Below are 57,552 nucleotides of genomic sequence, written 5' to 3'. Positions count from 1 at the left end.
GGGGCGCCGATGCCCACCGTATGGAGCCGGTCCGCGCCCGCCTCCTTCGCGACCCGCTCCACCAGGGCCACCGCCTGCTCCACCGCGGGCCCCGTCCCGGTGTCACCGCCGATCGGCACCGACGCCTCGGCGAGCACGGCTCCGACCAGGTCGGACACGACCACGGAGACGCCTTCGGTACGGACGTCCAGCGCCGCCAGATGGGCGCGGTCGGCGACGATGCCGTACAGCTTGGCGTTGGGGCCGCGTCGCTGCTCCCCCGCTTCGCCGACCACGTCGATCAGGCCGGCGGCGGTGAGGCGTTCGACGAGGTCGGCGACGGTCGGCCGGGACAGGCCGGTCAGCTGCTTCAACTGCCCTGCCGTCAACGGGCCCTCCTGCTGCAGCAGACGCAGGGCGAGCCGGTCGTTGATGGCCCGGGCGGTGCTCGGGGATGCGGGCATGCCGGGATCCTTCCAGATCGGCGGGGCCGTGCGGCGTACGGCTGACAGCCGACAGCCGACAGCCACCGGGCAACGTCCATCAGCCATCAGCCATCAGCCATCAGCCATCAGCCATCAGCCATCAGCCATCAGCCATCAGCGGAGATGGTGCCGTTGGGGCCGCAGAATAGTCCCTATCTATCAGGCAGGGTTCCTGATAGTTTACGCCGCGACCAGGCACGAAGCGAGGACCGGGAGGGGTCGCACAATGGGTGGGATGGTCTACGACCTGCGCGAGGTGAGGCGGGCCCGGTATGCCGTGGCCGCCGTCTTCGCCGTACACGGCGCCGTCACCGGCTCGTTCGCGACACGCGTGCCGTGGATCCAGGACCATGCCGGCGTCAGCGCGGGCCAGTTGGGGCTGGCGCTCGCCTTCCCCGCGCTCGGCGCCTCCCTGGCGATGCCGTTGGCGGGCAGCATCAGTCACCGCTTCGGCGCCCGGAACGCACTGCGCGGACTGATCGCCCTGTGGACGCTCGCCCTCACCCTGCCCTCCCTCGCCCCCAATCTGCTGACCCTCTGCCTGGCACTGTTCACCTACGGCGCGACGGCCGGCATGGCGGACGTGGCGATGAACGCGCTCGGCGTCGAGGTCGAGAACCGCCTCGGCCGGTCGATCATGTCCGGCCTGCACGGGATGTGGAGCGCGGGCGCCGTGGTCGGCTCGGCGGCCGGCACCCTCGCGGCCCACCTGGGCTCGGACGCCCGGCTGCACCACGCGCTCGCGGCGGCGACCCTCACCCTGCTCGGCGTGCTCGCCTGCCGGTGGGTGCTCGACCTGCAGCCCGCCGAGGACGAGGAACCGCCGCCCCGGTTCGCGCTGCCGCCGAAGTCGGCGCTGCTCATCGGCGCGGTCGGGTTCTGCGCGGTGTTCGCGGAGGGCGCGAGCCTGGACTGGTCGGCGGTCTATCTGCGGGACCAACTGGAGACCTCGGCCGGACTCGCGGCGGCGTGCACGACCGGGTTCACGCTCACCATGGCGATCGCCCGGCTCGTCGGCGACAGGGTGGTCGACCGTTACGGCGCCGTGCGCACCGTCCGGTTCAGCGGCGTACTCGCCACGATCGGCGGCCTGCTCATCATCGTGTCGGACCAGCCGGCCCTGGCGATGGCCGGGTTCGGGCTGCTGGGGCTGGGCATCGCGGTGGTCGTTCCGCTGTGCTTCGCGGCGGCGGGCCGCAGCGGCCCCAACCCGTCACTGGCCATAGCGGGCGTCGCGACGATCACGTACACCTCGGGTCTCATCGCCCCGAGCGCGATCGGCGGGATCGCCCAGGCGACCAGCCTGATGGTGTCGTTCTGCCTGGTCACCGTGCTGGCCTCCGGCCTCGCCGTGTTCGCGAACGTCCTGCGGGCCGGCGACCGCGACCGCCCGAAGGTGAGCCGGCCGGACGCGGCGGTTCCCGACCCGCGGCGCTGAAACGCCTCGCTGGATGGCGGGTATCCCCGATCGGCCCTGACCAGGCCACGCCCTTTACGACGGCTAATCGCCGCATAAGCAGATGGGCATTGATCGCGTCTGGCGCTGCCGTGCAGAGTTCAACGGAACGGAACGGAAGGGAAAGGAAGGGATCCGAAGGCAAATGACATCGAAGTGGACTCCTCGCTGGGCCGCAGGCTTCCTGATCGTAGGCAGCGTCACCACAGCACTCCTCGCCGGCCCGGTCGCGGCCGCCCAGGCGAGCGAACTCACCCCGCAGTGCGGCGGCGGCTGCATCCAGTTGGTTCCGGACGGCTTCCAGGTGTCGTCCTTCGCGGAGCCCGGCATCGTCACCCCGCAGTGCCCCGGCGGCTGCGCCCAGTCCGTCCCGGACGGCTTCCAGGTGTCCTCCACCACGGGGGTGCTGACCACCGACGGCAACTGGGAGCCGAACTAAGCACGCCGTCCCGTCATGACCCGAGGCGCCCCGCCGAATTCGTCCGTGGGGCGCCTCCGTCCTGCAGCCGGAAGGTTTTTGATGAGCCCACATGTAAAGCCCCGCCGTACCCTGCGCCTCGTCCTCGCCGCCGCGATCGCGGTGACCGCCGCCGTCACTGCGCCCGCGGCCGGTGCCGCACCGGCCGCGGGCCGCGACTCGGTTCCTGTCCCCGGTGCCGCCGGGCTCGGCGATCCGCTCTTACCCCTCGACGGCAATGGCGGCTACACGGTGAACCGCTACCTCCTCGACTTCGACTGGCAGGCGCCGAGAACACCGTTCGAGGCGAAGGCCACCATCCAGGCCACCGCCACCAAGGAACTGTCCCGCTTCAACCTGGACTTCGCAGGCAACACCCTGCACAAGGTCACCGTGAACGGCACCCCTGCCGAAGCGGTGCGCGAGGGCGACGAGCTGGTCGTCACGCCCTGGCTGGCGCTGCCCCGCAACGGCGCCTTCACCGTCACGGTCACCTACACCGCCGACCCGACGCAGATGCGCCACCGTGACGACGCCATCGAGGACTACGGCTGGATACCGACACCCAGCGGCACCGCGCTGTACCCGCAGCCCAACGGCGCGAAGATGATCTTCCCGTCGAACGATCACCCGAGTCAGCGTGCCCCCGTCACCTTCCGCATCAGCGCACCCGCCGGACTGACCGCGGTGGCGAACGGCAGGCTCGTCTCGCGTGAACCGCTCCCCGGCGACCGGGAGCGCTGGACGTACGACTCCGAACAGCCCGTCTCCACCCAGCTGGTGCAGATGGCCGTCGGCAAGCTCACCCCCGTGGACCGGCCGACCACCAGCGGCGTCCCCCTTCGCGACTACGTACCCGACGACCTCGTCGAGCGGACCGACAAGTACCTCGCCCTCACCCCGAAACACCTCGACTGGCTCGAACAGCGCCTCGGCGCCTACCCGTTCAAGAGATACGGCGTGCTGGTCGGGGACACCGATCTCGCGGTCGCGCTGGAGACGCAGACCCTCTCGCTGGTCCCCAAGGGCGAACTGCTCGGCACCGAGGTGGACGCCGAGCGCACCCTCGTCCATGAGCTGGCCCACCAGTGGTTCGGTGACAGCGTCGCGCTGCGCACCTGGTCGGACCTGTGGCTCAGCGAGGGCCATGCCCGCTTCTACGAGCGCCTCTACTCCGAGGAGCACGGCGGCGACAGCTTCGAGGCCGCCATGAAGACGGCGTACACGAACCACAACCTGTGGCGCCGCGACGTCGGCGCCCCGGCCGAGCCCACCGAACCCAACCTGTTCAAGCGGATGCGCTACGACGGCTCGGCCCTGGTGCTCTACGCGCTGCGCGAGAAGGTCGGCGCCGAGACCTTCCAGAAGATCGACCGGGCCTGGCTCACGAAGTACCGCGGAAAGACCGCGAGCACACAGGACTTCATCGACCTGGCGTCCGCCGTCTCGGGCGAGGACATGGAGCCATTCCTCCGCCCCTGGCTGTACGGACCCACGACCCCGCCCATGCCGAACCATCCCGACTGGGTGGCGACAACCCCGTAAGGGTCAGGCGATCCGTACTCGTCACGGGTTCTAGCGGGCGGCTGCTCCGACGAGTGCCGTTCCCCGCGTGACCGCGGCGCGCTCCGCCGCGGTCGCGTGGGCGGCCGACCGCACGAACGCGCGGATGGTCGCGTTCTCGCGGGTCGACCGCCAGACCGGGACCACCACCATGGGCGGCATGTCGAGCACGGGGACGACGGCCAGGCCGGGAAACGGCACCTGGTCGAGGAGGTCGGCGACCGTCAGGTGCAGACCGCGGCCCCGTGCCACCAGCGCGAGGACGTCCTGCACGGGCAGGTCCGATGTGCCCATCAGCCGGCTCATGTCCTCGTCGGTGTGCCGAAGCGCCCTGCCCGAGCCGGTGTGGGTGGGCAGCCACCGCTCCCGCAGCCGGGGATGCACTGTGTCCGGCAGTCGCAGCAGCTCGTAGGGCGTGAGGTCGTCCAGGGTGATCGCCGCGCGCCGGGCCAGCGGATGCGCCGACGGCACCAGCACCCCGCGGGGGACCGCGGCGAGCAGCGGGCCCACGACGAGACCGGGCGCCTCGACCGCGCTGCCGTCCCCGCCCGGCGACCACCACAGCGCCAGATCGACGTCGCTTCCCCCCGCGAGCGGTGCCATGTTCCCGCCGGCCCGGTAGACAAGGCTGTTGATGACGACTTCGCAGTGCGGATGACCGCTGGTGAAGGCCGTCACGAGCCGGTCGGCGAGCTGCCCGCCCATCGTCCACTGGTAGCCGATCCGCAGCCGGTCGCCCACCTGCCGGGTCATGTCACGGCACTCCCGCAGTGTGGCCATCAGCCGGTCGTAGCCGTCCTCGGCGCCGGCGCGGAACCGTTCGCCCAGCGGCGTCAGACACACCCGCCGGCTGCTGCGCTCGAACAGGGCGCCGCCCACCTCGCGTTCCAGCGCCTTGATGATCTGGCTGACCCGTCCCTGGGTCACGTTCAGGCGCTCGGCGGCCCGCCCGAAGTGCAGTGCACGGGCAACCTCCAGGAACGTCTCCACATCGCGCAGTTCCATCTGCCTTCCCCCGTCTCGCCATGGCAGCCGGGTTCCAGATGTACAGGTCCGGCGTTGTTCGGAATCGATCGAGTGGTCCCGAACAAACGAATGCCGAACAATGGCTTCTCACTACATCGGGGGAGGCCGCGGCGATGCCTCGTGCAGAGGGCCCGCTCAAGGCGGGAGACGAACGGATCCTGAAGTTCGCCGCGGAGTTACGGCGGCTGCGGCACACCGCGGGCCGGCCGACCTACCGTCAACTGGCCGAGCGGGCGCACTACTCGGTCTCGACGCTGTCCGGCGCCGCGTCCGGGAAGGGGCTGCCGACGCTGGCGGTGACCCTGGCGTATGTGCGGGCCTGCGACGGGGACGTGGCGCAGTGGGAGCGGGCGTGGCACGCGCTGGCCACCGAGGTCGGCCCGGCCGGTCCGGCACCGGACGCGGACCGCTCGGACGGCCCGGCGCCCTATGTGGGCCTCGCGGCCTACCAGGCGAGCGACGCCGAGTGGTTCTTCGGCCGTGAGCGGCTGGTGGACGAGCTGGTGCGACGCCTGAGCGGGCAACGCCTGCTGCTGGTGATCGGGGCCTCGGGATCGGGCAAGTCGTCGCTGCTGCGCGCGGGTCTGGTCCCCCGGCTGCCGGCGGGTACGACACCCGTGGTGTTCACCCCGGGTGCCCGGCCGATGGAGGAGTGCGCGGTACGGCTGTCCGCCGCCGCGGACCTCACACCGGGACGCCTGTACCGGGAGTTGCTGGACGACCCCGCGAATCTGGGGCGGGTCGTACGGCAGATCGGCGCCCGCTCGGACCCGGCCGACAGCGAACTCGTCCTGGTCGTCGACCAGTTCGAGGAGCTTTTCACGCACTGCTCCCCCGAGGAACGCGATCACTTCATCTCGGCGCTGCTCACCGCGGCGACCTCCGACGGCAGCCGCTGCCGTGTCGTGCTCGGAGTGCGGGCCGACTTCTACACGCACTGCACCCGCCACCCCGACCTGGTGGTGGCGATGCGCGACGCGCAAATGCCGGTGGGCCCGATGGAGTTGGAGGACCTGCGGCGGGCGATCGTCCAGCCCGCCGTGCGCGCCGGGCTGACGGTGGAGGGCGCGCTCGTGACGACGCTCGCGACGCAGGCCCTCGGGCAGCCCGGTGTGCTGCCGCTGCTGTCCCACGCGCTGCGGGAGACCTGGCGGCGGCGCCGCGGCAACGCGCTGACGCTGGAGGCGTACCGGGCGACGGGCGGCCTGGAAGGCGCGCTGGCCCGCACGGCGGAGGAGTTCTACGCGGAGCTGAGCGCCGAGCGGCGGGACCTGGCCCGGCAGGTGTTCGTCCGGCTGACGGCGCTCGGTGAGGGCACGGAGGACACCAGGCGCCGTGTCCCGCTCGGCGAGCTGGCCCATCTGGATGCCGGTGCCGTGGTGGAGCGCGCCGCCCGCGCCCGGCTGCTGACGCTGGACAGGGAACGGGTGGAGCTGACGCACGAGGCGTTGATCCGCTGCTGGCCCAGGCTGCACGGCTGGCTCACCGAGGACCGGGAGCGACTGCGCGTCCTGCGTCAGCTCACCGAGGCCGCCCGGACCTGGGAGTCGCTCGGCAGGGATCCGGACGCCCTGTTCCGCGGCGCCCGGCTGGCCCTGGCCCGGGAGCTCGGAGACCAGACGCTGTCCGCCGAGGAGCGGGCCTTCCTCGATGCCGGTACCGCCGCCGAACGTGCCGAGTCGGCCCGGGGGCGGCGACGCGCCCGGCAGCTGCGCCGGCTGACCGCGCTGCTGGCGGTGCTGCTGTGCGTGGCCGTCACCGCGGCGGTGCTGGCGCTGCGTGCGCGGGACGAGCTGACGCGGGAGCGGAACAAGGTGCTGGCCCGTGAGGTCGCGGTGGAGGCGGTCGCCCTGCGGCAGGCCCGGCCGGCCCTGGCGGCGCAGCTCGGCATGGCCGCGGACCGGCTCAGCCCGAGCGCCACGACCCGCGATGCGCTGCTCGGTGTCACCGCGGCCGCCCTGGTCGGCCATGAACAGGCGGTCAGCGCCGTCGCGTTCCGTCCGGACGGACGGATGCTCGCGACAGCCGGTTACGACTACACCGTACGGCTGTGGGACCTGACCGACCCCTTCCGTCCGGTCGCCGCAGGCCGGTTCCAGGGCGGTCCTGACATCATGACCGCCGTGGCGTTCAGCCCGGACGGACGGACCCTCGCCACGGGTGGGCGCGACCGGACCGTACGGCTGTGGGATGTGACCAGACCGCGCCACCCCGCCCAGAGACGTGTCCTGACCGGGCACGGCGACGTCGTGTTCTCCGTCGCCTTCAGCCCCGACGGCGACACGCTGGCCTCGGGAAGCTACGACCACTCGGTACGGCTGTGGGACCTGACGTCCGCCGCGAGCAGGCCGGCTGTGCTGCGCGGCCACCGGCTCAATGTCAAGCCGATCGCGTTCAGTCCGGACGGACGGATCCTGGCCTCCGGCAGCGACGACCGCACGGTCCGGCTGTGGGACGTGTCCGGGCCGCGCCGTCCCAGGCCGCTCGCCGTGCTCACCGGCCACCGTGACTTCGTGGACGCCGTGGCCTTCAGTCCCGACGGGCGGACCCTGGCCTCCGGCAGCGACGATCGCACGATCCGGCTGTGGAACGTCGCCGATCCCCGCCGTCCCCGTGCGGGCGCCGTCCTCACCGGCCACACCGACGTGGTGTCCTCGGTGGCCTTCAGCCCCGACGGCCGGCTGCTCGCGTCCGGCAGCACGGATCGCACGGCCCGGTTGTGGGACGTGCCGGCGGCCGGGGCCCCGCGCCCGCGGTCGGAGCTGGCCGGGCACCTCGGCTCGGTCAACGTGGTGGCCTTCCGCCCGGGCGGGGGCGATGCCCTGCTCGCCACGGGCAGTTCGGACCACACGGCGCAGATCTGGCAGACGGACACCGCCCGGGCCAGACGGATGGCCTGTGCACACGCCCGCCCGGTGATCACCACCGCGGAGTGGAACCGCCGGCTGCCCGGCATCCCCTACAGCCCGCCGTGCACCGGCTGGAGGGACTCCGCCCTTCCGCGGAAGAGGGATGCCGACGAGCGATGAGTCCGCGGTCTGCGCGAGGTCTACGTGACTGACAGACCCAGACACTCTGACCCGGAGAACCCATGACCACTGACGCGACCGACACCGCTGCCGTCCGTTCCCTCAAGGTGCCCGGAGCACGTCTGCACTACGAGGTGCGCGGCGAGGGGCCGCTCATCGTGCTGGTCGGTGCCCCGATGGACGCCGCCGCCTTCGCTCCGCTGGCCGACCTGCTCGCCACCGACCACACCGTGCTCACCACCGACCCGCGCGGCATCAACCACAGCACGCTCGACGACCCGGAGCAGGACTCGACGCCGGAACTGCGCGCCGACGACCTGTTCCGCCTGATCACCCACGTCGACGCGGGCCCGGCCGTGCTCCTGGGCTCCAGCGGCGGCGCCGTCAGCGCGCTGGCTCTCGCCCAGGCCCACCCCGACCAGGTGTCCACCGTCGTCGCCCACGAGCCCCCGCTGATCGAGCTGCTCAAGGACCGGGAGCAACTGCGCGAGGGGACCGAGGACCTCGTCGCCACCTATTTCGCCGGCGATGTGACGGGGGCCTGGAGGAAGTTCTTCGCCCAGGCCGACATCGCTGTGCCCGATCCCGTCCTTGAGCAGATGTTCGGCGGGGAGCGCGATCCGCGGCAAGTGGCGGACGAACGACGCTGGTTCGCGCACGAGATGCGCGCCTCCACCTACTGGCAGCCGGACCTGGCAGCCCTGCGGACGGCACCCACACGCATCGTCGTGGGGATCGGCGACGACTCCGCCGGACAGCTCTGCGACCGAACCTCCCGCGCGCTCGCTCAGGCGCTGGGCACCGAACCGACGACGTTCCCCGGCGGCCACACCGGGTTCGTCGACACCCCTGAGGCCTTCGCGGCCCGCCTGCGAACGGTCGTCGGCGGGCCTCAGCGCGCCAAGTCATAGGCGTACGACGCCGTGAACGTCCCCGGGCTCCCCTTGCACCCGTCGGACTCCCCCGGCAGCTTCACCCACAGGTAGGCGTCGATCCGTGCCTCCCCCGTGGCCAGCGTCGGTGCCCGGCCCAGCTTGCGGCCGGACGGGTCGCACCACTCCCCTTCGGCCGGGGCTCCGGCGCCGTTGCGGCTGGTGTCGATGACGGCGCCGAGCGAGGCGGGGCCGCCGAGGGCGTCGAGGACCTGTCGGTCGTAGGCGATCTCGTCGGCCGTGGTGTGGAAGTTGGAGACGTTGCTGAAGACGCCGTCGGAGGATGTGGCCGAGGCGGCGCCGGCCCGCTTCAGCAGGGCCGCCTGTTTGCCGGGCGTGTTCCAGCCGGAGTGGCCGGCGTCGTAGTAGACGCGTGCCCTGGGGTTGGCCTCCTTGAGGACGCGGCCCGCGCGGGCGAGGGAGGCGAAGCGGTCGGCGCGTGCCCCTTCGGAGAGGCATTCGGACTGGGCGAGGGAGTCGGGTTCCAGGATGACGATGACGTCGCCGGAGCCGAGCCCGGCGGCGAACCGGTCGATCCAGTCGTCGTAGGCGTCGAGGTCGGGCGCCCCGCCCTGGGAGTGCCCGCCGCAGTCGCGGTCCGGGATCGTGTACGGCACGACGACCGGTATGCGCCCCGACGCCGACCCGCCCGAGGTGACCGCGCGGACCCGGTCGGTGATGGTGTCCGGCGTGAAGTCGGCGAACCACACCGCGGCCGGCTGGGCGGCGATCCGGGACTGGATGACGGCGTGGCGCGGGTCGCCGGTGTTGGCGCGGACCCATTCCAGTACCTGGGAGTCGGGGTGGCGGTAGAGGCGGGCGGACACCACGGTGGGCTGCCGTTCGCTCTCGGTCCTGGCCGGCGAGGGCGTCGTCGGTGCCGGTTTCCGCTTCGGGGCCGTCGAAGTGGACGCCGGTGAGGGGGACTTGGCGGGCGACGGGGAGGCGGACGGCAGGAGCGGCAGGGACTGCAGGCTCGGGGAGCGTGTCACCTCGGGTGCTTTGGCCTCGTCGGAGCCCCGTCGTTCGTCGAGCGCGGACATCATGCCGGTGACGGTGCCGACGGCGACCACGACCGAGGCGGCCGCGACCATCGCGTTGCGCCGGGCCGCCCTCCTGCGCGCGGACCTGCGCGCGGCCAGTCGCTGGGCACGTAAGCCTGCCACCTCGCGCTCCCCCTCCCCCACAGCGAGCGCGTTCCCCCGTTCTGGGGAAGCGGCGGGCCCGCCGACACCCCCGCCAGCCTAAAGCTGCGACTCTGCCCCCATGGCGCAATGCGAACAATTCACCACAGCCGTGGACGCGGTCATCTCCCGTATGCGCGCCCTGGACGCGGCCCTGCCCGACCGCGACGGAGTGGCGGTCTTCAACCGCGTCTACCTCACCGTCACGGAGGCGGTCGACCGGGACATCGACGGCGGCCGGTTCGCGGACGCCCGGGCGGCGATCACGCTGGACGTGCGGTTCGCGGAGCGGTATCTCGCGGCGGTGGAGGCGGCCGAGGACGAGCGGCGCCCGCCCGCCTGCTGGCGGCCCCTGTTCCAGATGCGCCGCCATCCCGGCGTACGTCCCCTGCAGTTCGCGCTCGCGGGCATCAATGCGCATATCGGCCACGATCTGGCGCTCGCCGTGGTGGACGCCTGTCGTAGCCTCGACTGCGAACCCGCCGAGCTGGAGGACGAGTTCGATCGAGTGGGTGATCTCCTCGTCTCGCTGGAGGAGCGCATCCGCGAAGATCTGATGCCGGGCCCCGACCTGCTCCAGATCGCCGATCCGCTGACCCATCTGCTCGGCTCCTGGAGTCTGGAGCGGGCCCGGGACGCCACCTGGTCGACGGCGCGGGCCCTGTGGGCGCTGCGGGGACTCCCGGACGTCGCCGGGGAGTTCACCGAGCGGCTGGACGCGGCGGTGGGCCTCGCGGGCCGCATGCTGCTCACACCGCTGCCGGACTGAGCCGGATGGGTCCGGCAGCGATCCCGGCAGCGGTTTCCGAGTGAACTCCGGTCAGTCCTCCGGGAGTTCCACCGGCGCGATCTCGTCGTAGACGTCGCCCGGTCCCGGGTTGGTGGCGTCCGTCGCCCCGCCGAAGTGGTGCATGACGCCCCAGACGGCGTTCAGCGCGGTCTGCACGGCGCCCTCGGCCCAGCCCGCCGTCCAGGAGATGTCGTCGCCGGCGAGGAAGATGCCCCGCTTGTCCTCGGGCAGCCGGTCCTGCATGAAGTGGGTGAACAGGCGCCGCTGGTAGCGGTAGTGGCCGGGCAGGTTGGCCTTGAACGCGCCCATGAAGTAGGGCTCGTTCTCCCAGGAGACGGTCACCGGGTTGCCGATGATGTGCTTGCGGACGTCGACCTTGGGATAGATCTCGCCGAGCGACTTCAGCATGACCTCCATCCGCTCGTTCGCGGACAGCGGCAGCCACTTCAGGCTGTCGTCGCACCAGGTGTAGGAGAGGCAGATGACGGCGGGCTTGTCCGGACCGTCGTCCAGCAGGTAGGTGCCGCGCGTCATCCGGTCGGTCAGCGTCATCGACATGACGTCCCGGCCGGTCTCCTCGTCCTTGTCCAGCCAGAAGGGCCGGTCGACGGGCACGAAGAGCTTGCTGGACTCCATGTAGTGGGTGCGCTCGATCGCCGTCCAGTGGTCGATCGGGAAGAGCGAGTCGTCGCAGGCGATCTTCGACAGCAGCATCCAGGACTGGGCGGTGAAGATGGCCGCCTGGTAGGTGCGGATGTCGCCGTTCGCGTCGGTCACGGTGATGCGGTTGCCCGAGGTGCGGTGCAGCCGGGTCACGGCCGGGCGGGGTGCGCCGTTGTCGTGCAGGCTCGCGAGCGAGGTGCCGTAGGACCAGTGGACGATCTTCTCCGGCTCGCGGTCCCAGAGGCGCAACGGCAGCTGCTGGGAGCCGCCGACGATGCCGCGGTGGTGGTCGTCGGCCTCGGTGTAGACGACGCGCAGGATCTCCAGGATGGAGTTCGGGAAGTCGGTGTCCCAGCCGCCGGTGCCGAAGCCGACCTGGCCGAAGATCTCGCGGTGCCGGAAGGACTTGAAGGCCTCGGAGTCGCAGAGGAATCCGTAGAAGGTCTGGTTGTCGAGCTTCTCCACGAGCTTCGCCCAGATCTCGCGGATGCGCGGCACGTCCCGCTCCCGCATGGCGCGGTTCATGTCGGAGAAGTCGGCGCCCTCTTCGAGGCACTTGTTCCAGGCCTCGGCGACATCGCGGTAGACCTGCGGGAGATCCTCGATCGTCTCGGCGTAGTGCGACTCGCCCTTGAGGTCGACGACGGTCGAAGGGGTCGCCTCGGCGAGCGGGTTGGGGAACGGGCTGGTCTTCAGTCCCACCAGGTCGATGTAGTGCTGGAGGGCGGTGGAGGACGGCGGGAAGCGCATCGCGCCCATCTCGGCGGTCAGGCCCTCGGTGCCCGTGCCCTCGAAGCCGACGGTGCGCAGCCGTCCGCCGATCTCGTCGGCCTCGTACACGACCGGCTTGAGGCCCATCTTCATCAGCTCGTACGCGGCGACGATGCCGGACAGGCCGCCGCCGATGACCGCGACCTCGGTGCCGTGCTCGGTCGCGGGTATCTGGCCGAGCCCCGCCGGGTGGGCGAGGAAGTCGTCGTACGCGTACGGGAAGTCCGGGCCGAACATGGTGATCGGCGGCTGCTGCTCGTCGGCGTGCTGGACGGCGGTGGGCACCATGGACGTCATGGGGTACGGACTCCTTGCGAGTGCTGCTGGTGAAGGCTGGGGGATTTCAGACGAGGGACCCGTAGAGACCGGGGCGGCGGTCCTTCAGGTACGGGTTCGCCTCGCGGGAGGCGGCGAGGAAGGCGGGGTCGACGTCGGCGAGGACGAGCTCCGCGCCGCGCCCGGCGCGGGTGCGGGCGACCCCGTCGGGGCCGGCGAGCGTGGAGAGCCCGACGAACTCGAACTCCCCTTCCTGTCCGGCCCGGTTGACGTACGCGACGTACATCTGGTTCTCGAAGGCCCGCACCGGGATCATCGACTCGGCGACGAACTGGAACGGGTGCATCTGCGCGGTCGGCACGAGAAGCAGGTCGGTGCCGGCCAGGGCGTGGGCCCGGACGTTCTCCGGGAACTCGACGTCGTAGCAGATCAGGATGCCGACGCGGAGGCCGTCGAGTTCGGCCTGGACGACGGGCTGGTCGCCCGGCGTGAAGTGGTCGCGTTCGAAGCAGCCGAAGAGATGGGTCTTGCGGTAGTTCGCCAGCCGGGTGCCGTCGGCGGAGATCAGCTGGGCGGAGTTGTAGACGGTCTCGCCGTCCCGCTCGGGGTATCCGTAGCCGATCGCCAGGCCGTGCAGGGTGGCGATCTCGGCGATCGCGTCCGCGCAGTCGCCGTCGGCGGGCTCGGCGAGGCGCGCGATGTCGTCGCCGATCGCGTACCCCGTCAGGAACATCTCCGGCGCCACCAGCAGCCCGGCGCCCGCGGCGGCTGCACGGCCCGCGGCCTCGTCGAGGACCTTGAGGTTCTCGACGGTCGAGCCGGGGCGGCCGGAGCTCTGGAGCAGGGCGGTGCGCATGCGTGTCCTCACCGGGGCGGAAGGGTGATTGTGGGGGCCATGTAGAAGGTACGGTCGGCTGACCAGGGCGGACAAGAAGGAGCCGTTGCGCGCCGGTGAGCGGTTTGTTGCGTACGTCGGGGGGTCGGCGGCGATTCGTTGCGCGACCTGAGGCGTAGTTCCGCTCGTCCTCGGGGCGCAGGGCACGTCGGCGTCCCCGCCGGGCGGCGGAGGCGGGGTCCAGTCCCCGGCGCGATGTGGTGCGGGGCACGGCCCGGGAGAGTGGGGACTGTCCGCTTGACCTGGGGAAAGGACCGCGATGAACCGCCGTACGAAGATCGTCGTGCTCGGCTCCGCGCTGCTGCTCACCGCCACTGCGGCCTCCGCCGCAACCGCGTCCGACGACGCGCCGGCGCGGCGCGAGGCCGCCGCGCTCACCGGCACCGCCAAGCTGTTCCGCTCGGCCGGGGACGACATCACGTTCTCCTTCGACGCCCATCTGGCGGCGAAGGACACCGCCGACCCGACGAAGGCGACCGGCACCTTCGAGTTCAGCCACTACCTGAACGGCGAGGGCGCCCGGGCGAAGGCGAAGGTCGACTGCCTGGTCACCGGCGGGAAGGTGGCCGTCGTCTCCGGCGTGATCACCGACTCCGATCTACCGGGCGCCGAGGGCAAGCGGGTCGGCATCACCGTCCATGACGTCGGCCGGCGCGACCGGCTCGGCTACAGCTGGGCCGCCACGGGCAGCCCCGTCGAGACGAAGGAGCTGCCCAAGTGCGTGGGCTCCGCCCCCTTCGAGAAGGTCAGGAAGGGGACGGGCGACTTCACCGTCGTGCCTTGGCGGCCCGACTTCTAGCCAGCGCCAGCGCCGTCACGAGATAGGGCACCGCGAGCACCGCGAAGACGGTGCTGTGCGCCGCCTCGGTGCCGAGCAGCGCGTACGCGCCGAACGTGGCGACCGTGGCCAGCTCGGTGCCGAGGCTCGCCACCGAGGTGAGCGTGGCCCGGCGGGACTCCTCGATGCGGTGCTGGAGCCGGACGTCGGCAAGCACCTCGGCCAGCTGGAACCCGGCGAAGGCGAGGCTCACCAGGGCGATACCGGCCAGGGAGCGGGCCGCGGCGCCGACGGCCAGCGCGAGGGCCGCGCCCGCGAGGAGCGCGGCGAGCCCGGTCGCGCCGAGGCGTTCGGCCGGTCCGGTCAGGAGGCTGCCGACGGTGACGCCGGCCCAGATCAGCATGATCAGGTAGGGCACGGTCGCCTCGGCGACGCCGATGTCCCGGACCAGCAGCGGGGTGTACTCGTCGAGCGCACCCCACACCGCGGCGACGGCCGGGACCAGCAGCAGGGCGCCGCGCACCGAACGGTCCCCGCGGACCTCGGCGAGTCCGGTCCGCAGGGTCGTCACCCAGCTGTCGCCGCCGCTCTCGGCCCGCACCCGGTGCTCGGGGAACCGGGTCGCGACGGCGGCGGTCAGCACACAGGCCACGAAGCTCGCGGCACCTACCGTCGCATAGCCTCCGCGGGCGAAGACAGGCGCCGCCAGGCCGATGGAGGACACGGTGCCCAGCAGCCGCGCGGCCCGGGCCCGGCCCATGACCCCGGCGTACCGGTCGGCCGCGCCCAGGCGGTCCAGCTCGTCGTAGACCAGCGCCTCCAGCGCGCCGGAGCCGAGCGCCCCTCCGGCGCCCCACAGCACGAAGCCGACCGCGAAGGCCCCGTACGACGGGACGACCACCCACAGCGCGAAGCCGACGGCGGTGAGCAGCGGGCCGATCCACAGCAGCCGGCGCCGCGACACGGCGTCGGCCCAGGCACCCGAGGGCACCTCCAGCACCACACCGGTGATCGACCACAGGGCGAACAGGGAGGAGATCTGCCAGAGCGACATGCCGGTGTCGGCGAACAGCAGCGCGTACACCGGGTAGAGCAGGACGAAGTCGTCCAGGAACGAGTAGCCGTACAGCGTGGTCGTCAGGCGTCGGACGCCGGTTGCGGGCACGCGTGCGGGTGTGAGTGTCATGAGGCCTTCCCGGAAGGGCGGTTCGGACGTCGTCGGTACGGCGTCCGAGGCGGCCCTCGGGAGGCACGGCTGGTGGATCAATGTCGCCAGGTCATGGCACCGATGGTAGGCCGGTCCGGCTCATTCGCGCAGTTCCCGTAGCGAGAACGTGGTGATCACGGCGGCGTGGTCGGAGGGCCACTCGTTGTGCTCGACGTCCGGCCAGGGGCGCGGGTCGCCACCGACGTAGGTCTCGGAGTCGACTACGCGCAGCCCCCTGTGCAGCACGAAGTCGATCCTGTCCTGTGGCTCCGGGCGCCCGCTGCCGTCCTCGTGCAGGACATGGATCGGCGACCAGGTGTGGCCGGGCCGGGTGGCCGGGTCCGGGTGGGCCTCACGGTAGGAGTCGCTCAGTCCCGCCTCCTGCGCCGCCTTCGTCACCGGCCACTCCACCTCCGGCCAGTCCAGGTGGGAGGGGCTGTTGAAGTCGCCGACGAGGACGACGGGCACGGCGGGGTCGGCCGCCTCCTCGATCCGGCGCAGCGCGTCCCGCATCTGGGCGAGCCGCACCTCCTCGTGGGCGATCAGCTCGGCGGCCGCAAGCCCGTCGAAGGCGGACTCGTACGGCCCGTAGGGCGTGTAGTCGAGGTGTGCCGTCCAGATGTCGACCTGCCGCTCCCCGACCCCGATCCGGACCCCGGCCGCTCCGTAGAACCCGATGTCGGGGTCGCCGAAGGCGGCCGTGATCGGGTACCGGCTGATGACGCCCAGGTTCTCCCCCGCCCGGTGGTGGTACCAGCCGAGGGCGTCGGCGAGGTCCTGGGCGGCGGTGCCGTACGTCTCCTGGAGGCCGACGACGTCGACGCCGGTCTCGGCGATGACCTTGAGCTGCTTGGCCAGGTGGTCGTGGACCTTGGTGCCGCCGTACCAGAGGTTCCAGCTCATGACGCGCAGCTCGGGCGAGGGCGGGGCGGCGGTCGGCAGGGTGCGCAGCCGTTGCGTGGTGACGCCCTCCAGGCTGGGGAGGACGGTCCGTCCCGGTGCCGGCTCGATCGGGGCGAGCGAGGGCACCGCGAGCACCGTGCAGCCGGCCGCCTCCGCCGAGCTGACGCCGGTGCGGGTGTCCTCGACGGCGACGCAGGCCGCCGGGTCGACGCCGAGGGCACGGCAGGCGGCGAGGTAGGGATCGGGGGCGGGCTTGGTGCGGTCGGTGTCGTCGGCGGTGACGGAGACCGCGAAGCGGCTCGCGCCGAGGGCTTCGAGGACGGTGTCGGCGACGGCTCGGGGCGAGGCCGTGACCAGGGCCGTGGGGACGCCGTCGCGGGCGAGGGCGTCGAGCAGGTCGAGGGCGCCGGGGCGCGGGACGATGCCGGTGCGGACCCGGTCGGCGAACTCGCGGTGGAGTGCCTCGGCGAGGTCGGCGGAGGGCGCGCCCGTGGCCGCGGCCAGCCAGTCGGCGGTGTGCTCGACGGGCCGGCCGAGCACCTCCGGCTCGTCCGCCTCGGTCAGGGCCCGGCCGGCGACCTGCTCCACCGCCTCCCACCACAGCCGCTCGGTGTCGACGAGCGTGCCGTCCATGTCGAACAGGACGGCCTGGAGCGGGAGTTGAGTCACAGTTGTCTCTTTCATGTGCACGCGTGGGGGGGGATCGGTAGGTCGTACGAGGGTCAGCGGCTACGTTCGGCCACCAGCACGGGCCGCTCGGGCAGCGACACGCTCACCGCGGCCCCGGCGCCGAGTGCGGCGCCCTCGTGGGCGGGCAGGTCGGCCTTCACCTCGGTGCCGTCGGCGAGCCGTACGGTCAGCCGGGTCGTGGCGCCGAGGAACGACGTGGCGGCCACGCGCGCGTCGGAGGTGTCGTCGGCGCGTACGGCCACGGCTTCCGGCCGTACCAGCACGTCCACCTCGGACACCGGGGGCGCGTCGCCGTCGACGGGCAGCCGCCGGCCGAGCACCTCGACACCGCCGTCGACGAGCGTGCCCGGAATCCGGCTCATCGTGCCGACGAACTCGGCGACGAAGGCCGTGGCGGGACGGCCGTACAACTCGGCGGGCGCGGCGCACTGTTCGAGCCGTCCGGACCGCATGACGGCGACCCGGTCGGCCATGGACAGGGCCTCCTCCTGGTCGTGGGTGACGAAAAGGGTGGTGATGCCGAGCTCCTGCTGGAGCCGTCGGATCTCCTCGCGGAGCGTCAGACGCACCTTGGCGTCGAGCGCCGACAGCGGCTCGTCCAGCAGCAGGACGCGGGGGCGCAGGGCGAGGGCGCGGGCCAGGGCGATGCGCTGCTGCTGGCCGCCGGAGAGCTGGTGCGGGTACCGCTCGCTCTTGTCGGCGAGACCGACCAGCTCCAGCAACTCGGCGGCACGGGCGCGTCGTTCGGCGGTGCGCACCTTGCGCATGCGCAGCCCGAAGGCCACGTTGTCGAGGGCGTTCAGATGCGGGAACAGGCTGTACGACTGGAAGACCATGCCGGCGTCGCGGCGGTGCGCGGGGACCCGGGTGACGTCCTCGCCGTCCACCAGCACCTCGCCGGAGTCGGGATGTTCGAACCCGGCGAGCATGCGCAGGGCCGTGGTCTTGCCGCAGCCGGACGGGCCGAGGAGGGCGAGGAGTTCACCGGGCTCGACGGCGAGGTCGAGGCCGTCGAGGGCGACCGTGCCGCCGAAGGCGCGGCGCAGGCCCCGGAACTCGACCGTGGCGGCCGCGTCGGCCGTGGCGGCCTTCGGCTGGGGTGCAGTGAGTGTCATCTTCCGGGTCACCTCTGGTCGGATCACTTCTCGGTGGTGGTCGGGGAGGGGGTGCGCCCGCCGGCGGCGGCGATGCCGAGCAGCAGCAGCCAGGTCACGAACAGGCTGAGGACGGACACCGCCACGGACATCTGCGCCTGCGAGCCGCCGATGCCGACGATCCAGACGGCGAAGGGCCGGAACTTCAGGATCTGGGCGACCGTGAATTCGCCGAGCACCAGCGCCAGCGTGAGGAACGAGGCGTTCAGCAGGGCCCCGCGAAGGTTGGGCAGCACCGCCCGGACCAGCGCCTGCGCCCAGCCGGCGCCGCAGTTGCGGGCCGCCTCCACGAGGGTGGGTACGTCGATCGACCGCAGGCCGGCGTCCAGCGCCCGGTACACGAACGGCAGGGCCATCACCGTGTAGGCGAGGACGAGCACGACGGGGAAGTCGGGATTCTGGACGGCCACGAAGGTCTGGAACAGCGGGGTCGTGGAGAAGTACTCGGGCCCCCACTTCAGCACCGTGGCGATGCCCGCGACGAAGGCGATCGGCGGCAGGACCAGCGGCAGCGCGCAGACGATCTCCACGACCGCGCGCAGCCGCCGCGCACCGAGCCGCAGGGCGACCATGGCGGGCACCATCAGCAGCAGGACCAGCGCGATGGTGGCGGCGGCCAGTTCCAGGGAGAGCACCAGGCTGGAGACGAAACCGTCGGCGCCGAGGATCTGCTCGTAGACGTCGAAGTTCACCCCCTGGCCCGGTACGTCGACCGTGAAGATCACGGAAGCGGCGAGCGGCAGCAGGAAGTAGACCGCGGCGCACAGCAGGACGACACCGCGCCCGGGGCGGACCTTCCCGACGCCGCGACTTGTCAGGCGAGCCATCGGGCACTCCGTCGTTGCAGGGGCAGGTACACGGCCATCACGAGGCCCGCCACGAGGACCATGTCCAGGCTCAGGGCCAGCGCCACGTTCTCCTGGCCGACCAGGACGTTGCCGGCGAGGGCGTCGGCGATCTGCAGGGTGACCAGCGGGATCGAGCTGCCGACCATGGCGGCCGCGGTGGCGTACGCGGCGAAGGCGCTGCCGAAGAGCAGCACGAAGCCGCCGAGCAGCGAGGGGGCGAGCACGGGCAGCGCGACGTGCCGCCAGTACTGGGCGTTGGTGGCGCCGTTGTTCCGGGCGGCCTCACGCCACTGGACCCTGAGGCCTTCGAGCGCCGGGGTGATCGTGAGGACCATCAGCGGGATCAGGAAGTACAGATAGGCCAGCGTCAGCCCGGAGAAGCTGTAGAGGCTCCACCCCTTGTCGGTCAGGTCGAGGCGACGGGTGAGGAAGCCCGAGTTGCCGAGTGTGGCGACGAAGGCGAAGGCCAGCGGCACACCGCCGAAGTTGGCGAGGACCCCGGAGGCGGTGAGCACGGCCTCACGCAGCACCCTGGACCGTGAGGTGACCACGGCCTGCGCCAGCAGCAGTCCGCACACCACGCCGATGGCCGCGGAGAAGGCGGAGAGCTTCACGCTGCCGATCAGGGCGGTGAGATACGCGCCCTGCATCGAGGCGGTCACATTGGCCACGCCGTACGAACTGGCCCCCGTGACCGGGTCCTTGACGGTGAAGGCACCGTCCAGCATGGCCAGGGCGGGGATCCCGAAGGCGAGCGCCACGAAGGCGAGCAGCGGGACGACGGCGAGCCCGCCCCCGACGCGGCGCCGCCGCCCGGAGCGGGCGGCGGCCGCGGCGGCGTCGGTACCGGTGTGCGCCGAAGCGGCAGGGGCGACGGTCGCGTCGGTATCCGTCGTCATCCGGAGACAGCCTTGCCCCAGCCCGCGCCGAGGACTTCCTTGGCCTTGGCCTGCTGGGCCTCGGTCGGGAAGGCCGCCGTGCCCGAGACCTCGGGCAGCTTGGCCGCGGCGGTCTTGTCGAGCGTGCCGGCCTTCTCCATCGCGGGCATGAGGGCCGGGCGGGCGTACCCCTTGAGCCAGAGGTTCTGGCCCTCGGCGCTGTAGAGGTACTCCTGCCAGAGCCGGGCGGCCGCCGGATGCGGGGCGTCCTTGTTGATGGCCTGCGAGTAGTACTGGGAGAACTTGCCGTCGGTCGGGACCGCGACCTTCCAGTCCAGCCCCTTGGACCGGAACTCCTCCGCGTATCCGGCGTTCAGGTAGTCCCAGTCGATGCTGATGGGCGTCTCACCCTTCTCGACCGTGGCCGGGGTGGACTCGACCGGCGTGTAGTTGCCGTTCTTCTTCAGCTTGGCGAAGAAGTCGATTCCGGGCTGGAGGTCGTCGAAGGAGCCGCCGTTCGCCAGGCCGGCCGCCCACACTCCGGCGAAGGCCGAACCCGACTTGGTGGGGTTGCCGTTGAGCGCGACCTGGCCCTTGTACTGCGGCTTCAGCAGGTCCTTGAAGGTGGTCGGGCACTCCTTGACGCGCTTCGCGTCGCAGCCGATGGAGATGTAGCCGCCGTAGTCGTTGTACCAACGGGCCTGCGCGTCCTTCTGCGCCGCCGGGATGCCGTCGAACGACGCCACCTTGTAGGAGGCGAACAGGCCCTGCTGGGCGCCGCTCAGCGCGAAGGACTGCCCGAGGTCCAGCACGTCGGGCGCCCGGTCCTGGCCCTTGAGCGTGGTGACCGCGCTGATCTCCTCCTGGCTGGCCCCGTCCGGATTGTCGACCTCGACCTTGATGCCGTACTTCTTCTGGAAGCCGTCGATGAGGGCGCCGTAGTTGGCCCAGTCACGCGGCAGGGCGATCGCGTTGAGCTTGCCCTCCTTCTTGGCCGCCTTCACCAGCGCGTCCATGCCGCCGAGGTCGGCGGCGGAGGTGGCCGTGGCGATGCTCTTGCCGTCGGCGGTGGTGGACGCGTTGTCGGGGGCGGCGCCACAGGCGCTCAGGGCGAGCGCGGCGACGACGGCGAGGGGGCCGCCGAGGGCGGCGGTTCTCGGCAGGGCTGTACTCGACAAAAACGTGGACACGGTGGCTCCAGGGGACGCGCGAGGGTGCAGGAGGGTTCTTGCCCAGGAAAGACGTCGAACTTGTCTGAACAAGTTGGCCCCAGTAGGCCCGCCGATGGTGACACGTTCATGAACACTGGCGAAAGCCTCCACCCTGAATTTGTGCACACTCCCCACCGACACAGATCACCGAACGATCTCGATTAGGCTGGTCACGCTGTGCACAGCAACCGACTCAGAGGGGAAGCATGGCGGCGCGACACGAGGAGATCGCCGACGAACTGCGCCGGGCGATCGACCGCGAGGAGTACACGGTCGGCAGTCTGCTGCCCGCCGAGACGGACCTCGCGTCCCGGTACGGCGTCTCACGCGGCACGGTCCGGCAGGCCGTCGCCGCACTGACCGCCGAGGGCCTCATCGGCTCACGCCAGGGCGCCCGCCGCGTGGTGCTGGCCAGCCGCCGCAGCCAGAGCTTCGCCGAGCTGCGCAGCTTCGCCCAGTGGGCGCGGGCGATGGGCCGGGAGGCGACCGGCCAGGTGGTCGAGCAGGAGTACCGCCCGGCGACGAAGGAGGACGCCGTACGCCTCCAACTGAGCGCCGGGACCCCGGTGTTGCACGTCCTGCGGGTGCGCGGCCTGGACGGCGAACCGGTGCTGCTTGAGCGCACGGTCTACGCCGACTGGATCTCCCCCGCCGTCGAGGCCATCGAGCCCGACTCCCCGTCCGTCACCCAACGCCTGTACGACGACACGGGCCTGGTCTTCGCCTACGGCGAGCACGTCATCGACGCGGTGGCGGCCGGCGCCCAGGACGCCGAACTACTGGGCATCCGCCGCACGAGCCCCCTCCTGCGGGTACGACGCGTGACGACGACCCGCGAGGGCCGCCCGGTGGAGTGGTCCGACGACCGCTACCGCTCGGACGCTGTGAGCTTCAGCGTCCACAACTCGATCGACAACAACGCCCTCGCCCGAAAGACGGCCGACTGAGGTTCTCCCCCGAGCGGCCATAGGGCTCCACGAGACTTCTCCCATGGACTGAAGAAGCTCCACAACAACGCCGCTCAGGGGCGCGGAGAACTGCGCGACAAGCCCCCACGCAGCCGCAGACGACACACTACGTAGGCGACCCGGAAGAAAACCGCCGCAACAAGGGCGACAGCACCAGCACAGACTTGGTCCGCTCCACGAACGGCTCCCCAGCGATCCGCTCAAGCACCCGCTCGAAATGCCGCATGTCAGAGGCGAAGACCTGCACCACCGCATCCGCCTCCCCCGTGACGGTGGACGCGGCCACAACCTCCTGATACCGCTCCAGCCCCCGCCGAATCGTCTCCGGCGAGGTGTTGTGCCGGCAGTAGATCTCGACGAACCCCTCGGTCTCCCAGCCGAGGGCCGACGGATCCACCCGTACGGTGAACCCGGTGATGGCCCCGGTGGCACGCAGCCGGTCCACGCGCCGCTTCACGGCGGGCGCGGACAGGCCGACCAGTTGCCCGATGTCCGCGTAGGAGCGGCGGGCGTCCTCGGCGAGGGCGTGCACGATGCGTTCGTCGAGATCGTTCAGCACTGCTGGTGGTTCACTTCACTTCTGACATGGCAAGACGGGAACGGCGATAGCCGTACAGGAAGTAGAACACGAGACCGGCCGCCATCCAGCACCCGAAGACCACCCAGGTCACGGTGTCCAGGCTGAACATGTTGTACGCGCAGAAACCGAAGCCCAGAATCGGCAGCACCGGACCGAACGGCACCTTGAACGTCCGCTCCAGCTCGGGCCGCTTGTAGCGCAGCACGATCACCGCGATGTTGACCAGCGCGAAGGCGAACAGCGTGCCGATGCTGGTGGCGTCGACGAGCTTGCCCAGCGGGATGAGGGCGGCGAGGGCACCGCAGAACAGGGACACGATGACCGTGTTGAGACGCGGCGCGCCGGTCTTCGCGTGGACCTTGCCGAGCGCCTTGGGCACTAGGCCGTCACGGGACATCGCGAAGAGGATGCGGGTCTGGCCGTAGAGCACGGTCAGGACGACGCTCGCGATGGAGATGACGGCGCCGAGGGCGAGCAGGGTGCCCCAGAAGGTCTGGCCGCTGACGTCGTTCATGATCGCGGCGAGGGAGGCCTCGGAGCCCTCGAACTTGGTCCAGTTCCAGGCGCCGACGGCGACGCCCGCGACCAGGACGTACAGCACGGTCACGATGATCAGCGACAGCATGATCGCGCGCGGCAGGTCCTTCTTGGGGTTCTTGGCCTCCTCACCGGCGGTGGAGGCGGCGTCGAAGCCGATGTAGGAGAAGAAGAGGGTGGCACCCGCGGCGCTCACACCGGCCATGCCGAGCGGCATGAAGTCCTCGTAGTTGCCGGACTTGAAGCCCATGAAACCGACCGAGCAGAACAGCACCAGCGCGACGATCTTGACTGCGACCATGATCGTGTTGGCGCGGGCGGACTCGCGGACGCCGCCGAGCAGGAACACCATCGCCAGCATCACGACGATCAGCGCGGGCAGGTTGATGATCCCGCCCTCGCCGGGCGCGGAGGACACCACGGACGGGATGGTGACGCCTATGGTCCCGTCGAGCAGCTCGTTGAGGTACTCGCCCCAGCCGACGGCGACGGCGGCCACGGACACGCCGTACTCCAGCACCAGACACCAGCCGCAGACCCAGGCGACGAGCTCGCCCATCGTTGCGTACGCATACGAGTAGGAGGAGCCCGCGACCGGGATGCTGCCCGCCAGCTCGGCGTAGGACAGGGCCGAGAAGAGCGCCGTGAGGCCGGCGATCACGAAGGCCAGGGTGACGGCGGGGCCGGCCTCGGGGACGGCGTCGCCGAGGACGACGAAGATGCCGGTGCCGAGGGTGGCACCGATGCTGATCATGGTGAGCTGCCACATGCCCAGGGAGCGCCGCAGGGACCCTCCCTCACCCTGGCCACCCTCGGCGACCAGGTGTTCTACGGGCTTGCGACGCAACAGGCGCGCGCCGACGCCCGGGGACGCGGGGGCGGCGGTCTGGCTCTGGTTCTGCGGTGGTGCGCCTTGGTCGAGCACGCGCTGGCTCCTTATCGCTGCCAATCTGGGCGGCGGGAACCGACGGCACCCCCACGAGCAGGGACCCACCGAGCGGGGTTCCCGCCACGCCACGTACGAGGCGACAGCCTATGAGGCGCGGCGTTGCTGGTGAAATGCAGCAACCTTGCGCATGCCCGCAAGATCATTGCGTTCCTGGGGGCTGGATGGGTGTTCGTTGCGCGGCGGCTTTCGACCGTTGCGCAAGGGCCGTTCAGAGGGGCTCTTTGACCAGGAACGCGCAGGGGTCGACGCACTCGCGGATCGTGCCGTCGACGTCCTCGTACGAGTAGCGGTCGAGGTAGTCGACCAGGGGCCGGTAGCCGAGCCGGGCGTAGAGAGCGGCGGCCCGCGGGTTGTCCTTCGCGACGCCGATGCCGGCGACGGTCAGATCCCGCGCCCGGGCCAGTTGCTCGGCGGCGCCCACCAGCGTGGTCCCGATGCCGTGTGAGCGCAGTTCCTCGGGCCACACGGCGAGGCCGCCGATCTCCGGGCAGCCGGGACGCACGGCCCGCACCCGCGGGTCCGCGCAGCCGGTCCAGCGCATCTCCGTGTGCCCGACCGGCCGCCCGTCCAGCCAGGCGACCAGATACGTGCACTCCCCCGCCTCCTGGCGCGCGAACCGCCGGGCGTGGAACGAGGTACGCCCGGGCGAGCCCATGTGCAGGTCGAGCAGCGCGACATCGGCGGCCGTGCAGGCGGTGATCTCCATGCCCCGACGGTAGACCGCGGAGATGCCGAACGGCCCCCTGTTTTCCCGGCGGGCGGGTCAACGGGGGCCGTGCGCAAGGTGGTTGAGGAGGCGTCAGCTCCAGCTGGCGTGCAGCGGCTTGCCCTCCGCGTAGCCGGCGGCGCTCTGGATGCCGACGACGGCCTTCTCGGCGAACTCCTCCAGGGAGCCGGCGCCCGCGTAGGTGCAGGACGACCGGACGCCCGCGATGATCGAGTCGATCAGGTCCTCCACGCCCGGGCGGGTCGGGTCGAGGAACATGCGGGACGTGGAGATGCCCTCCTCGAACAGGGCCTTGCGGGCGCGGTCGTACGCCGACTCGTCCGACGTACGGTTGGCCACGGCCCGCGCGGACGCCATGCCGAACGACTCCTTGTAGAGCCGCCCGCTGGAATCCTGCTGAAGGTCGCCCGGCGACTCGTAGGTGCCCGCGAACCAGGACCCGACCATCACGTTGGACGCACCGGCGGCCAGCGCCATGGCGACGTCGCGCGGGTGCCGGACACCGCCGTCGGCCCACACGTGCTTGCCGTACTTCTTCGCCTCGGCGGCGCACTCCAGCACGGCGGAGAACTGCGGCCGGCCTACGCCGGTCATCATGCGGGTGGTGCACATGGCGCCGGGTCCGACACCGACCTTGATGATGTCGGCACCGGCCTCGATCAGATCCCGCACACCCTCGGCGGCGACGATGTTGCCCGCGGCGATCGGCACCTGCGGGTCGAGCGCCCGCACGGTCCGGATCGCGGCGATCATCGACTCCTGGTGGCCGTGCGCGGTGTCGATGACCAGCGTGTCCACGCCGGCGTCGAGCAGCTGCTTGGCCTTGCCCGCCACATCGCCGTTGATGCCGACGGCGGCCGCTATGCGCAGCTTGCCGTTGGCGTCGACGGCCGGCGTGTACAGCGTGGCACGCAGGGCGCCCTTGCGGGTGAGGATGCCGACGAGGCGGCCGTCCTTGTCGACGGCGGGGGCGTAGCGCCGGTTGTGGTGGTCGAGGGTGTTGAAGGCCTCGCGCGAGTCGAGGTCCGCGTCGATGATCAGCAGATCCCGGGACATGACCACTTCGAGCTGCGTGAAGCGGTCCACGCCGGACAGGTCGGAGTCGGTGACGACACCGATCGGCTTGTGGTCCTCGTCGACGACCACACCGGCGTTGTGCGCCCGCTTGGGCAGCAGGGCCAGCGCGTCGGCGACGGTCTGGTGCGGGGCCAGCACGATCGGGGTGTCGAGGACGTGGTGGCGGCTCTTCACCCAGCTGATGACGTCGGTGACGACCTCGATCGGGATGTCCTGCGGGATGACCACGAGGCCGCCACGCCGGGCCATCGTCTCGGCCATACGGCGGCCCGCGATGGCGGTCATGTTGGCGACGACCAGCGGGATCGTGGTGCCCGTGCCGTCCGGGGAGCTGAGGTCCACGCCCTGCCGCGAGCCGACCGCGCTGCGGCTCGGGACCATGAAGACGTCGTCATACGTCAGGTCGTACGGGGGCTGGATGTCGTTGAGGAAACGCACGTGCTGCACATCCCAGTCGATCAGAGGTGGCCCCCGGACAGGTCAGCCAGGGGGAAGAGCACGTACTTCATTGTCCCATGCTGACCGGAATGCGATGCACGGTCACATCATCCAAGCAGGTCAGAGGTCCCTTAGGAGGAACCTCCAAGAGCAAGCAGCACGGAGAGCTCCGACGTGCGGTCCACCGCCTCGGAGAACACCTCCTGGGCGGTCTCCCACTCGTCGGGCCGCGCCTTCGCGTACGGCCGCCAGTTCCGTACGACGACCCGCATGCCCTGCTCGACGGCGCCTTCCGGCCACACCGTGCGGTCGGAGAGGGAGTCGGCCAGCGCGTCCCAGTTCCGCCCGAACCAGTCGGGCAGCCGAAGATCGCGGGCGCAGCGGTCCATCAGGCCCGCCTTGTCCGTGACCCCGTCGAGGTCGAGCGTGACCACGAGCTCCGTCATCCCAGTACCGCCCAGGTCGTAGTGATCATCGAATGAACGCATCGTCGAACGAACCAAATGAACGAGGGGACGGCCCGTTCGACCGCCCCCCCTGCTGACATCCCGTCAGTGCCCGTCCGGGTCGGCCCTGTTGAGTGCGGGCTTCGGCGTCGAACCGGCCGCCATCAGCACATCCGCCGCCGAGGTGTCCGTCACCAGGCTGGTGACGAGCCCGGACCGCAGCACCGCGTCGATCGCGGCCGCCTTGCGCGCGCCGCCCGCGATGGCGACGACCTCCGGGATACGGCGCAGCTGGTCGGCCTTGACCGTGATGCACCGCTCCCCCAGGTCCCGCCCGACCCGGCGCCCCTCGGCGTCGAAGAGGTGCGCGGACATCTCTGCGGCGACGCCGAGCGAGGCGTAGTGGGCCCGCTCCTCGTCGCTGAGCATGTCGTGCACCGTCGAGATGCCGGGCTCCCAGGAGCCGATGGAGACACAGGCGACCGTGACCTTGTCGAAGTACTCGAAGGCCCGGGCGATTCCCGTCTGGTGGCGCAGCGCCGCCGCGGTGGCCGCGTCCGGCAACAGCATCGGCGCGTAGATGGGGTGCGCGTCACCGCCGGAGACCTGTGCGGCCCGCCGTACGGCCTCCACCGAACCGCGCTCGGCGGTCCCGGCGTCGTAGACGCCCGTCAGCTGCACCACGGTGCACGGCGGCAGCCGGTCCAGGGCCGCCGCCATGTGGATGGTGGACCGGCCCCACGCCAGTCCCAGCACATCCCCCTCGTTCACCAGCTCGCCGAGCAGATCGGCTGCCACTTCTCCCAGGTTCTCGGGGTCGGGCGTCTCCTCGGCCTCGGCCGGCGACTCGACCACGACTGCATGCCTGAGGCCGTACCGGGCGCGCAGCGCGTCCGAGCGGTCGGCGTCCAGCTCGGCCGGCACACGGATCTCGATGCGCACCAGATCCCGTTCGAGAGCGGTCTCCAGGACCCGGGCCACTTTGAAGCGGCTGACGCCGAACTCCTCGGCGATCTGGATCTTGGACTTCCCCTCCAGGTAGAAGCGGCGGGCCATGGCCGCCGCCTGCACCAGCTCAGCGGGTCCCATCCGCATGGCTGACCGGCCCGCCGACATACCCGACACGGCGATCTCCTCACTGCTGTTCACACTCTGGATTCGCCGTTCATCCTTGCAGATCCGGCGCTCTTGATCCGCCCTGATGGGCGCCGTTCACGTTCCCTTGGCTCAGTGGTCGCATGCCCAGGCGGCGGTCCGCGTGACCGCCTCCGCCTGAGCACGCAGTGCACGGACCGCTTCGGCCGGGTCCTCGGCCCCGTACACCGCCGACCCGGCGACGAAGACATCGGCGCCCGCCTCGGCGCACTGCTCGATGGTGGAAGCCGCGACGCCACCGTCCACCTGGAGCCACAGCTGCAGGCCGTGCTTGCTGATCAACTCGCGGGTGCGGCGAATCTTCGGAAGCATGATGTCGAGAAACGCCTGACCACCGAAGCCCGGCTCGACCGTCATGATCAGCAGCATGTCGAGCTCGGGCAGCAGATCCTCGTACGGCTCGATGGGCGTCGCGGGCCTCAGCGCCATGGAGGCGCGGGCGCCCTTGGCCCTGATCTCCCGGGCCAGCCGCACGGGTGCGGCGGCGGCCTCGACATGGAAGGTGACGGAGGAGGCCCCCGCTTCCACGTACTGGGGCGCCCACCGATCGGGGGCGTCGATCATCAGATGGCAGTCCAGCGGAGTGTCCGTCGCACGGGCCAGAGACTCTACGACCGGCACGCCGAGCGTGAGGTTCGGGACGAAATGGTTGTCCATGACGTCGACGTGGAGCCAGTCGGCTCCTTCGACCGCCTTCGCCTCGTCCGCGAGGCGGGAGAAGTCGGCGGACAGGATGCTGGGATTGATCTGCACGGCCATGACCCAAGCCTGCCATGCCTGAGCACGAATGTTCGCGCCGGTACAGACCTAAGACGTTCATCGGATGTTGTGTTCGGGTCGCGCGTGCCATGCTGGGCCGCCGATCGGATCGTTGTGCGGCTGCGGGGGTGGCCATGACGGAGATCCAGGAGAAGAAGCAGCAGACGCAGCCGGGACAGCGGGGCATCGCGCATCTGGTCTGTGGGCGACGCGCCAAGTGGGTGGTGCTCGTCCTGTGGCTGGCGGTGCTGTTCCTGACGGCGCCCTTCGCCCAGAAACTCACCGACGCCCAGGACAACGACGCGGCCTCCTGGCTGCCCGGCTCCGCCGAGTCCACCCAAGTCCTGCAGATCTCCGAGAACTTCAGGCCGGAACAGATACCGGCGGTCGTCGTCTACGCCCGTGACGGCGGTTTGACGGCACAGGACCGGGCGGCGATCACCGAGGACGTGGCCCGGCTGAAGCAGCTGACCGACCACGGCATCCGGGGCGCCGAGACCCGGGGCCCGGTCTTCGACCGGCGGATCGACCCGCGCGCGGCCCAGGTCCAGGTGCCGATCACGATGGACGAGCAGGGCTGGGAGCGCATCGCGCCTGCCGTCGACTCCATCAGGGACATCGTCGGCACGGGCGGCGCCGGGCTCGCCGTGCACATCACGGGCCCGGGCGGCACGTCCGCCGACTTCTCCGAGGCCTTCGAGGGCATCGACTCCACCCTGCTGCTGTCGGCGATGGCGGTCGTCATCGTCATGCTCCTGATCACCTACCGAAGCCCGACCCTGCTCCTGGTCCCGCTGCTGTCGGTGATCGCCGCCCTCTTCACCGCGCAGGCCATCATCTACTTCCTGGCGCAGCACGCGGGCCTCACGGTCAACGGCCAGAGCGCGGGCATCCTCACCGTCCTGGTCTTCGGCGCGGGGACGGACTACGCACTCCTCCTGGATGGCCCGCTACCGGGAAGAACTGCGCCGTCACGAGGACCGCCACGAGGCGATGGCCCTCGCCCTGCACCGCGCGGGCCCGGCGGTGATCGCCTCCGGCCTGACCGTCGTCCTGAGCATGCTGGTGCTGCTGGCGGCGGAGATGAACTCGACGAGGGGCCTGGGTCCGGTCGCCGCGATCGGCGTTGCGGTCGCCCTGATCGCCATGATGACCCTCTTCCCCGCCCTCCTCGTCATCTTCGGCCGCTGGATCTTCTGGCCGGTGATCCCCCACCTGGGCACGGAGAACCCGGACGAGCGAGGCATCTGGGCCCGCATGGGCCGCCGTATCTCCCACCGCCCCCGGATGGTCTGGGCGGTCACCGCCATCGCCCTCGCGGTCTGCTCCCTCGGCCTGATCCAGCTGCGCGCCGAGGGCCTGAGCAACGCCGACGCCTTCACCGACAAGCCGGACTCGATCACCGGCCAGGAGGTCTCCGCGCGCTACTTCCCGGCGGGCAGCGGCGACCCGCTGGTCATCGTCAGCAACCAGGCGCAGGCCGTACAGGTGGGCCGCGCGGTGGCCGCGACGCCAGGCGTCGTCCCCGAGTCCCTCGGCCTCCCACCGGGCACCAAGCCCTCCTACGAAGGCCAGGTGCTCTTCGAGGCGACGATGACCGCTCCCGCGGACAGCGAGAACGCGAAACAGACCGTCGAACGCGTACGGGACGCCGTCCACACGGTGCCGGACGCCGACGCCCAGGTGGGCGGCGGTACGGCGGCACTCCTGGACATGGACCGGGCGACGACGCACGACAACCTACTGATCATCCCGTTGGTCCTGCTGGTCGTGCTGCTGATCCTCTGCGCACTGCTGCGCGCCCTGATCGCCCCGCTTCTGCTGATCGGCACGGTGATCCTGTCGTTCACGGCCGCCCTCGGCATCAGCGCGCTGGTCTTCCGCCACCTCTTCGACTACGCGGGCGAGACGACCGACTTCCCCCTCTTCGTCTTCGTCTTCCTGGTGGCTCTGGGCATCGACTACAACATCTTCCTCACGACCCGCATCCGCGAGGAGGCGACCCACCAGGGCACCCGCCCCGGCGTGGTCACGGGCCTGGCCGCCACCGGCGCGGTCATCACCTCCGCCGGCCTGGTCCTGGCCGGCACCTTCGCCGCCCTGGGCACCCTTCCCATGGTCGCCTTCGCCGAGATCGGCTTCGCGGTCGCCCTGGGCGTACTCCTGGACACCTTCATCGTCCGCTCGGTCCTGGTGACGTCGCTGTTCCTGGACGTGGGCCCGAAGGTGTGGTGGCCGCACCGGCTGGCGCGGGAGGACGGGGGCGGGGCGACGGCACCGGAGCGGCCCCCGGAGAGCGCCGCACAACGGGGCGACTGACCGGGCCTCAGCGCACCTTCCGCATCAGCGCCAGGTACATCGCATCCGTCCCGTGCAGGTGGGGCCACAACTGCACATCGGGCCCCTCGCCCAGATCCGGCACCCCGGGCAGCAACGGCCGGGCATCGATCAGCTCGAACTCGGACCGCTGCTTCAGCACGTCGTCCACCACCACCCGGGTCTCGGCAAGATGCGGCGAACAGGTGGCGTACCCCACGACGCCCCCGACCCGCACCGAGTCGAGCGCAGTGCGCAGCAACTCCCGCTGCAGCGGCCCAAACCCTTCCAGATCCTCCGGCCGACGCCGCCAGCGGGCCTCGGGCCGCCGTCGCAACGCGCCGAGCCCGGTGCACGGCACGTCCACCAGTGCCCGGTCGAAACTCCCGGCCCGCCAAGGCGGCCGCGTCCCATCAGCGGCGATCACCTGATACGGCCCCGGATTGCCGTGCAGAGCCTTGGCCACCAGCCCCGCCCGATGCGGCTGCTTCTCGGACGCGAGCAGCATGGCGCCCCGCTCGGCGGCGAGCGCACCGAGCAGCGCCGCCTTGCCCCCGGGCCCGGCACACCCGTCCAGCCACCTGGCGTCGGCCCCGTCCAGCGGAGCGTTGGCGAGAGCAAGGGCGACCAACTGGCTCCCCTCGTCCTGCACACCCGCACGCCCGTCCCGTACGGCCTCGATGGCGCCCGGCTCGCCGCCCTCGCTGAGCCGCACGGCATAGGGCGACCAGCGCCCCGCCACCGCGGCGTCCTCCGCGAGCAACTCCTCGGTGGTCGCCCGCCCCGGCCGCGCGACCAGCGTCACCTCGGGCCGCTCGTTGTCGGCCTCCAGCAGGGCCTCGATCCCGGCCCGCCCACCGCCCAGCGAGTCCCACAGCGCGCCGACGACCCACCGCGGATGCGAGTGCACGACGGCGAGATGGTCCTCGGGGTCCTCGTCGTAGGGCGGAGCGACCCGCTGGATCCACCCGTCGAGATCGTCCTGAGCGACCTTCCGCAGCACGGCGTTGACGAACTTGGCCCGACCGTCGCCGAGCACGACCCGGGCGAGCTCGACGGACGCGGACACGGCGGCATGCGAGGGAATCCGCGTCCCCAGCAGCTGGTGCACACCGAGGCTCAGCACATCGAGCACCGGCGGGTCGACCTCCCGCAACGGCCGGTCCACACACGCGCCTATGACGGCGTCGTACGTCCCCTGGCGCCGCAGCGTCCCGTACACCAGCTCGGTCGCGAGCGCGGCGTCCCGCCCGTCGAAGTCGCCCTTCTCCCGCGCCTTGCGCAGCAGCGGCGGCAGCACGAGGTTGGCGTACGCGTCCCGCTCGTCCACGGCGCGCAGCGCCTCGAAGGCGAGGAGACGGACGGGGTCCTTCTTGGGCCGTCGGTAGGGCTTGCCGGGTCTACCGGGCCGACGGGAGGTGTCGCTCACGAAAAAGGTGCTCCGGATTGCTGGATGAGATGTACGACCAGCCTACGTCGCGGTGTCGGCCCTGCGTACGGCCGGTTACGCCCCGAGCCTCTCGTCGTCACCGATCCGCACGCCCCGCGCCCAGTCCGCGGCCCGCATCGGCTTCTTGCCCTGAGCCTGCACCCACAGCAGCTCGACGGCGTACGACCCGGTCCCGACGTACACGTTGTTCTTCCCGACGGACAGCTCACCGGGCGCGAGGTCGTCCCGCCCCGACACCGGCTGCACCTGGATCAGCTTGAGCCGCTCACCACGGAAGACGGTCCAGGCACCCGGCGCGGGGGTGCACCCGCGCACGACACGGTCGACGCGCAGCGAGGGCGCGCTCCAGTCGATGCGGGCGTCCTCGACGTTGACCTTGGGCGCGAGGGTGATCCCGTCGGACGGCTGCGGTACGGCCTTCAGCGTGCCGTCCTCGATCCCGTCCATGGTCGCGGCGAGCAGCCCGGCGCCCGCGAAGGCGAGCCGGGTCAGCAGGTCACCGCTGGTGTCGGTGGCCCGGACCGCCTCGGTGACGGTGCCGTAGACGGGCCCCGAGTCCAGCCCCTCCTCGATGAGGAAGGTGGAGGCGCCGGTGATCTCGTCCCCGGCCATGATGGAGTGCTGCACGGGCGCGGCCCCGCGCCAGGCGGGCAGCAGCGAGAAGTGCAGATTGACCCAGCCGTGGGCCGGGATGTCGAGGGCGACGCGCGGCAGCAGGGCACCATACGCGACGACGGGGCAGCATTCGGGCGCGATCTCCCTGAGCCGCTCCAGGAACTCGGGGTCCCGGGGCTTGGCGGGCTTGAGCACCTCGATCCCGGCCTCCTCGGCCCGCTCGGCCACCGGACTCGCCACCAGCCTGCGCCCACGCCCGGCCGGTGCGTCGGGCCGCGTGACGACGGCGGCCACGTCGTGCCGCCCGGAGGCGATCAGGGCGTCCAGAGCGGGAACGGCGACCTCGGGGGTACCGGCGAAGACAAGCTTCATGGGTGTGCACGGGCCTCTCGGGCGGGTTGGCTGGGGCAACGCACAAGTCTATGTGCGCACCGCGCAGGGGCCCATCCAGCCTCCCGGCCAACTTGAGCGGGTAGAGCGGGCGGTGCAGGTGGAGCGGGGTGGGACGGGTGGAACGGGTAGTGCGCGGGCGGTCGGCGGACCGAGTCCGAGGACATCGAGGCGCGCACACCCATCCAGGGGCGTAGGCATATGCCCACACGCCCCCATTGCGTGACCCGCAGACCACTCCCGCGTTGGTCAAGAAAGAGTTGACCACAACGGGCCGCACGCACGCGCCGTACCCGCGGCCCTCTCCTTTTCAACGCCGGTTCGAGAGGCTTGTTCATGGCCGACCACGCAACCCACGACGCCCAGGCTCGGGCCAGCCTGCACTTGCTGGTGCGGGACATCGAGCGGGTCCGCCGGCAGGTGGACGCACTGCGGACGCTCACCGCACAACTGGGCAACGTCTACCGCCCGCGCCGCTCCGGTCCCTCCACGGGCTTCGTCGTCTACGGACGCGCCCCCGCCCCGACGGTCCGTCTCGCCCAGGAGCTGCGGGACAGTGTCGAGACCCTGGTCACGGCAGCCGTGGACTTCGACCGCTCACTCGGCTTCTCCTGGGACGCAGTGGGTTCCGCCCTGGGCGTCACCAAGCAGGCGGTCCACCGCCGCTACGGCGCACGCCGCGCCGCAACCCAGGCGGCAGCCGAGGCCGAGCGCACGACCGAGCCCTCGGGAACCCGTACGGTCAACGTCACCACCGCTCTCCCCACGGTGCCGACGGTCCCTGCGGCGCGCTCCATGCCGACGCAGCCCACGGCAGGCAGCCCCGGCCTCCGCGACGAGGCCAGGCCCACGGCCTTCCCCGGCCCTCGCAACGGCTGACGCCCCCCTCACTCTGCCCTCCCGGAGCGCACCCGGGAGGGCAGAGCTATGCCGGGTGACAGGGCAGGGGGGTGGGAGACGGGAAGCGCGGGGCGGAAGCGCGGGAGGCGGGAAGCGGGAAGCGGGAAGCGCTCAACACCTGGCACAAGGAACCCGGCGCCTGCCATCCGACACGCCACACCCGGCACCCGGCGACCCGGCGACCAGCGACCAGCGACCAGCGACCAGCGACCAGCGACCAGCGACCAGCTCACCCAATATCAGGCGGATCGATCCGAACCCGCACCACGGCCTCCCCAGCCCCACCTGCGCCTCCGGCACCGCCTCCGCTCCCGCCCCCACGAGCCATCCGCGCAGCCTGCGCAACCTTCAACGCGGACGCCAGCGCAGCACCCCGTCCCGGCGGCACCCGGATCAACATCCGGTCCCACTGCTCCCCGGGCGGCGGCGCCCCCACCCGCCGCGGTCGCCCGACCGGCGTGACAGGCACCGGCACGGGCCCCAACAGCTCGGCCTCCGGCGGCAGTTCGGCCGTACGGAGGAACTCGGCGACCGCCTCACCCGGGCCGGCCACGGAGGCCATCCGGGACACCGGCGGGAACCCCAGCTCGGCCCGCTCGGCAAGCTCACGCACGGCGTGCCCGACGGGGTCCCATCGCACCAGCGCCTGCACGGGACGCAGCGTGGGCTCGGCGACGACCACCACCGTGCCGCCGGCCCCCTGTGGCCGTACCAGCGAGGCAGCCCCGATCCAGCGCCGCAGCGCGTCCTCCCCCGCCCGCAGATCGGGCCGCCCGAGCATGGCCCAGCCGTCCAGCAGCAGGGCGGCCGCATAACCGCCCTCGGCGACGGGCTCGGCCCCCGGCGTACTGACGACCAGCGAGGGCGTCCCCGGCACGGTGTCCAGCACATGCTCACGCCCGGAGGTCCGCACCGGAACGGCGGGAAAGGCCCGGCCCAACTCCTCGGCGGTCCGCCGCGCCCCCACCACCTGGGCCCGCAGCCGGAACCCACCGCAGTCCGGACAGTGCCAGGCACCCTCGTCCCGCCCGCACCACCCGCACCGGAGATCGGCCCCGGAGCCCTGCGCCTCCAGGGGTCCGGAACAGTGTCGGCACCGGGCGGGCGCCCGGCAGTTGGCACAGGCCATCCGCGGCACATACCCCCGCCGGGGCACCTGCACGAGCACCGGCCCGTGCCGCAGCCCTTCCCGCACCGCCTGCCAGGCAAGGGTCGGCAACCGAGCGGCCCGAGCGGCCTCGTCCCGCGCGAGATCGCCGTCCCCCACGGTCCGTACGAGCGGAGCCGCGCCCCGCACCCGCTCCCGCCCGGCGACGAGCGGCCGGGCCCAACCGGTCTCCACGAGCTGGGCGGCCTCGACGGTGCAGCTCCAACTCCCCAGCAGGAAGCCGCACTTGTCCTGGGCGGCCCGTAGCAACAGCACTTCGCGCGCGTGGGGCTGCGGGGCATGCTGCTCGCTGTGGCTGTCGTCGCCGTCGTCCCAGAGGGCGACCAGGCCGAGGTCCCGCACGGGCGCGAACATGGCGGCCCGAGTCCCCACGACCGCCCGCACACTCCCCCGCCGCACCGCGAGCCACTCCCGATACCGCTTCTCGGGTCCGGCGTCGGCGGTCAGCACCGCATGCCGCCCCTCGCCCATCAGCGAGGTCAGGGCGGCGTCGACCCGCGCGACGGCCCGTCCGTCCGGCAGGACGACGAGCGCCCCGCGCCCGGAGGCCAGCGTCGCGACGACGGCCCGGGCCAGTTCCTCACTCCACTCGGGCCCGGGCAGCGCATTCCACACGGCACGCGGGGCGCCCCCGGCGGCAAGCGCCTCCAGGAACCCGGCCCCCCGCTCATACCGCTCCCAGGACCCCGCCTCGGGCGGGCCGGGCGGGGCAAGCGGCTCCGGCGAAGGCTTCTGCTCGGCCCGCGCGCTGCGCGGCGGCACGGCCAGCTGCAGCACATCGGCGAGCCCACCGGCGTACCGATCGGCGACGGCCCGGGCCAGCCCCAACAGCTCCTCGCTCAACACCTGCTCGGGCGAGACGACTTGGGCAAGGGCCGCCAAGGGCCCGGAGTACTCGGACTCGGCAACGCGCTCGACGAGGAACCCGTCGATGAGCCCCCCGCCCTCACGCCGCCCCTCCCGCACCCGATGCCGCCCGGCCCCGAACCGCACCCGCACGCGCACCCCGGGCTGCGCGTCCGCATCCAGCTCCTCGGGCACGGCATAGTCGAAGTACCGATCAAGGTGCAGCACACCCTTGTCGACCAGCACCCGCGCCACGGGCCGCTCCTTGGCCAGCGCGGCCCCCCGCCACGTCCGTGGCTTGGCCCGCGGCACATCGGCCTTGCGCACGCTCTCCCGAATGAGCGCAAGCTGCTCGGGCGGCGCCCCCTCGGCGCCACCACCCGACTGCCCGTTCTCGCTGCTCACGCTTGCATTCTTACCAAACCCCACTGACAACCGACGCCCGCCCGAGATCAGCTCGGCCCCCGACCACATAGGCCCGTACGAACCCACAAGCCCGCCCCGCCAGCCATTTCCGATCACCGATTCGGCCCGAAACGATCACCGAGGCTTGAATCCGCCCTCCATCGATCAGAACTGGAAACAGGAAACTCGGCCGACCGCCTTGCCGGACCGTCGCGCTCGGCCGACGCTGAATCGCGACGCCGCACGCCCAGCACAGTGGCCGCGTCGGCATGAAGGGGGATCACATGCTGGAGCAGCCGCCTGTGTTCGGCGCCGAACTGCGCCGCTTACGGATGTCGGCCGGGTTCACGCTGACGCGGTTCGCCTCCTCGGTGCACTACAGCAAGGGGCAGATCAGCAAGATCGAGACGGGGCAGCAGCGAGCGACACCCGAGTTCGCCCGGCTGTGCGACGTGGTGCTGGACACCGGCGGCACGCTGGAGGCCCTCGCCCCCACGCGCGGCCACCGACGTCGTACCGGCCGACTCCCCGTCCCCGACCAGGCAGGAGTCATGCACGAGATACCGACCGAGCGTCCGGGCGACGCTCCTTCACCGCCGCCTTCCCGACGGCAGCTGATGGCCGCCGGCGCCCTGTCCGTCTTCGGCATCGGCCCCACCGCTCCCCCGCACCCGGCACCCTCCGACCGGCCGCTGCTCGACGCCTACCGCACCCTGTTCGACCAGTACCGGCGCATCGGCCAGATGTCGTCACCGAGGGCCCTGCTGCCGACCCTGGCCGAGCAGACGAGCGCGCTGCGGGGGCTGGCCGCACGCACGAGCGGCCGTACGGCCGCGGGCCTGCTGAACCTGGCGGCGCGCTTCGCGGAGTACACGGGCTGGATGGCGCAGGAGGCCGGCGACGAAGCGGCGGCCGCGCGCTGGACCAGCCATGCCGTGGACCTCGCCGAATCGGCGGGCGACCGTCAGTTGGCGTCGTACGCCCTGGTCCGGCACGCACTGATCACCTACTACCGAGGGGAGTCGACCGACACCATCGACCTGGCCGAAGGAGCGCTGACCAGCGGCCTTCCGCCTCGTGTCCGCGCCCTGGCGGCACAGCGCGTGGGCCAGGGGCACGCCCTGGGCGGCGACCACGACGCCTGCATGCGCCGTCTCGACCAAGCCCGTGACCTCTTCGGTCTGGCCGCCGCCGAGACATCCGAGCCCGGCGCGCCCGTCCTCGGTCCGACGTACCTGAGCGACCCGGTGTCCCTGGTGACGGGCTGGTGTCTGGTGGATCTCGGCCGGCCCCGGCAAGCGGCCGACATCCTCGACGCCGAGTGCGCCCGCCTTCCGGCGCACGCCCTGCGGAACCAGGCCCGCTACGGCGCCCGGCGTGCCCTCGCCCACGCCCTGGCCGGAGAGATCGATCACGCCTGCGAGCTGACCGGTCACCTGCTGCGGAACACGGCCTGCGTGGGCTCCGAGACCATCGCGAACGACCTGCGTCGTCTCGCCCGCGTCCTGGCCCGGCACCCCAGCCGTCCCGCCTACCAAGCGGTCGCGGCCTCGCTCACGGCCGCCCTCACCCCGCCGGAACTCTGACCGGCGCCCTTCCGTCCCCAGACAGAGAGGTCATTCCGTCATGCCCGAAATCTTCATCAACTACCGCACCGGTGACGGCGAACAGGCCGCGGCGACGCTGGACAACGCACTCCGTGCGCGCTTCGGCGACGGCCACGTCTACCGCGCCAGCCGCTCGATCGCGCCCGGTGACGCGTTCGACCACGACCTGGTCAACAACGTACGCCGCAGCTCCGTCCTCCTCGCCCTGATAGGCGACCACTGGCTGGACAAGCCCACGCTCGGCCATGACGACGACTGGGTCACCAAGGAGATCCTGGAAGCGTTCCGCCACGACATCCGGATCATCCCCGTGCTGATCGGCCGACGCACCGAACGGCCGGCCAAGCGCGACCTGCCCGACGCTCTCCTGTGGCTCACCGACTGCCAGACCCTCCGCTACGACCACCAGACCGACGAACGCGACCTGAAGCACATCGGCGACCAACTCGCCGATCTCGTCCCCGCGCTCGCCGACGCCGACCGCACGACTACCGAGCCGGAAGCGCCGGCGGCGACCGACAACAGCACGGGCGATCTGAAGAACTCGTACGCGACGCAGACGGGTCCGGTCACGGGCAGCACCTTCCACATCGGCCCCGCCGAATCGCGCCACAGCAACCACACCGTCCATCAGACGGGAACCGGCTCGAACTACGTGGCGGGAGACAGTCACGGCGGCATCCGCCAGGGCTTCGGCGCCACGCCTCCGGCCGAGGGCGGCGAGTGATGACCGATGTCCCCGGTCCATCGGGCGACGAACCGGCACAGCCGGGAACGACGAACCAGTTTCGCGACCAGTACAACATCCGCATCGACAAGGCCATCCCGCCGACGTCCGCCCCGCCCCGTCAGGTGGCCGAACAGCAACTACGCCGCCTCCAACAGCGGTTCGCCCGCCCTCCTGACCTCAACGACGCCTACGACACGCTGGAACAGCACAACATCGTCTTCCTCGACGGCACCCCGGGGAACGGCAGGATCACGGCGGCCCGTGTCCTGCTGCGGGAGCTCCCGCGCGGCACGGGGATCTACAAAGAGATCGCCACCGTTGTCGAGGGAAAATCACCGGAAATCCTCTCCCCCGGCCTCGTCGGGGAAGGGGACCGCATGCTGCTGGACCTGTCGGCGGAAGACGAAGCCCTGTGGAAGCAGTACCACGACAGACTCCTCGGCTTTCACAAGATCCTCGTGGACAAGCGGGCGTATCTGGCCGTCGTGCTCCCGCATTCCTACGCGGACCAGTTGAGTCCGGACTTCACCGGATACCGCAAGCCGGTCAACCGTCCCGACGAGCTGGACGTGGTGGCCGCCCACCTCCGCGCGCACGGCATCACGATCGGCCATCCCCGTACGGTTCCGCCCACGCTGCACGACTACCTGATCGGCCGCCCGCCCATGCGTGAGCTGGCACGGCTGGCCGATCTCATCCTGGAGGCGCGCAAGTCGCTGCCTCCGGACGGCTCCTTCACGGGCTGGTGCAACCTGGCCGTCGCGGCGCAGACCGCCCGGGCCATGGAGGTCGACTCCTTCGTCCCCGGACTGCGGAAAGGTTCCCAGCGGGCGCTACTGCTGACCGTCGCCATGCTGCACGGTGCACCCGCCGACATCGTCCACCGGGCCACGGCACTCCTCCAGGAACTCCTCGGCATCCCGCAGGACGACCGGCCGCTCCTCGAACACAGGGGGCTCACCGAGCGCCTGCGCAAGGTCGGCGCGACCCGCGACGACACGGCCTGTGTGCGCTTCGAGAAGCTCCGCTACGACCATGCCGTGCGCCGCCACTTCTGGCTGAACATGCCGGACCTGCGCGAGCCACTGCGGGAGTGGGTGGACCAGGTGCTCGCCCTGGCGCAGCTCCCCGACACCGACCACACCCGGTTGGTCATCCGTTTCGCGGAGCTGTGTCTGGCCACCGACCGGGACGACGTGTTCCGTACCGCCTCGGCCTGGGCGGAGAAACGAGACGGCAGAGCGACATACCTGCTCGCCGCTGCGAAGTTGCTCCGCTGGGGTGTTCAGAACGAGGACACCAGCCAATACTTCCGCAGGAGGATCTACGACTGGTCGACGAACTCGATCACGGCCGGACTACGCCAAGTCCTGATCCTGGTGTGCGCCCGGGTCATGTCGGTGCGCCACCCGGAACAGGCCGTCGTCCGCCTGCACCACCTGGCCCGCCGAGAACCGTCCCCCGGGTACAAGGCCCGCGACGCCCTGCTGGGATACGTCGCACAGGACCTACGGCTCCAGCGCTATCTCCTCTTCCGCCTGTTCGTCTTCTCCCCGCCCGACCTCAGGCACAAGGGCTTCGACGCCCTGCTGTTCCTCGACCTCATCGCCGTACCGACCCGGCCCCCGCACTCCTTCCTTCGCAATCCCGTGACCCGGGAGTGGCTCACGGGGTGCTGGACGGACGTGTTGGGGCGCATCGACAGCGCGATGTGGCTGCCGTGTGTCCGGCAGTGGATCACTTCGGCGAGCGGCTCCGACGACCCGGCGCTCATCCGCCACGCCCTGAACGTGCTGGCCGACGCCGCCGCCGACCATTACGCCGCCCTCCGCCAGATCTACGCCACGGCCCGCACCTCCCTCTCCGCCGAAGAGGCCGGCCTTCTCCTGTCCAGGATCCATGAGGCACAGCGAGCAGGCCTGTCACGGCGGTCCAAGTCGCAGGAGGATCCTCAGCCATGAGTTCCGGTCAGAAGACCGTGTCCGTCTTTCTGATGCTGATCAGCTCGATGCTCGTTCTGATCCTCGGTCTGTATGTGTCCTGGCCGATCTGGGCCTGGCCCGTCGCCGTCGTCCTCCTGGGAGCGTCCTGGGCAGGGGCCACGGTCGCGGCGTCGCGGGCGAACCGGGGGAAGCCGGTCTCCGACACGGTGACGGCGCCGCCGGTGCCGGACGTGGAGCGGCGCGAGCTGTCCGTGCAGGACGTTGCGCTGCCGAGTTCGCTGGAGGACTACGACTTCCTGCTGTCCGCGACCATCCGCTGGTGCCCCGAGAAGCCCTACGCGCAGGAGACCGGCACCCACCACGGCGGCCTCGCGGTGGAAGCCGTACTCGCCCGGGCCCGGGACATCACCGCCGTCTGCGATCCCTTCCGCAGCTCGCTCGTTCAGCACGAACTGAGCGGAGCGCTGGCCGAGATGCACCCCGACCGCAGCGGGCACATCCGGGCCATGGCCCTGGACGTCGTACTCCGGCTCTCGGAGGAGGACCAGACCCGACTGGACCGTCTCGCCGCCATCCGCAAGGACGAGGAGCTGTGGGAGCACGAGCGTAAATGGGAGCAGAGCCGTCGTGCCTATCTGGGCGACGACGTCCTGCGGGACACGGGACGTGCCGTGGTCTGGTGGCTGGCCAAGAACGACGACCAGGTGGCGAAGACCGTCGGGGACATCGGGCTGCTCGCCCAGCTGACGTCAGCGGCCAACAACGAGCAGGTCGCCGAGCCCTTCCGGCATCTCGTGCCGGACGCCTTCCCCGAGGCTCCTGCCGCCGAGACGTCGCACGGTCCGGCCGATCTGTTCACCGACTTCATGCAGGGGCTGGGCTTCAAGCCCGGTGCCGACGACTGCATGATGGTCGCCGATCAGGTGGCGATGGCGATCAAGGAGAAGAACCCGGAGGCGGCGGAGGAGATCCGTAAACGGTTCGCCCCACCGGACGAGGGCGCAAACGACGACAAGGACCGGGACGGGGAGGGGGGTGGGGATGGGGACGGGGGCGATTCGGACGAGTCATCGACGGACATCGGACCTGTCACCGAGGAGTAGCCCGCTCGCCGAGGAGCAGACCGCGCCCGGAAACACGAACGAGGCCCGGTTCCCGTAGGAACCGGACCTCGCACAAGCCTGGGATCAGGTCTTACAGGCCCACGGCCTTCCGCAGCGCCTCCACCCGGTCCGTCCGCTCCCACGTGAACTCGGGCAGCTCACGGCCGAAGTGACCGTAGGCCGCCGTCTGGGCGTAGATCGGGCGGAGCAGGTCCAGGTCGCGGATGATCGCGGCCGGGCGCAGGTCGAAGACCTCGTCGATGGCCTTCTCGATCTTCTCGGTCTCGACCTTGGCCGTACCGAAGGTCTCCACGAACAGGCCGACCGGCTCGGCCTTGCCGATCGCGTACGCCACCTGCACCTCGCAGCGCGAGGCCAGGCCGGCCGCGACGACGTTCTTGGCGACCCAGCGCATCGCGTACGCCGCCGAGCGGTCCACCTTGGACGGGTCCTTGCCCGAGAAGGCGCCACCGCCGTGGCGGGCCATGCCGCCGTACGTGTCGATGATGATCTTCCGGCCGGTCAGACCCGCGTCACCCATCGGGCCGCCGATCTCGAAGCGGCCGGTGGGGTTGACCAGCAGGCGGTAGCCGTCGGTGTCCAGCTTGATGCCGTCGTCGAGGAGCGCCTTCAGCTCCGGCTCGACCACGAACTCCCGGATGTCGGGCGCGAGGAGCGACTCCAGGTCGATGTCGCTCGCGTGCTGCGAGGAGACGACCACGGTGTCCAGACGGACCGCCTTGTCGCCGTCGTACTCGATGGTGACCTGCGTCTTGCCGTCCGGGCGCAGGTAGGGGATCGTGCCGTTCTTGCGGACCTCGGAGAGTCGCTTGGACAGGCGGTGCGCCAGGAAGATCGGCAGCGGCATCAGCGTCGGCGTCTCGTCCGTCGCGTAGCCGAACATCAGGCCCTGGTCACCGGCGCCCTGGCGGTCCAGCTCGTCCTCGTCGCCCTCGACCCGGGACTCGTAGGCCGTGTCGACGCCCTGCGCGATGTCCGGCGACTGCGCGCCGATCGAGACGGAGACGCCGCAGGAGGCGCCGTCGAAGCCCTTCTTCGAGGAGTCGTAGCCGATCTCCAGGATCTTGTTGCGGACCAGCGTCGCGATGTCCGCGTACGTCTTGGTCGTGACCTCGCCGGCCACGTGCACGAGGCCGGTGGTGATCAGGGTTTCGACGGCGACCCGGGAAGACGGGTCCTCACGCAGAAGCGCGTCGAGAATGGTGTCGCTGATCTGGTCAGCGATCTTGTCGGGGTGACCTTCGGTCACGGACTCCGAGGTGAACAGGCGACGGGACACAACGCTCCCTGGGGTTGCAGCGGCTGCTGGCTGATCATTTGTGGACGGGCTCGGGGGCTGCGCCCGGCGTCGTCCGAGGACAGTTTATCTGTCGTGCTCGGTCACGGACCCCCTGTCTCGCCTCTCGGGAGCGCTGTGACCTGCGGCACGGGCATTCTGCCCAATGTCACGCGCCCTTGACCAGGGGCGCCACACCCGAATCGAGCAAGGGTCTAGGGAGAACCCCAGCGCATCAAACATTCACCCGAGTCGCCCCGCCACCAGGTCCCATACGATTTCGGCCAGGGCTTCCTTGGGCCCGTGCGGTACGGGTGTCTCGCTGCCGTCGGCGCCGAGGACGACGGCCTCGTTCTCCTCGGAGCCGAAGGTCTTGCGCTCGCCCACCTCGTTCACCACGAGGAGGTCGCATCCCTTGCGCTCCAGCTTTCTGCGGCCGTTCGCCAGGACGTCGTCCGTCTCCGCGGCGAAGCCGACGACGACCTGGCCGGTGCGGGCGCGGTCGGTCGAGATCTCCGCGAGGATGTCCGGATTCCGCACCAGAACGACGGGCTCCGGGTCCTCGCCGTCCTTCTTCTTGATCTTTCCGGCGGCATAGACGGCCGGGCGGAAGTCCGCGACGGCCGCCGCCATCACCACCGCATCGGCGTCCGCGGCCGCCTTCAGGACCGCCTCGCGCAGCTGCACGGCCGTGCCGACCTGTACGACGTCCACGCCGGCCGGGTCGGGCAGCCCCGTGTTGGCCGCGATCAGCGTGACCCGGGCGCCCCGGGCTGCGGCGGTGCGGGCGAGGGCGTAGCCCTGCTTGCCGGAGGAGCGGTTGCCGAGGAAGCGGACCGGGTCGAGGGGCTCGCGTGTGCCGCCGGCGCTGACGACGACGTGCCGCCCCTTGAGATCCGGCTCGGTCACGCCCCGGGCCAGCACCCGGCGGCAGACCTCGAATATCTCGCCGGGCTCGGGCAGCCGGCCCTTGCCGGTGTCGACGCCGGTGAGACGGCCGACGGCGGGCTCGATGACGACCGCGCCGCGTCGGCGCAGCGTCGCCACGTTCTCCTGGGTGGCCGGGTGCTCCCACATCTCGGTGTGCATGGCGGGGGCGAAGACCACCGGGCAGCGGGCGGTGAGCAGGGTGTTGGTCAGCAGGTCGTCGGCGAGGCCGTGGGCGGCCTTGGCGAGGGTGTCGGCGGTGGCCGGGGCGACGACCACCAGGTCGGCCTGCTGGCCGATACGGACGTGCGGGACCTCGTGGACGTCGTCCCAGACCTCCGTCGAGACGGGGTGGCCGGACAGGGCGGACCAGGTGGCGGCGCCGACGAAGTGCAGGGCGGAGGCGGTGGGCACGACACGCACGTCATGGCCGGACTCCGTGAGCCTGCGCAGCAGCTCACAGGCCTTGTACGCGGCGATGCCGCCACTGACCCCCAGAACGACCTTCGGCTTGTCCACCGTCTCTCCCCGGAATCGGCTCATGTGCGCCAGGGATCGGCGCACGACTCCACTACACACCACAGGCCCGACAGTCGCGCTGCCGGGCCTGTGGAAAAGCCAGCTCAAAGCTGTAAATACTACTTACTGCGCCGGGCCCTCAACGGCCTCGGACGTCAGCAGACCCGCGTTGATCTCGCGCAGGGCGATCGAGAGCGGCTTCTCGTGCACGTGGGTGTCGACGAGCGGACCGACGTACTCAAGGAGGCCCTCGCCGAGCTGCGAGTAGTACGCGTTGATCTGGCGGGCCCGCTTGGCCGCGTAGATCACGAGGCTGTACTTCGAGTCCGTGGCCTCAAGAAGCTCGTCGATCGGCGGGTTGATGATGCCCTCGGGCGCGGAGATGGAAGAGGACACGCTCTACCTTCCGATGGATGGGAAAGAATCGGGGTGAATGATCAAGCCTCGAAACGATCAGGCACGATCACACAACTTCCATCAAGGCTAGCAGCTCGCGCGCCACGTCCTCGACGGAGGTGTTGACCAAGGTCATATCGAACTCGGGCTCGGCCGCCAGCTCGACCTTCGCCGCGTCCAGACGGCGTTCGATCACTTCGGGCGGCTCGGTACCACGTCCGGTGAGTCTGCGCACGAGCTCCTCCCAGGAGGGAGGAGCCAGGAACACCAGCTGAGCCTCGGCCATGGACCCGCGGACCTGCCGCGCGCCCTGGAGGTCGATCTCCAGGAGAACGGGCTCACCCGCCTCCAGCCGCTCGATCACGGCCGCACGCGGCGTGCCGTAGCGATTGCCGGCGAACTCGGCCCACTCCAGCAGCTCACCGTTGGCGATCAGCTTGTCCATCTCTTCGTCGGTGACGAAGAAGTAGTGGACTCCGTGCTTCTCGCCGGGGCGGGGCTTGCGGGTCGTCGCCGACACCGAGAGCCAGACCTCGGGGTGTTCCTTGCGCATATGGGCGACGACCGTGCTCTTGCCGACCCCGGAGGGGCCGGAGAGCACGGTCAGCCGCGGACGTTCACTCATGCAGCGATTATTCCAGCAATCCCGGAGTGCCCGGGACTCCCGGTCCGGAGTGACCCGGACTCAGGAGCCGGTGCTGCCGAACTCACGCTCCAGGGAGGCGATCTGGTTCGAGCCGAGACCGCGCACGCGGCGGCTCTCGGAGATGCCGAGTCGCTCCATGATCTGCTTGGCGCGGACCTTGCCCACGCCCGGCAGGGACTCAAGCAGGGCGGAGACCTTCATCTTGCCGATGACGTCGTTCTCCTGGCCCTGCTTGATGACCTCGTGCAGGGAGGCGCCGGAGTGCTTGAGTCGATTCTTGACCTCGGCCCGCTCCCGGCGAGCCGCGGCGGCCTTTTCGAGCGCGGCTGCGCGCTGTTCAGGGGTAAGGGGCGGAAGAGCCACGCCTACGTCACCTCGGATGTCGAACTGTCGGATACGGACCGGTGAGGAACCTAGTCGCCCCACACCTGGGGAGCCACGAACAACACGCTTGCCCGTTGACTCTCGTCGGAGACTAGCGGGCAAGTCCGCCAGAGTCAGCGAGAACAGCGGAAAAGTCCTGGTCAGCCTCCATCAGGCCGGACATTTAGGACATAATGCCCTGGATTTGAGGATGTATTCAGACTCAAGCCGACCCGGAGTCACTCATCGGAGGACTCGTTTGACCGCCTCGAACACCCCGGACGGCGGTCAGACGCCCGACACGGCGTCCCGGACCTCGTCGGCGAAGCGTGACGCGGCCTCACGCAGCGCGACGACGTCGGGTCCGTGTCGCAGCACTCCCCGGCTGACGTTCGGCACGACATTGCGCACCGCGGCGCCGAAGACGCGCGGAAGATCGGCCGGCGTGGCGCCCTGCGCGCCGATGCCGGGCGCGAGGAGCGGACCGTTGATGTCGAGGTCGTACGTGGACAGATCGCCGAGCGTGGCGCCGACGACCGCCCCGAAGGACCCCATGGGCTCCTCCCCCGTGTTCTCGGCCGCCAGGTGGGCCAGCATCGTCGCCCCGACGTTGCGGCCGTCCGCGCGGATCGCGTGCTGGACCTCGCCGCCCTCCGGGTTGGAGGTCAGCGCGAGCACGAACAGGCCGGTGCCGCTCTCGCGGGCGAGCGCGACGGCCGGTGAGAGCGAGCCGTAGCCGAGGTACGGCGAGACGGTCAGCGCGTCCGAGAACAGCGGGGAGTCCTTGCGGAGGAAGGACTCGGCGTACGCGGCCATGGTCGAGCCGATGTCGCCGCGCTTGGCGTCCATCACGACCAGCGCCCCGGCCGCCCGCGCCTCCTCGACCGACTTCTCCAGTACCGCGACGCCGCGCGAGCCGAAGCGCTCGAAGAACGCGCTCTGCGGCTTGAGCACGGCGACCCGGTCGGCCATCGCCTCGACGACCGTGCGGCTGAACCGCTCCAGGCCGGCCACGTCGTCGTTCAGGTCCCACTCGGCGAGCAGCGAGGCGTGCGGGTCGATGCCGACGCACAGCGGGCCGCGCTCGTCCATGGCCCGGCGGAGTCGGGTGCCAAAGGGTTCCAGAGCACTCATGCGGACTTCCTTGCCTTCCTGACGTCGGCGCCGACCGCGTCGGCGAGGGTGGCGTACGGGCTGGTGCGGAGCCGAGCGGCGAGGCCCTTGTGGATGGCGCGGCCCCAGAAGGGGCCCTCGTAGATGAAGGCGCTGTATCCCTGGACCAGCGTGGCGCCCGCCAGGATGCGCTGCCAGGCGTCCTCGGCGTTCTCGATGCCCCCGACGCCCACCAGGGTGATCCGGTCGCCCACGCGCGCGTACAGGCGCCGCAGCACCTCCAGGGAGCGTGCCTTCAGGGGTGCGCCGGAGAGACCGCCGGTCTCCTTGACGAGGGAGGGTTCGGATTTCAAACCGAGCCCCTCGCGCGCGATGGTGGTGTTCGTGGCGATGATCCCGTCCAGTCCCAGCTCGACGGCCAGGTCGGCGACGGCGTCGACGTCCTCGTCGGCGAGGTCCGGGGCGATCTTCACCAGGAGCGGGACGCGGCGGGTGGTGACCGTACGGTCGGCGGCCTCGCGGACGGCGCTCAGCAGCGGTCGCAGGGCCTCTGTGGCCTGCAGGTTGCGCAGGCCGGGCGTGTTGGGCGAGGAGACGTTGACGACCAGGTAGTCGGCGTACGGCGCCAGCCGCTCGGTCGACTTCACGTAGTCGCCGACGGCCTCCGCCTCCGGGACGACCTTGGTCTTGCCGATGTTGACGCCGACGACGGTCCTGAAGACCGGCTCACGGGACGCCAGGCGGGCCGCCACGGCCAGCGAGCCCTCGTTGTTGAAGCCCATGCGGTTGATCAGCGCGCGGTCCTTCACGAGCCGGAACAGCCGCTGCCTGGGGTTGCCCGGCTGCGCCTCCCCCGTGACCGTGCCGATCTCGACGTGGTCGAATCCCAGCATCGACATCCCGTCGATGGCGACCGCGTTCTTGTCGAACCCGGCGGCGAGCCCGAAGGGGCCGTGCATACGCAGCCCGAAGGCCTCGGTGCGCAGTTCCTCGTACCGGGGTGCGAGGGCGGCGGCGACGAAGGTGCGCAGCACGGGAATGCGGACGGCGAAGCGGATCCAGCGGAAGGCCAGGTGGTGGGCCTGCTCCGGGTCCATCCGTTTGAAAACCAGACGGAAGAAAAGCTTGTACATCGTGTTGTCCTCTTCGAAGCCTCGGTGAGCCTCATGAAGAGGGGGACACCGTTTCCGGTGTCCCCCTCAGGGCTGCTAGTCGCGGGCCGCGGTCAGGTGTTCCGCGTGTTCCTGGAGCGAACGGACGCCCACGTCACCGTGGTTGAGGGCGTCGATGCCCTGGACGGCGGCGGCGAGCGCCTGGACCGTCGTCAGGCACGGGACCGACCGCGCCACGGCCGCCGTACGGATGTCGTAGCCGTCGAGGCGGCCGCCGGTGCCGTACGGGGTGTTGACGATGAGGTCGACCTCGCCGTCGTGGATGAGCTGGACGATGGTCTTCTCGCCGTTCGGGCCTTCGCCCTCGGACTGCTTGCGCACGACCGTGGCGTTGATGCCGTTGCGCTTGAGGACCTCGGCGGTGCCGGAGGTGGCCATCAGCTCGAAGCCGTGGGCGACCAGCTCACGGGCCGGGAAGATCATCGAGCGCTTGTCGCGGTTGGCGACCGAGATGAAGGCGCGGCCCTTGGTGGGCAGCGGGCCGTAGGCGCCCGCCTGCGACTTCGCGTACGCCGTGCCGAAGACGGAGTCGATGCCCATGACCTCGCCGGTGGAGCGCATCTCCGGGCCGAGGACGGTGTCGACGCCGCGGCCGTGGATGTCGCGGAAGCGCGACCACGGCATGACGGCCTCCTTGACGGAGATCGGCGCGTCGAGCGGCAGTTCGCCGCCGTCGCCGGTCGCCGGAAGGAGCCCCTCCGTGCGCAGTTCGGCGATGGTCGCGCCCAGCGAGATCCGGGCGGCGGCCTTCGCCAGCGGCACCGCGGTCGCCTTCGAGGTGAAGGGGACGGTGCGGGACGCGCGCGGGTTGGCTTCGAGGACGTAGAGGATGTCGCCGGCCATCGCGAACTGGATGTTGATCAGGCCGCGCACGCCGACGCCCTTGGCGATGGCCTCGGTCGAGGCCCGCAGGCGCTTGATGTCGAAGCCGCCCAGGGTGATCGGGGGCAGGGCGCACGCCGAGTCGCCGGAGTGGATGCCGGCCTCCTCGATGTGCTCCATGACGCCGCCGAGGTAGAGCTCGGTGCCGTCGTAGAGCGCGTCGACGTCGATCTCGATGGCGTCGTCCAGGAACCGGTCGACGAGGACCGGCCGCGAGGGGCTGATCTCGGTCGACTCGGCGATGTAGGACTCCAGCCGGGTCTCGTCGTAGACGATCTCCATGCCGCGCCCGCCGAGGACGTACGAGGGCCGTACGAGGACCGGGTAGCCGATCTCGTCCGCGATGGCCTTGGCGCCCGCGAAGGTGGTCGCGGTGCCGTGCTTGGGGGCCGGCAGGCCCGCCTCGGCGAGGACGCGTCCGAAGGCGCCCCGGTCCTCGGCCGCGTGGATCGCCTCCGGCGAGGTGCCCACGATCGGCACACCGTTGTCCTTCAGGGCCTGCGACAGACCCAGCGGGGTCTGGCCGCCCAGCTGGACCACCACGCCCGCCACCGGACCGGCCTGCTGCTCCGCGTGGACGATCTCCAGCACGTCTTCCAGCGTCAGCGGCTCGAAGTACAGGCGGTCGGAGGTGTCGTAGTCCGTGGAGACGGTCTCCGGGTTGCAGTTGACCATCACGGTCTCGTACCCGGCGTCGCTCAGCGCGAAGGAGGCGTGGACACAGGAGTAGTCGAACTCGATGCCCTGGCCGATGCGGTTGGGACCGGAGCCCAGGATGATGACGGCCGGCTTCTCGCGCGAGGCGACCTCGGTCTCCTCGTCGTAGGAGGAGTAGAAGTACGGCGTCCGCGCGGCGAACTCGGCGGCGCAGGTGTCGACCGTCTTGTAGACCGGGCGGATGCCGAGGGCGTGCCGCACCTCGCGCACGACGTCCTCGCGCAGCCCGCGGATCTCGCCGATCTGCTGGTCGGAGAAGCCGTGCCGCTTGGCCTCGGCGAGCAGCTCGGGGGTGAGCTTCGGGGCCTCGGCGAGCTCGTCGGCGATCTCCTTGATCAGGAAGAGCTGGTCGACGAACCAGGGGTCGATCTTCGTGTAATCGAAGACCTCCTCCGGGGTGGCGCCCGCGCGGATGGCCTGCATGACGGCGTTGATCCGGCCGTCGGTCGGGCGGACCGCCTCTTCGAGCAGCGCGGTCTTGTCGCCGGGCTCGCCGACGAACGTGAACTGGCTGCCCTTCTTCTCCAGCGAGCGCAGCGCCTTCTGGAAGGCCTCGGTGAAGTTGCGGCCGATGGCCATGGCCTCGCCGACCGACTTCATGGTGGTCGTGAGGGTGGAGTCGGCGCTCGGGAACTTCTCGAAGGCGAACCGCGGGGCCTTCACGACCACGTAGTCGAGCGTCGGCTCGAAGGAGGCCGGGGTCTCCTGCGTGATGTCGTTCGGGATCTCGTCGAGGCTGTAGCCGACGGCCAGCTTGGCGGCGATCTTGGCGATCGGGAAGCCGGTCGCCTTGGAGGCGAGCGCCGAGGACCGCGACACGCGCGGGTTCATCTCGATGACGATCACGCGACCGTCCTCGGGGTTCACCGCGAACTGGATGTTGCAGCCACCGGTGTCGACGCCGACCTCACGGATCACGGCGATACCGATGTCGCGCAGGATCTGGTACTCGCGGTCGGTGAGCGTCATCGCGGGCGCGACGGTGATCGAGTCACCGGTGTGCACGCCCATCGGGTCGAAGTTCTCGATGGAGCAGACGACCACGACGTTGTCGTGCTTGTCGCGCATCAGCTCCAGCTCGTACTCCTTCCAGCCGAGGATGGACTCCTCCAGGAGCACCTCGGTGGTCGGGGAGAGCGTGAGGCCCTGGCCGGCGATGCGGCGCAGCTCCTCCTCGTCGTGCGCGAAGCCGGAACCGGCGCCGCCCATGGTGAAGGACGGGCGGACGACGACCGGGTAGCCGCCGAGCGTCTCGACACCCTTGAGGACGTCGTCCATGGAGTGGCAGATGACCGAGCGGGCGGACTCGCCGTGGCCGATCTTGGCGTTGACCGCTTCGACGACCACCTTGAACTGGTCGCGGTCCTCGCCCTTGTGGATGGCCTCGACGTTGGCGCCGATCAGCTCGACGCCGTACTTCGCCAGCACGCCGTTCTCGTGCAGCGAGATCGCCGTGTTGAGGGCCGTCTGGCCGCCCAGGGTGGGCAGCAGCGTGTCCGGCCGCTCCTTGGCGATGATCTTCTCGACGAACTCCGGGGTGATCGGCTCGACGTAGGTGGCGTCGGCGATCTCAGGGTCGGTCATGATCGTCGCCGGGTTGGAGTTCACGAGGATGACGCGCAGGCCCTCGGACTTCAGGACACGGCACGCCTGCGTGCCGGAGTAGTCGAACTCGGCGGCCTGGCCGATGACGATCGGGCCGGAGCCGATGACCAGGACGGACTGGATATCGGTGCGCTTAGGCACGCTGGCCCTCCATCAGGGATACGAAGCGGTCGAACAGGTAGGCGGCGTCGTGCGGGCCCGCTGCCGCTTCGGGGTGGTACTGGACGCTGAAGGCCGGCCTGTCGAGGAGGTGGAGTCCCTCCACCACGTTGTCGTTGAGGCAGACGTGGGAGACCTCGGCGCGGCCGTAGGGGGTCTCGGAGACCTTGTCGGTCGGGGCGTCCACGGCGAAGCCGTGGTTGTGCGCGGTGACCTCGACCTTGCCCGTCGTACGGTCCTGCACGGGCTGGTTGATGCCGCGGTGGCCGTACTTCAGCTTGTAGGTGCCGAAGCCGAGGGCGCGGCCGAGGATCTGGTTGCCGAAGCAGATGCCGAAGAGCGGGGTGCCGCGCTCCAGGACCGCCTGCATGACGGAGACCGGGTGGTCGGCGGTGGCCGGGTCGCCGGGGCCGTTGGAGAAGAACACGCCGTCGGGGTTCACGGCGTACACGTCCTCGGCGGTGGCCCTGGCTGGCAGCACGTGCACCTCGATGCCGCGCTCGGCCATCCGGTGCGGGGTCATGCCCTTGATGCCGAGGTCGACCGCGGCGACGGTGAACTTCTTCTCGCCGATCGCCGGGACGACGTACGTCTCCTTGGTGGCGACCTCCGCGGAGAGATTCGCGCCCTTCATCTCGGGCGCCTGGCGGACCTCGGCGAGCATGGTGCCCTCGTCGGGCAGCGCGTTGCCGGAGAAGATGCCGACGCGCATGGCGCCGCGCTCACGCAGATGGCGTGTCAACGCGCGCGTGTCGATGTTGGAGATGCCGACGACGCCCTGGTGGCGCAGCTCGTCGTCCAGCGAGCGCTTGGCCCGCCAGTTGGACGGCACGCGCGCGGGGTCGCGCACGACGTAGCCGGCGACCCAGATCTGCTTGCTCTCCGGGTCCTCGTCGTTGACGCCGGTGTTGCCGACGTGCGGGGCGGTCATCACGACGACCTGGCGGTGGTACGACGGGTCGGTGAGGGTCTCCTGGTAGCCGGTCATGCCGGTGGAGAACACGGCCTCGCCGAAGGTCACCCCCACGGCCCCGTAGGCACGGCCCCGGAAGATCCGGCCGTCCTCCAGGACGAGTACCGCGGGAACCTTCGAGGCTCCCCTAGTGGAGGTCGTCATCGTTCGGCGCCTTCCGTGCTGTTGTTCTTGATCATGGAGTTAATGACGTCGACCCATTCGTTGTGCTCGGCCGCGTGGTCCGAGCGGAACCCTGAGTCGATCAGCCGTTCGCCGTGCGCCCAGGTCACGACGAGCAGCCCGCCCTCGGTGAGGACCTTGCCGGCGATGCCCTTGTCGAGCCGGGCCTCGCGCAGCTGCGCGGCCGGGACAAAGAAGTCGGTCGCGCCGGGGCGTACGACGTCCAGTCCCGTGTCCGTCAGCGTGACCTCGACCCGGCTGCGGGTGCCGAGGCCGTGCGCCACTATGCGGTCCAGCCACTGACCGGCGGTGGTGGAGCCGTGGTAGCGGCCGCTCATGCTCAGTCTGGCCGGGCCGGGGTCGTCCGGCGCGCTGGGCAGCTCGGGCAGGTCGCCCTGGAGCGTGCCGCGCCACTTCCAGCCCTCGCGCATCAGCCAGTAGACGAGCGCGACGAAGAGGAGGAGTCCGACGACCCAGCCGATGCGGGCGGCCCAGTCGGTCACTTCGGCCGACTTCTGTTCGGCCGCGAGCCCGGTTCCGGCTGCGAGCAGTGTTGCAGGTGTCACGTGAGCTTCCCGTCGACGAGCGTGGCCTTGCCCCGGAGCCACGTGTGCGTCACACGGCCCGGCAGCTCACGCCCCTCGTACGGAGTGTTGCGGCTGCGCGAGGCGAAGCCCGCGGGGTCCACGGACCCACGGTATTCCGTGTCGACGAGCGTGAGGTTGGCGGGCTCACCAGCCGAGACGGGACGGCCGTGGCCCTTCGCCCGCCCGATCTGCGCGGGCTTGAAGGACATGCGCTCGGCGACCCCGGCCCAGGTGAGGAGCCCGGTGTCCACCATGGTCTCCTGCACCACTGACAACGCGGTCTCCAGGCCGACCATGCCCATGGCGGCCGCGGCCCACTCGCAGTCCTTGTCCTCGTGCGGGTGCGGGGCGTGGTCGGTGGCCACGATGTCGATCGTGCCGTCGGCGAGCGCCTCGCGCAGCGCCATCACGTCACGCTCGGTGCGCAGCGGCGGGTTCACCTTGTAGACCGGGTTGTAGGAGCGCACGAGCTCGTCGGTGAGGAGGAGATGGTGCGGGGTGACCTCGGCGGTGACGTCGATGCCGCGGGACTTGGCCCAGCGGACGATCTCGACCGAGCCGGCGGTCGACAGGTGGCAGATGTGGACACGGGATCCGACGTGCTCGGCAAGCAGGACGTCCCGGGCGATGATCGATTCCTCGGCCACCGCGGGCCAGCCGCCGAGACCCAGCTCGGCGGAGACGACGCCCTCGTTCATCTGGGCGCCCTCGGTGAGCCGCGGCTCCTGCGCGTGCTGGGCGACGACACCGCCGAAGGCCTTCACGTACTCCAGCGCCCGCCGCATGATCACGGCGTCGTCGACGCACTTGCCGTCGTCGGAGAAGACGGTGACGCCCGCGGCCGACTCGTGCATGGCGCCCAGCTCGGCGAGCTTCTTGCCCTCCAGCCCGACGGTGACGGCGCCGATCGGCTGCACATCGCAGTAACCGTGCTCCTGGCCGAGCCGGTAGACCTGCTCGACGACACCGGCGGTGTCGGCGACCGGGAAGGTGTTGGCCATGGCGAACACGGCCGTGAAGCCGCCGGAGGCCGCCGCGCGCGTGCCGGTCAGCACGGTCTCGGAGTCCTCGCGCCCGGGCTCGCGCAGATGCGTGTGCAGGTCGACCAGACCCGGCATCAGCACCTTGCCCGCCGCCTCGACGACCTGGGCGCCCTCGTCCGAGAGCCCCGTGCCGACGGCCTCGATGACGGCACCGTCGATCAGCACGTCCTGCTGCTCGCCGCCGAGCACCCTCGCACCACGGATCAGGATCTTGGTCATCGGTTCTACTTCTCCTCGGTACGGGTGTGGGTGACGGCGGGCTCGTTGCCGCCCAGCAGCAGATACAGAACGGCCATCCGGATGGAGACTCCGTTTGCGACCTGCTCGATGGCGGTGCAGCGCTCCGAGTCGGCGACCTCGGCGGTGATCTCCATGCCGCGCACCATCGGGCCGGGGTGCATCACGATGGCGTGCTCGGGCATCCGCGCCATGCGGTCGCCGTCCAGGCCGTAGCGCCGCGAGTACTCGCGCTCGGTCGGGAAGAACGCGGCGTTCATGCGCTCGCGCTGCACGCGCAGCATCATCACCGCGTCGGACTTGGTCAGCGTGGAGTCGAGGTCGTACGACACCTCGCAGGGCCAGGTCTCGACGCCGACCGGCACCAGGGTCGGCGGGGCGACCAGGGTGACCTCGGCGCCGAGGGTGTGCAGCAGGTCGACGTTGGAGCGGGCGACCCGCCCGTGCAGGATGTCGCCGACGATCGTGATGCGCTTGCCGGAGAGGTCCTGGCCGAGCCCGGCGTCCCGGCCGACCAGGCGCCGCCGCATGGTGAACGCGTCCAACAGGGCCTGGGTCGGGTGCTGGTGGGTGCCGTCGCCGGCGTTGATGACGGCGGCGTCGATCCAGCCGGAGTTGGCCAGCCGGTACGGCGCTCCGGAGGCACCGTGCCGGATGACCACGGCGTCGACGCCCATGGCCTCCAGGGTCTGGGCGGTGTCCTTCAGGGACTCGCCCTTGGAGACGCTCGATCCCTTCGCGGTGAAGTTGATGACGTCCGCGGACAGCCGCTTCTCGGCCGCCTCGAAGGAGATACGCGTGCGCGTGGAGTCCTCGAAGAAGAGGTTCACGACGGTCCGGCCGCGCAGGGTCGGCAACTTCTTGATCGGCCGGTCGGCGACCCGGGCCATCTCCTCGGCGGTGTCGAGGATCAGGACGGCGTCGTCGCGGGTGAGGTCGGCGGCCGAGATGAGATGACGCTGCATCTGTCAGGCTCCGTAAGGCAGTTAATTCAGGAGGATTCGGGGCAGACGGGTACGCGCGAGGGCGCACTGAGCGGGCGTACGGCAGAGCCGTACGCCTTGGGCGCTACTGGGAGGTCTGCTTGGCGCCGAGCAGCACGGTGTCGCGACCGTCCTCCTCGGCGAGCTGGACCTTGACCGTCTCCCGCAGCGACGTGGGGATGTTCTTGCCGACGTAGTCGGCGCGGATGGGCAGTTCGCGGTGGCCGCGGTCGACGAGGACCGCGAGCTGGACCGCGCGCGGGCGCCCGATGTCGTTCAGCGCGTCGAGGGCGGCGCGGATGGTGCGGCCGGAGAAGAGGACGTCGTCGACGAGGATGACGAGGCGCCCGTCGATGCCGTCACCGGGGATCTCGGTGCGGGCCAGCGCACGCGGCGGGTGCATGCGCAGGTCGTCGCGGTACATGGTGATGTCGAGCGAGCCGAGCGAGATCTTGCGCTCGGTGATCTCCTCCAGCTTGGCGGCGAGCCGCTGGGCGAGGAAGACGCCTCGGGTGGGAATGCCGAGGAGCACCACGTCGTCGGCGCCCTTGGCGCGTTCGACGATCTCGTGGGCGATGCGGGTCAACACCCGCGCGATGTCAGGGCCTTCGAGAACGGGCCTGGCGTCGGACGCCTGAGTGTCCTGCTGCCTGTCCATACGAAAAGGACCTCCTTCTCCGCCTCACGGGACGGACCTTAAAGGACGTCTGGTTTGCGCCATCCACCGTAGCAGGCCACCGACACGCCTCCCATCACCCCCCTGGCCCAATCGGCCACCGATAGCACGGAAGCGTCGGTGTGGACCATTCGGCTTGACGCGCCAGAGTAACGCTGCGTAACCTCACAGTGAGTTACCAACCGCGCGGCATGGAACCCAAGCCAGTCGCGTCGACCCAGTGCCGGGGAGCTATATGTCCAGCGAATACGCCAAACAGCTCGGGGCCAAGCTCCGGGCCATCCGCACCCAGCAGGGCCTTTCTCTTCACGGTGTCGAGGAGAAGTCCCAGGGACGCTGGAAGGCCGTCGTGGTCGGTTCGTACGAGCGCGGCGACCGCGCCGTGACCGTGCAGCGCCTCGCCGAGCTGGCGGATTTCTACGGCGTTCCGGTGCAGGAGCTGCTGCCGGGGACCACCCCGGGCGGTGCGGCCGAGCCGCCGCCGAAGCTGGTCCTGGACCTGGAGCGGCTGGCCCATGTGCCGGCCGAGAAGGCGGGTCCGCTGCAGCGGTACGCCGCGACGATCCAGTCGCAGCGCGGTGACTACAACGGCAAGGTGCTCTCGATCCGCCAGGACGACCTGCGCACACTCGCCGTCATCTATGACCAGTCCCCCTCGGTCCTCACCGAGCAGCTGATCAGCTGGGGTGTGCTGGACGCGGACGCGCGTCGCGCGGTCTCCCACGCCGAGGAGAGCTGAGCACTCCCCCAGGGTTGAGTTCTTTCAGCAGAAACGTGCCGCCGGGGTGGGCGGGACATTTGGGTTGCGGCC

General features: G+C 70.8%; 48 protein-coding genes and 1 pseudogene (1 of these 49 only partly in view). 15 read left to right on the top strand and 34 right to left on the bottom strand.

Annotated elements, in window-relative coordinates; genetic code table 11:
• Window positions 1-443, bottom strand: partial view of an ROK family transcriptional regulator gene (locus tag ACFWYS_RS26255; RefSeq protein WP_384773636.1) — the beginning only. It extends 910 nt beyond the left edge of the window; 443 of the gene's 1,353 nt are visible here — the first part of the coding sequence; the start codon lies at window positions 441-443; the stop codon falls past the left edge of the window.
• Between the two features lie 247 nt (window positions 444-690).
• On the opposite strand from ACFWYS_RS26255, the gene ACFWYS_RS26250 reads away from it, so the two are divergent.
• The 3 genes from ACFWYS_RS26250 (at window position 691) to ACFWYS_RS26240 (ending at window position 3,922) form a co-directional block, all read left to right on the top strand.
• Window positions 691-1,902, top strand: a complete 1,212-nt coding sequence (locus tag ACFWYS_RS26250) for an MFS transporter (protein ID WP_384773634.1) — start codon at window positions 691-693, stop codon at window positions 1,900-1,902.
• Window positions 1,903-2,065: 163 nt separating this feature from the next.
• Window positions 2,066-2,359 carry a hypothetical protein gene (locus ACFWYS_RS26245; RefSeq protein ID WP_384773631.1) on the top strand — a complete coding sequence of 98 codons (294 nt, stop codon included), beginning with the start codon at window positions 2,066-2,068 and terminating at the stop codon, window positions 2,357-2,359.
• An 81-nt stretch (window positions 2,360-2,440) separates the two neighbouring features.
• Entirely contained in the window at window positions 2,441-3,922 is a 1,482-nt protein-coding gene (locus ACFWYS_RS26240; RefSeq protein WP_384773628.1) for a M1 family metallopeptidase, read from the top strand.
• A 30-nt stretch (window positions 3,923-3,952) separates the two neighbouring features.
• Here the strand turns inward: ACFWYS_RS26240 and ACFWYS_RS26235 are convergent, their stop codons facing one another.
• Entirely contained in the window at window positions 3,953-4,945 is a 993-nt protein-coding gene (locus ACFWYS_RS26235) for a LysR family transcriptional regulator (protein WP_384773625.1), read from the bottom strand.
• 134 nt (window positions 4,946-5,079) lie between these two features.
• On the opposite strand from ACFWYS_RS26235, the gene ACFWYS_RS26230 reads away from it, so the two are divergent.
• Both ACFWYS_RS26230 and ACFWYS_RS26225 read left to right on the top strand, forming a co-directional pair.
• Complete coding sequence (locus ACFWYS_RS26230) at window positions 5,080-7,995, top strand: XRE family transcriptional regulator (RefSeq protein WP_384773623.1); 2,916 nt, start codon at window positions 5,080-5,082, stop codon at window positions 7,993-7,995.
• 62 nt (window positions 7,996-8,057) lie between these two features.
• Complete coding sequence (locus tag ACFWYS_RS26225; protein ID WP_384773620.1) at window positions 8,058-8,906, top strand: alpha/beta fold hydrolase; 849 nt, start codon at window positions 8,058-8,060, stop codon at window positions 8,904-8,906.
• Here the strand turns inward: ACFWYS_RS26225 and ACFWYS_RS26220 are convergent.
• Window positions 8,888-10,021 carry a glycoside hydrolase family 6 protein gene (locus ACFWYS_RS26220; protein ID WP_384773798.1) on the bottom strand — a complete coding sequence of 378 codons (1,134 nt, stop codon included), beginning with the start codon at window positions 10,019-10,021 and terminating at the stop codon, window positions 8,888-8,890. The two genes, ACFWYS_RS26225 and ACFWYS_RS26220, sit on opposite strands and share 19 nt — an antisense overlap.
• A gap of 172 nt (window positions 10,022-10,193) precedes the next feature.
• Here ACFWYS_RS26220 and ACFWYS_RS26215 point away from each other — a divergent pair, with 172 nt between their 5' ends.
• Complete coding sequence (locus ACFWYS_RS26215) at window positions 10,194-10,880, top strand: DUF5995 family protein (protein WP_384773617.1); 687 nt, start codon at window positions 10,194-10,196, stop codon at window positions 10,878-10,880.
• A 51-nt stretch (window positions 10,881-10,931) separates the two neighbouring features.
• Here ACFWYS_RS26215 and ACFWYS_RS26210 read toward each other — a convergent pair whose 3' ends face one another.
• A complete protein-coding gene (locus ACFWYS_RS26210; RefSeq protein ID WP_384773614.1) occupies window positions 10,932-12,632 on the bottom strand; it encodes a flavin monoamine oxidase family protein in 1,701 nt (566 codons plus the stop codon).
• A gap of 46 nt (window positions 12,633-12,678) precedes the next feature.
• On the bottom strand, window positions 12,679-13,467 hold the full coding sequence (locus tag ACFWYS_RS26205; protein WP_384773612.1) for a carbon-nitrogen hydrolase family protein: 789 nt from the start codon (window positions 13,465-13,467) through the stop codon (window positions 12,679-12,681).
• A 298-nt stretch (window positions 13,468-13,765) separates the two neighbouring features.
• Here ACFWYS_RS26205 and ACFWYS_RS26200 point away from each other — a divergent pair, with 298 nt between their 5' ends.
• Window positions 13,766-14,305, top strand: coding sequence for a Repetin (locus ACFWYS_RS26200; RefSeq protein WP_384773609.1), 540 nt, complete (start codon window positions 13,766-13,768; stop codon window positions 14,303-14,305).
• On the opposite strand, the gene ACFWYS_RS26195 is transcribed toward ACFWYS_RS26200, so the two are convergent.
• The 6 genes from ACFWYS_RS26195 to ACFWYS_RS26170 form a co-directional block, all read right to left on the bottom strand.
• The gene (locus tag ACFWYS_RS26195; RefSeq protein ID WP_384773606.1) at window positions 14,274-15,470 is read right to left on the bottom strand and encodes an MFS transporter; all 1,197 of its coding nucleotides are present in this window, start codon (window positions 15,468-15,470) and stop codon (window positions 14,274-14,276) included. The genes ACFWYS_RS26200 and ACFWYS_RS26195 overlap by 32 nt on opposite strands.
• A gap of 120 nt (window positions 15,471-15,590) precedes the next feature.
• Entirely contained in the window at window positions 15,591-17,078 is a 1,488-nt protein-coding gene (locus ACFWYS_RS26190) for an HAD-IA family hydrolase (protein ID WP_384773605.1), read from the bottom strand.
• Between the two features lie 38 nt (window positions 17,079-17,116).
• Window positions 17,117-18,199 (bottom strand): ABC transporter ATP-binding protein, encoded by a 1,083-nt coding sequence (locus ACFWYS_RS26185; RefSeq protein ID WP_384773602.1) that lies wholly within the window; start codon window positions 18,197-18,199, stop codon window positions 17,117-17,119.
• 23 nt (window positions 18,200-18,222) lie between these two features.
• Window positions 18,223-19,065 carry an ABC transporter permease gene (locus tag ACFWYS_RS26180; RefSeq protein ID WP_384773600.1) on the bottom strand — a complete coding sequence of 281 codons (843 nt, stop codon included), beginning with the start codon at window positions 19,063-19,065 and terminating at the stop codon, window positions 18,223-18,225.
• Window positions 19,053-19,985: an ABC transporter permease gene (locus tag ACFWYS_RS26175; RefSeq protein ID WP_384773597.1), complete on the bottom strand. Its 933-nt coding sequence runs from the start codon at window positions 19,983-19,985 to the stop codon at window positions 19,053-19,055. The genes ACFWYS_RS26180 and ACFWYS_RS26175 overlap by 13 nt, the downstream gene beginning before the upstream one ends.
• Complete coding sequence (locus ACFWYS_RS26170) at window positions 19,982-21,154, bottom strand: ABC transporter substrate-binding protein (RefSeq protein ID WP_384773594.1); 1,173 nt, start codon at window positions 21,152-21,154, stop codon at window positions 19,982-19,984. The genes ACFWYS_RS26175 and ACFWYS_RS26170 overlap by 4 nt, the downstream gene beginning before the upstream one ends.
• A 227-nt stretch (window positions 21,155-21,381) precedes the next feature.
• Between ACFWYS_RS26170 and ACFWYS_RS26165 the strand changes: the two genes are divergently transcribed.
• Window positions 21,382-22,122, top strand: coding sequence for a GntR family transcriptional regulator (locus ACFWYS_RS26165; protein WP_384773591.1), 741 nt, complete (start codon window positions 21,382-21,384; stop codon window positions 22,120-22,122).
• A 127-nt stretch (window positions 22,123-22,249) separates the two neighbouring features.
• On the opposite strand, the gene ACFWYS_RS26160 is transcribed toward ACFWYS_RS26165, so the two are convergent.
• The 7 genes from ACFWYS_RS26160 to rpe form a co-directional block, all read right to left on the bottom strand.
• A complete protein-coding gene (locus ACFWYS_RS26160) occupies window positions 22,250-22,702 on the bottom strand; it encodes an Lrp/AsnC family transcriptional regulator (RefSeq protein ID WP_030947984.1) in 453 nt (150 codons plus the stop codon).
• Between the two features lie 10 nt (window positions 22,703-22,712).
• Entirely contained in the window at window positions 22,713-24,185 is a 1,473-nt protein-coding gene (locus ACFWYS_RS26155) for an amino acid permease (protein ID WP_384773587.1), read from the bottom strand.
• A 232-nt stretch (window positions 24,186-24,417) separates the two neighbouring features.
• Window positions 24,418-24,915: a GNAT family N-acetyltransferase gene (locus ACFWYS_RS26150; protein ID WP_384773585.1), complete on the bottom strand. Its 498-nt coding sequence runs from the start codon at window positions 24,913-24,915 to the stop codon at window positions 24,418-24,420.
• A gap of 93 nt (window positions 24,916-25,008) precedes the next feature.
• The gene (locus ACFWYS_RS26145; protein ID WP_384773795.1) at window positions 25,009-26,451 is read right to left on the bottom strand and encodes a GuaB1 family IMP dehydrogenase-related protein; all 1,443 of its coding nucleotides are present in this window, start codon (window positions 26,449-26,451) and stop codon (window positions 25,009-25,011) included.
• A 131-nt stretch (window positions 26,452-26,582) separates the two neighbouring features.
• A complete protein-coding gene (locus tag ACFWYS_RS26140; RefSeq protein WP_384773582.1) occupies window positions 26,583-26,897 on the bottom strand; it encodes a barstar family protein in 315 nt (104 codons plus the stop codon).
• Window positions 26,898-27,002: 105 nt separating this feature from the next.
• On the bottom strand, window positions 27,003-28,046 hold the full coding sequence (locus ACFWYS_RS26135; RefSeq protein WP_384773579.1) for a sugar-binding transcriptional regulator: 1,044 nt from the start codon (window positions 28,044-28,046) through the stop codon (window positions 27,003-27,005).
• 78 nt (window positions 28,047-28,124) lie between these two features.
• Window positions 28,125-28,811 (bottom strand): ribulose-phosphate 3-epimerase, encoded by a 687-nt coding sequence (gene rpe / locus ACFWYS_RS26130; RefSeq protein ID WP_384773576.1) that lies wholly within the window; start codon window positions 28,809-28,811, stop codon window positions 28,125-28,127.
• A 134-nt stretch (window positions 28,812-28,945) separates the two neighbouring features.
• Here rpe and ACFWYS_RS26125 point away from each other — a divergent pair.
• Window positions 28,946-31,130: pseudogene (locus ACFWYS_RS26125) on the top strand (MMPL family transporter).
• A gap of 7 nt (window positions 31,131-31,137) precedes the next feature.
• On the opposite strand, the gene ACFWYS_RS26120 reads toward ACFWYS_RS26125, so the two are convergent.
• Together ACFWYS_RS26120 and fmt are read right to left on the bottom strand one after the other, a co-directional pair.
• Complete coding sequence (locus ACFWYS_RS26120; RefSeq protein ID WP_384773573.1) at window positions 31,138-32,556, bottom strand: RsmB/NOP family class I SAM-dependent RNA methyltransferase; 1,419 nt, start codon at window positions 32,554-32,556, stop codon at window positions 31,138-31,140.
• Between the two features lie 75 nt (window positions 32,557-32,631).
• Entirely contained in the window at window positions 32,632-33,564 is a 933-nt protein-coding gene (gene fmt, locus ACFWYS_RS26115) for a methionyl-tRNA formyltransferase (RefSeq protein WP_384773570.1), read from the bottom strand.
• 354 nt (window positions 33,565-33,918) lie between these two features.
• On the opposite strand from fmt, the gene ACFWYS_RS26110 reads away from it, so the two are divergent.
• Complete coding sequence (locus ACFWYS_RS26110) at window positions 33,919-34,461, top strand: hypothetical protein (protein WP_190073945.1); 543 nt, start codon at window positions 33,919-33,921, stop codon at window positions 34,459-34,461.
• A 250-nt stretch (window positions 34,462-34,711) separates the two neighbouring features.
• Here the strand turns inward: ACFWYS_RS26110 and ACFWYS_RS26105 are convergent, their stop codons facing one another.
• Window positions 34,712-36,901, bottom strand: a complete 2,190-nt coding sequence (locus ACFWYS_RS26105; protein ID WP_384773567.1) for a primosomal protein N' — start codon at window positions 36,899-36,901, stop codon at window positions 34,712-34,714.
• Window positions 36,902-37,185: 284 nt separating this feature from the next.
• Between ACFWYS_RS26105 and ACFWYS_RS26100 the strand changes: the two genes are divergently transcribed.
• Genes ACFWYS_RS26100 through ACFWYS_RS26085 form a run of 4 tightly spaced genes read left to right on the top strand, consistent with a single transcriptional unit; the run spans window position 37,186 to window position 42,284 of the window.
• Window positions 37,186-38,487, top strand: a complete 1,302-nt coding sequence (locus ACFWYS_RS26100) for a helix-turn-helix domain-containing protein (RefSeq protein WP_384773564.1) — start codon at window positions 37,186-37,188, stop codon at window positions 38,485-38,487.
• Between the two features lie 40 nt (window positions 38,488-38,527).
• Window positions 38,528-39,235, top strand: coding sequence for a toll/interleukin-1 receptor domain-containing protein (locus ACFWYS_RS26095; protein ID WP_384773561.1), 708 nt, complete (start codon window positions 38,528-38,530; stop codon window positions 39,233-39,235).
• A complete protein-coding gene (locus tag ACFWYS_RS26090; protein ID WP_384773558.1) occupies window positions 39,235-41,199 on the top strand; it encodes a hypothetical protein in 1,965 nt (654 codons plus the stop codon). Before ACFWYS_RS26095 ends, ACFWYS_RS26090 begins: the two co-directional genes overlap by 1 nt.
• Window positions 41,196-42,284, top strand: coding sequence for a hypothetical protein (locus tag ACFWYS_RS26085; RefSeq protein ID WP_384773555.1), 1,089 nt, complete (start codon window positions 41,196-41,198; stop codon window positions 42,282-42,284). The genes ACFWYS_RS26090 and ACFWYS_RS26085 overlap by 4 nt, the downstream gene beginning before the upstream one ends.
• A gap of 91 nt (window positions 42,285-42,375) precedes the next feature.
• Here the strand turns inward: ACFWYS_RS26085 and metK are convergent, their stop codons facing one another.
• The 13 genes from metK to pyrR all read right to left on the bottom strand — a co-directional run bounded on the left by metK (window position 42,376) and on the right by pyrR (window position 56,723).
• Window positions 42,376-43,584, bottom strand: coding sequence for a methionine adenosyltransferase (gene metK / locus ACFWYS_RS26080; RefSeq protein WP_384773552.1), 1,209 nt, complete (start codon window positions 43,582-43,584; stop codon window positions 42,376-42,378).
• Between the two features lie 240 nt (window positions 43,585-43,824).
• Window positions 43,825-45,027: a bifunctional phosphopantothenoylcysteine decarboxylase/phosphopantothenate--cysteine ligase CoaBC gene (gene coaBC, locus ACFWYS_RS26075; RefSeq protein WP_384773549.1), complete on the bottom strand. Its 1,203-nt coding sequence runs from the start codon at window positions 45,025-45,027 to the stop codon at window positions 43,825-43,827.
• 123 nt (window positions 45,028-45,150) lie between these two features.
• Window positions 45,151-45,423: a DNA-directed RNA polymerase subunit omega gene (rpoZ, locus tag ACFWYS_RS26070; protein WP_003988945.1), complete on the bottom strand. Its 273-nt coding sequence runs from the start codon at window positions 45,421-45,423 to the stop codon at window positions 45,151-45,153.
• A 67-nt stretch (window positions 45,424-45,490) separates the two neighbouring features.
• A complete protein-coding gene (gmk, locus tag ACFWYS_RS26065; protein WP_384773547.1) occupies window positions 45,491-46,048 on the bottom strand; it encodes a guanylate kinase in 558 nt (185 codons plus the stop codon).
• A gap of 60 nt (window positions 46,049-46,108) precedes the next feature.
• Window positions 46,109-46,432, bottom strand: coding sequence for an integration host factor (locus tag ACFWYS_RS26060; protein ID WP_003977346.1), 324 nt, complete (start codon window positions 46,430-46,432; stop codon window positions 46,109-46,111).
• A gap of 288 nt (window positions 46,433-46,720) precedes the next feature.
• Window positions 46,721-47,566 (bottom strand): orotidine-5'-phosphate decarboxylase, encoded by an 846-nt coding sequence (pyrF, locus tag ACFWYS_RS26055; protein ID WP_384773544.1) that lies wholly within the window; start codon window positions 47,564-47,566, stop codon window positions 46,721-46,723.
• Window positions 47,563-48,678 (bottom strand): quinone-dependent dihydroorotate dehydrogenase, encoded by a 1,116-nt coding sequence (locus ACFWYS_RS26050; RefSeq protein ID WP_384773541.1) that lies wholly within the window; start codon window positions 48,676-48,678, stop codon window positions 47,563-47,565. The genes pyrF and ACFWYS_RS26050 overlap by 4 nt, the downstream gene beginning before the upstream one ends.
• A 75-nt stretch (window positions 48,679-48,753) precedes the next feature.
• Window positions 48,754-52,062: a carbamoyl-phosphate synthase large subunit gene (gene carB, locus ACFWYS_RS26045; protein ID WP_384773538.1), complete on the bottom strand. Its 3,309-nt coding sequence runs from the start codon at window positions 52,060-52,062 to the stop codon at window positions 48,754-48,756.
• Entirely contained in the window at window positions 52,055-53,197 is a 1,143-nt protein-coding gene (carA, locus tag ACFWYS_RS26040) for a glutamine-hydrolyzing carbamoyl-phosphate synthase small subunit (protein WP_384773533.1), read from the bottom strand. The genes carB and carA overlap by 8 nt, the downstream gene beginning before the upstream one ends.
• A complete protein-coding gene (locus ACFWYS_RS26035) occupies window positions 53,194-53,781 on the bottom strand; it encodes a hypothetical protein (protein WP_384773530.1) in 588 nt (195 codons plus the stop codon). Before ACFWYS_RS26035 ends, carA begins: the two co-directional genes overlap by 4 nt.
• Window positions 53,778-55,064: a dihydroorotase gene (locus tag ACFWYS_RS26030; protein WP_384773527.1), complete on the bottom strand. Its 1,287-nt coding sequence runs from the start codon at window positions 55,062-55,064 to the stop codon at window positions 53,778-53,780. The genes ACFWYS_RS26035 and ACFWYS_RS26030 overlap by 4 nt, the downstream gene beginning before the upstream one ends.
• 5 nt (window positions 55,065-55,069) lie before the next feature.
• On the bottom strand, window positions 55,070-56,047 hold the full coding sequence (locus ACFWYS_RS26025) for an aspartate carbamoyltransferase catalytic subunit (protein WP_384773524.1): 978 nt from the start codon (window positions 56,045-56,047) through the stop codon (window positions 55,070-55,072).
• Window positions 56,048-56,150: 103 nt separating this feature from the next.
• Window positions 56,151-56,723, bottom strand: a complete 573-nt coding sequence (pyrR, locus tag ACFWYS_RS26020) for a bifunctional pyr operon transcriptional regulator/uracil phosphoribosyltransferase PyrR (RefSeq protein WP_272118285.1) — start codon at window positions 56,721-56,723, stop codon at window positions 56,151-56,153.
• Window positions 56,724-56,976: 253 nt separating this feature from the next.
• Between pyrR and bldD the strand changes: the two genes are divergently transcribed.
• Window positions 56,977-57,480, top strand: a complete 504-nt coding sequence (gene bldD, locus ACFWYS_RS26015) for a transcriptional regulator BldD (protein ID WP_004002691.1) — start codon at window positions 56,977-56,979, stop codon at window positions 57,478-57,480.
• Window positions 57,481-57,552: the final 72 nt, after the last annotated feature.

The organism is Streptomyces sp. NPDC059010, assembly GCF_042740355.1.
Classification (GTDB): Bacteria; Actinomycetota; Actinomycetes; order Streptomycetales; family Streptomycetaceae; genus Streptomyces.
The sequence above is the reverse complement of the archived record's forward strand: the minus strand, read 5'-3'. Positions and strand labels throughout refer to the sequence as shown.

Coding starts and splice junctions, on each gene's coding strand:
- ACFWYS_RS26250 (WP_384773634.1), top strand. CDS start 691: ATGGGTGGGATGGTCTACGACCTGCGCGAGGTGAGGCGGGCCCGGTAT.
- ACFWYS_RS26245 (WP_384773631.1), top strand. CDS start 2,066: ATGACATCGAAGTGGACTCCTCGCTGGGCCGCAGGCTTCCTGATCGTA.
- ACFWYS_RS26240 (WP_384773628.1), top strand. CDS start 2,441: ATGAGCCCACATGTAAAGCCCCGCCGTACCCTGCGCCTCGTCCTCGCC.
- ACFWYS_RS26235 (WP_384773625.1), bottom strand. CDS start 4,945: ATGGAACTGCGCGATGTGGAGACGTTCCTGGAGGTTGCCCGTGCACTG.
- ACFWYS_RS26230 (WP_384773623.1), top strand. CDS start 5,080: ATGCCTCGTGCAGAGGGCCCGCTCAAGGCGGGAGACGAACGGATCCTG.
- ACFWYS_RS26225 (WP_384773620.1), top strand. CDS start 8,058: ATGACCACTGACGCGACCGACACCGCTGCCGTCCGTTCCCTCAAGGTG.
- ACFWYS_RS26220 (WP_384773798.1), bottom strand. CDS start 10,021: ATGGTCGCGGCCGCCTCGGTCGTGGTCGCCGTCGGCACCGTCACCGGC.
- ACFWYS_RS26215 (WP_384773617.1), top strand. CDS start 10,194: ATGGCGCAATGCGAACAATTCACCACAGCCGTGGACGCGGTCATCTCC.
- ACFWYS_RS26210 (WP_384773614.1), bottom strand. CDS start 12,632: ATGACGTCCATGGTGCCCACCGCCGTCCAGCACGCCGACGAGCAGCAG.
- ACFWYS_RS26205 (WP_384773612.1), bottom strand. CDS start 13,467: ATGCGCACCGCCCTGCTCCAGAGCTCCGGCCGCCCCGGCTCGACCGTC.
- ACFWYS_RS26200 (WP_384773609.1), top strand. CDS start 13,766: ATGAACCGCCGTACGAAGATCGTCGTGCTCGGCTCCGCGCTGCTGCTC.
- ACFWYS_RS26195 (WP_384773606.1), bottom strand. CDS start 15,470: ATGACACTCACACCCGCACGCGTGCCCGCAACCGGCGTCCGACGCCTG.
- ACFWYS_RS26190 (WP_384773605.1), bottom strand. CDS start 17,078: ATGAAAGAGACAACTGTGACTCAACTCCCGCTCCAGGCCGTCCTGTTC.
- ACFWYS_RS26185 (WP_384773602.1), bottom strand. CDS start 18,199: ATGACACTCACTGCACCCCAGCCGAAGGCCGCCACGGCCGACGCGGCC.
- ACFWYS_RS26180 (WP_384773600.1), bottom strand. CDS start 19,065: ATGGCTCGCCTGACAAGTCGCGGCGTCGGGAAGGTCCGCCCCGGGCGC.
- ACFWYS_RS26175 (WP_384773597.1), bottom strand. CDS start 19,985: ATGACGACGGATACCGACGCGACCGTCGCCCCTGCCGCTTCGGCGCAC.
- ACFWYS_RS26165 (WP_384773591.1), top strand. CDS start 21,382: ATGGCGGCGCGACACGAGGAGATCGCCGACGAACTGCGCCGGGCGATC.
- ACFWYS_RS26150 (WP_384773585.1), bottom strand. CDS start 24,915: ATGGAGATCACCGCCTGCACGGCCGCCGATGTCGCGCTGCTCGACCTG.
- ACFWYS_RS26140 (WP_384773582.1), bottom strand. CDS start 26,897: ATGACGGAGCTCGTGGTCACGCTCGACCTCGACGGGGTCACGGACAAG.
- rpe (WP_384773576.1), bottom strand. CDS start 28,811: ATGGCCGTGCAGATCAATCCCAGCATCCTGTCCGCCGACTTCTCCCGC.
- fmt (WP_384773570.1), bottom strand. CDS start 33,564: ATGAAGCTTGTCTTCGCCGGTACCCCCGAGGTCGCCGTTCCCGCTCTG.
- ACFWYS_RS26110 (WP_190073945.1), top strand. CDS start 33,919: ATGGCCGACCACGCAACCCACGACGCCCAGGCTCGGGCCAGCCTGCAC.
- ACFWYS_RS26100 (WP_384773564.1), top strand. CDS start 37,186: ATGCTGGAGCAGCCGCCTGTGTTCGGCGCCGAACTGCGCCGCTTACGG.
- ACFWYS_RS26095 (WP_384773561.1), top strand. CDS start 38,528: ATGCCCGAAATCTTCATCAACTACCGCACCGGTGACGGCGAACAGGCC.
- ACFWYS_RS26090 (WP_384773558.1), top strand. CDS start 39,235: ATGACCGATGTCCCCGGTCCATCGGGCGACGAACCGGCACAGCCGGGA.
- ACFWYS_RS26085 (WP_384773555.1), top strand. CDS start 41,196: ATGAGTTCCGGTCAGAAGACCGTGTCCGTCTTTCTGATGCTGATCAGC.
- gmk (WP_384773547.1), bottom strand. CDS start 46,048: ATGAGTGAACGTCCGCGGCTGACCGTGCTCTCCGGCCCCTCCGGGGTC.
- pyrF (WP_384773544.1), bottom strand. CDS start 47,566: ATGAGTGCTCTGGAACCCTTTGGCACCCGACTCCGCCGGGCCATGGAC.
- ACFWYS_RS26050 (WP_384773541.1), bottom strand. CDS start 48,678: ATGTACAAGCTTTTCTTCCGTCTGGTTTTCAAACGGATGGACCCGGAG.
- carA (WP_384773533.1), bottom strand. CDS start 53,197: ATGACGACCTCCACTAGGGGAGCCTCGAAGGTTCCCGCGGTACTCGTC.
- ACFWYS_RS26030 (WP_384773527.1), bottom strand. CDS start 55,064: ATGACCAAGATCCTGATCCGTGGTGCGAGGGTGCTCGGCGGCGAGCAG.
- ACFWYS_RS26025 (WP_384773524.1), bottom strand. CDS start 56,047: ATGCAGCGTCATCTCATCTCGGCCGCCGACCTCACCCGCGACGACGCC.
- pyrR (WP_272118285.1), bottom strand. CDS start 56,723: ATGGACAGGCAGCAGGACACTCAGGCGTCCGACGCCAGGCCCGTTCTC.
- bldD (WP_004002691.1), top strand. CDS start 56,977: ATGTCCAGCGAATACGCCAAACAGCTCGGGGCCAAGCTCCGGGCCATC.